This is a genomic window from Streptomyces atriruber, from assembly GCF_001418325.1.
In the GTDB taxonomy this organism is placed as follows: Bacteria; Actinomycetota; Actinomycetes; order Streptomycetales; family Streptomycetaceae; genus Streptomyces; species Streptomyces atriruber.
The window spans coordinates 1-50245 of record NZ_LIPN01000088.1 but is presented as its reverse complement, the minus strand read 5'-3'; the positions used below and the strand labels follow the sequence as shown (position 1 = coordinate 50245).

Annotated in this window: 39 protein-coding genes and 1 pseudogene; 21 read left to right on the top strand and 19 right to left on the bottom strand. The window is 70.0% G+C overall.

Translation table 11 applies throughout. The annotated features are described in order from the left end of the window. The 3 genes from AOK03_RS10310 to AOK03_RS10305 all read right to left on the bottom strand — a co-directional run. A partial coding sequence (locus AOK03_RS10310; protein ID WP_279616316.1) for a DUF7019 family protein occupies positions 1-402 on the bottom strand: 402 nt, incomplete at its 3' end. A 6-nt stretch (positions 403-408) separates the two neighbouring features. After that, positions 409-501: a DUF397 domain-containing protein gene (locus tag AOK03_RS40730; protein WP_244177554.1), complete on the bottom strand. Its 93-nt coding sequence runs from the start codon at positions 499-501 to the stop codon at positions 409-411. A 46-nt stretch (positions 502-547) separates the two neighbouring features. Further along, complete coding sequence (locus tag AOK03_RS10305; RefSeq protein WP_244177552.1) at positions 548-1333, bottom strand: helix-turn-helix domain-containing protein; 786 nt, start codon at positions 1331-1333, stop codon at positions 548-550. Between the two features lie 126 nt (positions 1334-1459). On the opposite strand from AOK03_RS10305, the pseudogene AOK03_RS40725 reads away from it, so the two are divergent. After that, positions 1460-1858: pseudogene (locus AOK03_RS40725) on the top strand (ATP-binding protein); the annotation flags it as partial. A 505-nt stretch (positions 1859-2363) separates the two neighbouring features. On the opposite strand, the gene AOK03_RS43915 reads toward AOK03_RS40725, so the two are convergent. From AOK03_RS43915 to AOK03_RS10285, 4 genes are all read right to left on the bottom strand, one after another. Beyond that, the coding region (locus AOK03_RS43915; RefSeq protein ID WP_244177551.1) for a tetratricopeptide repeat protein at positions 2364-2942 on the bottom strand (579 nt) is incomplete at its 3' end. Then, positions 2939-4213, bottom strand: a complete 1275-nt coding sequence (locus tag AOK03_RS10295) for a tetratricopeptide repeat protein (RefSeq protein WP_055564872.1) — start codon at positions 4211-4213, stop codon at positions 2939-2941. The genes AOK03_RS10295 and AOK03_RS43915, both read right to left, overlap by 4 nt. A gap of 91 nt (positions 4214-4304) precedes the next feature. Then, entirely contained in the window at positions 4305-8243 is a 3939-nt protein-coding gene (locus tag AOK03_RS10290) for a GH92 family glycosyl hydrolase (RefSeq protein WP_079074608.1), read from the bottom strand. Between the two features lie 168 nt (positions 8244-8411). Then, positions 8412-9182, bottom strand: coding sequence for a phytanoyl-CoA dioxygenase family protein (locus AOK03_RS10285; RefSeq protein WP_055564871.1), 771 nt, complete (start codon positions 9180-9182; stop codon positions 8412-8414). Between the two features lie 551 nt (positions 9183-9733). On the opposite strand from AOK03_RS10285, the gene ngcE reads away from it, so the two are divergent. The 6 genes from ngcE to AOK03_RS10255 all read left to right on the top strand — a co-directional run bounded on the left by ngcE (position 9734) and on the right by AOK03_RS10255 (position 16490). After that, complete coding sequence (ngcE, locus tag AOK03_RS10280) at positions 9734-11167, top strand: N-acetylglucosamine/diacetylchitobiose ABC transporter substrate-binding protein (protein ID WP_055564870.1); 1434 nt, start codon at positions 9734-9736, stop codon at positions 11165-11167. A 198-nt stretch (positions 11168-11365) separates the two neighbouring features. Then, positions 11366-12307, top strand: a complete 942-nt coding sequence (locus tag AOK03_RS10275; RefSeq protein ID WP_055564877.1) for a carbohydrate ABC transporter permease — start codon at positions 11366-11368, stop codon at positions 12305-12307. Positions 12308-12328: 21 nt separating this feature from the next. Then, positions 12329-13222, top strand: a complete 894-nt coding sequence (locus AOK03_RS10270; protein WP_055564869.1) for a carbohydrate ABC transporter permease — start codon at positions 12329-12331, stop codon at positions 13220-13222. A gap of 150 nt (positions 13223-13372) precedes the next feature. Beyond that, positions 13373-14635, top strand: a complete 1263-nt coding sequence (locus AOK03_RS10265; protein WP_244177550.1) for an extracellular solute-binding protein — start codon at positions 13373-13375, stop codon at positions 14633-14635. A 26-nt stretch (positions 14636-14661) separates the two neighbouring features. Continuing rightward, positions 14662-15609 carry a carbohydrate ABC transporter permease gene (locus tag AOK03_RS10260; protein ID WP_055564867.1) on the top strand — a complete coding sequence of 316 codons (948 nt, stop codon included), beginning with the start codon at positions 14662-14664 and terminating at the stop codon, positions 15607-15609. After that, complete coding sequence (locus tag AOK03_RS10255; protein WP_055564866.1) at positions 15609-16490, top strand: carbohydrate ABC transporter permease; 882 nt, start codon at positions 15609-15611, stop codon at positions 16488-16490. Before AOK03_RS10260 ends, AOK03_RS10255 begins: the two co-directional genes overlap by 1 nt. 71 nt (positions 16491-16561) lie before the next feature. Here AOK03_RS10255 and AOK03_RS10250 read toward each other — a convergent pair whose 3' ends face one another. The 8 genes from AOK03_RS10250 to AOK03_RS10215 are packed head-to-tail and all read right to left on the bottom strand — an operon-like array spanning position 16562 to position 26085. After that, complete coding sequence (locus AOK03_RS10250) at positions 16562-16864, bottom strand: putative quinol monooxygenase (protein ID WP_055564865.1); 303 nt, start codon at positions 16862-16864, stop codon at positions 16562-16564. Between the two features lie 55 nt (positions 16865-16919). Then, complete coding sequence (locus tag AOK03_RS10245) at positions 16920-18203, bottom strand: homoserine dehydrogenase (protein ID WP_055564864.1); 1284 nt, start codon at positions 18201-18203, stop codon at positions 16920-16922. Further along, entirely contained in the window at positions 18200-18730 is a 531-nt protein-coding gene (locus tag AOK03_RS10240; protein ID WP_055564863.1) for a flavin reductase family protein, read from the bottom strand. Before AOK03_RS10240 ends, AOK03_RS10245 begins: the two co-directional genes overlap by 4 nt. Continuing rightward, the gene (locus AOK03_RS10235; RefSeq protein ID WP_079074607.1) at positions 18717-19478 is read right to left on the bottom strand and encodes a transporter substrate-binding domain-containing protein; all 762 of its coding nucleotides are present in this window, start codon (positions 19476-19478) and stop codon (positions 18717-18719) included. The genes AOK03_RS10240 and AOK03_RS10235 overlap by 14 nt, the downstream gene beginning before the upstream one ends. Beyond that, positions 19468-20040: a gamma carbonic anhydrase family protein gene (locus AOK03_RS10230; protein ID WP_055564861.1), complete on the bottom strand. Its 573-nt coding sequence runs from the start codon at positions 20038-20040 to the stop codon at positions 19468-19470. The genes AOK03_RS10235 and AOK03_RS10230 overlap by 11 nt, the downstream gene beginning before the upstream one ends. 3 nt (positions 20041-20043) lie before the next feature. Beyond that, the gene (locus AOK03_RS10225; protein WP_055564860.1) at positions 20044-21192 is read right to left on the bottom strand and encodes a MupA/Atu3671 family FMN-dependent luciferase-like monooxygenase; all 1149 of its coding nucleotides are present in this window, start codon (positions 21190-21192) and stop codon (positions 20044-20046) included. Continuing rightward, a complete protein-coding gene (locus tag AOK03_RS10220; RefSeq protein ID WP_055564859.1) occupies positions 21185-24178 on the bottom strand; it encodes a type I polyketide synthase in 2994 nt (997 codons plus the stop codon). The genes AOK03_RS10225 and AOK03_RS10220 overlap by 8 nt, the downstream gene beginning before the upstream one ends. 32 nt (positions 24179-24210) lie before the next feature. Continuing rightward, positions 24211-26085, bottom strand: a complete 1875-nt coding sequence (locus tag AOK03_RS10215; protein ID WP_279616315.1) for a non-ribosomal peptide synthetase — start codon at positions 26083-26085, stop codon at positions 24211-24213. Between the two features lie 332 nt (positions 26086-26417). On the opposite strand from AOK03_RS10215, the gene AOK03_RS10210 reads away from it, so the two are divergent. From AOK03_RS10210 to AOK03_RS10170, 9 genes are all read left to right on the top strand, one after another. Then, entirely contained in the window at positions 26418-27245 is an 828-nt protein-coding gene (locus AOK03_RS10210; RefSeq protein WP_055564857.1) for a helix-turn-helix domain-containing protein, read from the top strand. A gap of 46 nt (positions 27246-27291) precedes the next feature. After that, on the top strand, positions 27292-28260 hold the full coding sequence (locus AOK03_RS10205) for a DMT family transporter (RefSeq protein WP_208609522.1): 969 nt from the start codon (positions 27292-27294) through the stop codon (positions 28258-28260). A 149-nt stretch (positions 28261-28409) separates the two neighbouring features. Beyond that, positions 28410-29609 (top strand): ROK family transcriptional regulator, encoded by a 1200-nt coding sequence (locus AOK03_RS10200; RefSeq protein WP_055564856.1) that lies wholly within the window; start codon positions 28410-28412, stop codon positions 29607-29609. A 122-nt stretch (positions 29610-29731) separates the two neighbouring features. Beyond that, entirely contained in the window at positions 29732-30826 is a 1095-nt protein-coding gene (locus AOK03_RS10195) for a substrate-binding domain-containing protein (protein ID WP_055564855.1), read from the top strand. A gap of 193 nt (positions 30827-31019) precedes the next feature. Next, entirely contained in the window at positions 31020-31820 is an 801-nt protein-coding gene (locus AOK03_RS10190; RefSeq protein WP_079074604.1) for an ATP-binding cassette domain-containing protein, read from the top strand. Then, positions 31817-33118: a sugar ABC transporter permease gene (locus AOK03_RS10185; protein WP_055564853.1), complete on the top strand. Its 1302-nt coding sequence runs from the start codon at positions 31817-31819 to the stop codon at positions 33116-33118. Before AOK03_RS10190 ends, AOK03_RS10185 begins: the two co-directional genes overlap by 4 nt. Before the next feature lie 226 nt (positions 33119-33344). Next, positions 33345-35276: a 1-deoxy-D-xylulose-5-phosphate synthase gene (gene dxs, locus AOK03_RS10180; RefSeq protein ID WP_055564852.1), complete on the top strand. Its 1932-nt coding sequence runs from the start codon at positions 33345-33347 to the stop codon at positions 35274-35276. Positions 35277-35391: 115 nt separating this feature from the next. Further along, on the top strand, positions 35392-36918 hold the full coding sequence (locus AOK03_RS10175) for an amino acid permease (protein ID WP_055564851.1): 1527 nt from the start codon (positions 35392-35394) through the stop codon (positions 36916-36918). A gap of 84 nt (positions 36919-37002) precedes the next feature. After that, positions 37003-38505 carry an ArnT family glycosyltransferase gene (locus AOK03_RS10170; RefSeq protein WP_079074603.1) on the top strand — a complete coding sequence of 501 codons (1503 nt, stop codon included), beginning with the start codon at positions 37003-37005 and terminating at the stop codon, positions 38503-38505. Between the two features lie 44 nt (positions 38506-38549). Here the strand turns inward: AOK03_RS10170 and AOK03_RS10165 are convergent, their stop codons facing one another. Then, positions 38550-39551 (bottom strand): hypothetical protein, encoded by a 1002-nt coding sequence (locus AOK03_RS10165; RefSeq protein ID WP_244177548.1) that lies wholly within the window; start codon positions 39549-39551, stop codon positions 38550-38552. Between the two features lie 189 nt (positions 39552-39740). Here AOK03_RS10165 and AOK03_RS10160 point away from each other — a divergent pair, with 189 nt between their 5' ends. Genes AOK03_RS10160 through AOK03_RS10145 form a run of 4 tightly spaced genes read left to right on the top strand, consistent with a single transcriptional unit; the run spans position 39741 to position 45067 of the window. Further along, positions 39741-41984 (top strand): cache domain-containing protein, encoded by a 2244-nt coding sequence (locus AOK03_RS10160; RefSeq protein WP_055564850.1) that lies wholly within the window; start codon positions 39741-39743, stop codon positions 41982-41984. Positions 41985-41990: 6 nt separating this feature from the next. Beyond that, positions 41991-43502 (top strand): poly-gamma-glutamate synthase PgsB, encoded by a 1512-nt coding sequence (gene pgsB, locus AOK03_RS10155; RefSeq protein ID WP_055564849.1) that lies wholly within the window; start codon positions 41991-41993, stop codon positions 43500-43502. After that, positions 43499-43981: a poly-gamma-glutamate biosynthesis protein PgsC/CapC gene (locus tag AOK03_RS10150; RefSeq protein ID WP_055564848.1), complete on the top strand. Its 483-nt coding sequence runs from the start codon at positions 43499-43501 to the stop codon at positions 43979-43981. Before pgsB ends, AOK03_RS10150 begins: the two co-directional genes overlap by 4 nt. A gap of 15 nt (positions 43982-43996) precedes the next feature. Beyond that, positions 43997-45067, top strand: a complete 1071-nt coding sequence (locus AOK03_RS10145) for a C40 family peptidase (RefSeq protein ID WP_055564847.1) — start codon at positions 43997-43999, stop codon at positions 45065-45067. Positions 45068-45086: 19 nt separating this feature from the next. Here the strand turns inward: AOK03_RS10145 and AOK03_RS10140 are convergent, their stop codons facing one another. Next, entirely contained in the window at positions 45087-45452 is a 366-nt protein-coding gene (locus AOK03_RS10140) for a PIN domain-containing protein (protein ID WP_055564846.1), read from the bottom strand. Positions 45453-45519: 67 nt separating this feature from the next. Here AOK03_RS10140 and AOK03_RS10135 point away from each other — a divergent pair, with 67 nt between their 5' ends. Beyond that, a complete protein-coding gene (locus AOK03_RS10135; RefSeq protein ID WP_107097969.1) occupies positions 45520-46608 on the top strand; it encodes a hypothetical protein in 1089 nt (362 codons plus the stop codon). A gap of 73 nt (positions 46609-46681) precedes the next feature. Here the strand turns inward: AOK03_RS10135 and AOK03_RS10130 are convergent, their stop codons facing one another. Beyond that, positions 46682-48814, bottom strand: a complete 2133-nt coding sequence (locus AOK03_RS10130) for a 3-hydroxyacyl-CoA dehydrogenase NAD-binding domain-containing protein (protein WP_055564844.1) — start codon at positions 48812-48814, stop codon at positions 46682-46684. After that, positions 48811-50037: a thiolase family protein gene (locus AOK03_RS10125; RefSeq protein ID WP_055564843.1), complete on the bottom strand. Its 1227-nt coding sequence runs from the start codon at positions 50035-50037 to the stop codon at positions 48811-48813. Before AOK03_RS10125 ends, AOK03_RS10130 begins: the two co-directional genes overlap by 4 nt. Positions 50038-50245 lie beyond the last annotated feature (208 nt).

The following is a 50245-nucleotide window of genomic DNA, read 5'->3' as shown; positions in this document are numbered from 1 at the left end:
CGGCAGCATCGAGTGGGACGCCTGGATCGTGTCGGGTGCGGTCCGCTGCCCGAGCAGATGGTGCGCCGACCCGATCAGCGCGACCACGGTGTCGCCGTCGCGGCCCGTCATGAACGTCGGCCCGGCGGGGGACCCGTACCCGGCGATCCGCAGCTCCAGATCACCCCGGAACCAGGGTCTCGGCTCCGTCATCCAGCTGACGTCGAACTCCCGCTCCAGGTACGCCTCGACGATGTCCAGCTTGTCGTACGTGGTGGTGTCCGGACGCGGCGACTGCAGGGCCACGCTGAGCACCTTGAGGTCGACCTTCGCTTCGACGGCGATCCGCTTCAGGAGCTTCGGTGGGATCTGCTCGTACAGCATGTCCAGCTTGGCGCCGGAGACGTAGAGGTAGTAGCGCACGTGACGCTAGGCGCGGGCCCGGGGGAGCGTCAGGAAGGCGGTCCAGGCGTCCGGGGCGACGGTGAAGTGGGGGCCGTCCGGGTTCTTGGAGTCGCGGATGTGGANNTGTAGCTGGACTTGAACCACTCAAGCGCGGTGCTGCCGCTCATTGTTCTCCTAGCAGTCGGTCCAACAGGTCCCGGGTGTCCTCCGCGTTGAGGGCCTGTGTTCGCAGCATCGCATACTTCTGGGTCAGGATCGCCACCTCGTCCGGATCGGCGATCAAGTGACTTCCGCGCTGGGTTTCGGAGTAGGCGAGCCGCTGGTGCTCTGGTGTTTCGAGCAGGATGAATGGGCCTTCGAGTCCTGCGTGGGTGGTGCGGCCCAGCGGCAGGATCTGCACCGCAAGACCCGGCAGTTCCGCGTATTCCCGGATGTGGCGCAACTGCTCGGCGTACACCTGCTCTCCGCCCAACTTGTCCCGCAGCGCCGCCTCCCAGACCATGAAGCTGGCCATAGGCGGCTGCTTGCGGTGCAGGATGTCGCGGCGCTCGATCCGGGCGGCGACGAGCTGCTCGATCTCGTCCTCGTCGTACACCGGGACGCGGCTACGGAAAACTGCCCGCGCGTACGCCTCGGTCTGGAGCAGACCCGGCACCAGCAAGCTCTCGTACCACGAGATGGCGATCGCCTCCCGCTCGCAATCCAGATACTCCTCCGCCCACCTCGGGACGAGATCCACCTCCGGCATGTTGTCCACCGCGGTCTGCAACGTCCGCTTCGTGCCGAGGAAGTCGTCCAACTGGACCGCCAAGTCCATCTTCAGCGGCCGCCGCCCCTGCTCGACGGAGGCGATCAGCTCCTCGCTGACCAGGAACTGCTGGGCCAGCGACCGCTGGGTGTACCCCGCCGCCTCGCGGTGGACGGCAAGCAGCGCACCCACCATCCGCATGGCCGACGCGTTCCTGCGTGATCGTCGCTTTGGGCTGCTCATACGGTCCAACTCCCCACCAGAAGCCGTGCCTTCACACAGCGGACCCGTACAAACCAGCCGTACGGGATCACGCACTGCTTCATCATGGCCACGGAGAGTGACTCTCGTCACGTGAACCGAGAAAGTTTCTACCGGCGGGAACGCCAGTCCGTCCCCGCGGCCCGCGCCTTCGCGGCCGCGGCCCTCACCGACTGGGGGATCGAGGGCGAGCGCGCGGACGACATCACGCTCTGCGTCAGCGAGCTGGCGACCAACGCCCTGCTGCACGGCGTCCCGCCAGGGCGCGGGTTCCGGCTGTACGTGCACCATGCGGGCGACGTGATTCGCGTGACCGTGCACGACAGCGGCGGCGGGCGGCCGCGGCTCGACCTGGACGAGCGCGCGGGCGACGAGTCAGGGCGGGGGCTCCTGCTCGTCGCGGCGCTGGCCGACAAGTGGGGGGTCACGGAGCGGGACCCCGGCAAGGCGGTGTGGTGCGAGTTCGTGCTCGCGTCACACCGCCTCGCGGTACACCACCTCGCGTCAGACCGTCTTCTTGCGGTCGAACCAGATCGTCGCGAGGGTCGGGACGAGACCCGCCCAGAACAGCGCCTGGGGCACGGTCCGTTCCGACCACGGGATCTCCGCGAGGAGCAGCGCGCACAGCATGGCCCACGCGGCCTGGGCGAGGACGATCCGGGGCCACTTGCGGCGGCGGACCACGGACCGCAGGTTGATCTGGATGCCCGCGCGCAGGCGCCGGTACCGGAGCAGGGCGCCCACGGCCCAGATCGCGGCCATCGGGACGAGGAACCAGAGCCGCTGGCCGAGTGAGACGGGCAGGTCGCGCGGGGTCTCGCCCTCGGTGACGAAGACGTCGAGGCCCGCGGCGGTGAGGGCGAGGCAGAGGAGGGCGAGCCAGCGGATGCCGCGCAGCATGCGGTACGAGGCGTCGTCGAGGCCCCGCTGCATGGTCCGGGAGTCCGGGGCGGCGGCCAGCGCGTCCGNNGTCGAGCCGGAGGATGGCGTGGTCGAGCTGGTCGGCGACCGTGCTGTTGCTCGCCAGGTCGGCTATCTGCCAGGCGACTTCGTGCGCGTAGACCTCTTCGGGGCCGAGGCGCAACGCCTCCATCGCGAGGTCGCCCGCCTCGCGCAGGGGTGCTTCCATCTGTTCCGCGGTGATCGTGCCGCCGCCCGCCTGCCCGATGCGGACGAGGCGGATGCGCCACACGACGTCGGCGAGGAACGCGTACGCGTACCAGTACTCGGGGGCGAGGCGGATCGCCTCGCGGAGCACGCCCTCGGACTCGTGCCAGCGGGTGCCGCCCATGCCGCGCAGGGCGTGCGCGCGCATCATGAGGCCGCCGATGTCCTCGGGGTCGAGCGCGAGGGCCCGGTCCGTGGCCTCCAGGGCCTTCTCGTGCTGCCCGGCCCGTACGCGGCAGAGCGCCAGCTTCGACCAGGCGCGGATGTCGTCGGGGTCCTCGGCGAGCCGCTGCCCCAGCAGGGCCTCGGCCTCGTCGTACCGCTTGAGCTCGATGAGCCCGTCGGCCCGCTCCACGGCGGGGTGCACAGTGCCAGTGCTCACAGCTTCCGCTTCTTCTTGAGGTAGGTGACCAGGTCGTCGTACATGCCGCCTTCGTTGGCGAACATCGCCACGTTGCGGGCGGAGGCGAACCACGGGTCGCTGGAGGGCGGGATCGTGGCGGCCGCGTCCAGCAGGTCCTTCATGCCGATCATGCGGACCGTGCCGGTGCGGGCGGAGTCGAGGAGCGCGCGCTCGGCGGCGGCCTCGCAGAGGTGGGCGAGGTCGGCGCCGGACAGGCCGTCGGTGGCCTTCGCCAGCTTGCGCAGGTCGATGCCCGCGACGGGGCGCTCCCTGAGGTGGTAGCGGAGGATCGCCTCGCGGGCGGGGGCGTCGGGCGGCAGGACCAGGATGGTGCGGTCGAGGCGGCCGGGGCGGCGCAGCGCGTTGTCCACGTCCCAGGGGACGTTGGTGGCCGCCAGCACGAACACGCCCTCGTTGGCGCCCGCGTCGATGCCGTCGAGCTCGGTGAGGAGCTGGTTGACGGTGTTGCGCATGCCGCTGTGCGCGGTACGGCTGCGTTTGGCGCCCAGCGCGTCCAGCTCGTCGAGGAACAGCACGCAGGGGGCCTGACGGCGGGCCGTCTCGAAGACCTCGTGCATGTTGCGCTCGGAGTTGCCCATCCACATGTCGAGCACGTCGTTGATGGATATGGAGAGGAAGTTGGCGCCGAGTTCGCCCGCGACGGCACGCGCGATGAAGGTCTTGCCGCAGCCGGGCGGGCCGTAGAGCAGGAGGCCGCCGCGCAGGCTTTTCCCGTACAGCTTGCGCAGCTCGGGGTTGCGCAGCGGTGCGAGGAACGCGGCCTCCAGGCGGTCCTTGACGTCCTGCATGCCGCCGACGTCGGCGAGCCGCACGCCGTCGGGCGCCTCGACCTCCCAGGCGTCGGCGTCGCCGGAGTCGCCGCTGCCGTCGGCAGCTTGCGGGGCCTCCGGGGCATGCGGAGCCTGTGGGGTCTCCACGAAGCGGGGCGGGACGACGTCGCCGACCTGGTCCTCGGCGGCCTGCCAGTTGAAGCCGGTGGGCGGCGCCTGGGGCGCCTGTTCCGGCGCCGCGGGCGCCTGCGGCGGCGCCCCCATCGCCCGAGCCATCAGCTCCCGCGCCTGCGGGTCGCCCGGCGCGTGCTGCAGGGCCACGGCGACCTCGGCCACCGCCTCGTCGTGATGCCCGCCCGCCACGAGGAGTTCCGCCAGGTGCAGCCGCAGGGGCACGTCGTCGGGCGCGCCCGCGACGGCTGTGCGCAGGCTCTGGACCAAGGGGGAGTGATCGGGCATGGGATGAGGATACGGGGGTGTTTCCCGAGGTGGGCGGCTCGTCCGCCGCACCTGCCCGAGGACAGGCGCGGCGGACGAGCCCCAACTGCGATCAGCCGAGCAGCTCCACCTCCGCGAGCGTCACCGCACCGCCGCCGCCCTTCGGCACCAGCCGGTAGTGCCCGTACGTCCCCGGGCGGGCGATCGTGAAGGCCCGGGTCTGCTGGTCCCAGGCGAAGGATTCGCCCGAGCGCTTGTCCAGGTCCTTCCACTCGGTGCCGTCCGAGGAGCCCTGCAGCACCCAGTCGCGCGGCGCCTTCGCCTTGTCGGCGGGCGACGTCAGCGTGTACTGCACCGCCTTCGTCTCCTTGCCGACCGGCAGCTCGACCGCCGAGTCCGACGTGGCCTCGGTCGCCGACGAGTCGTCGAAGAGCTTGCCCTCGCCCTTCAGGGCGTCCTTCCGCGGCGACGGGACCTTGTCGTCCTTGGTGATCGACGCGGGCTGGGCGTTCTTGCCGCTGCCCCAGGCCGACGGCTTCGGGCCCATGTCGAAGTCGATGACTCCGCCGCGGGCGACGACGTCGTGCGGGAGCGCGGTCGACCTCCACGCCTTGCCGTTGACCTTCAGGCCCTGCACGTACACGTTCTTCGCGCTGTTCTTCGGCGCCTTCACGACCAGGTCGCGGCCGTTGTCGAGGTGCAGGGTCATCTTCGTGAACTGCGGCGACCCGATGGCGTACTCACCGCTGCCCATGACCAGGGGGTAGAAGCCGAGCGAGGAGAAGAGGTACCAGCCGGACTGCTCGCCGTTGTCCTCGTCGCCGTGGTAGCCCTGGCCGATCTCGCTGCCGGTGTAGAGGCGGGAGAGGACCTCGCGGACCTTCTCCTGCGTCTTCCACGGCTGCCCGGCCGCGTCGTACATGTACGCGGCGTGGTGGGCGACCTGGTTGGAGTGGCCGTACATCCCCATGCGTACGTCACGCGCCTCCGTCATCTCGTGGATGACGCCTCCGTAGGAGCCCGCGAACTCGGCGGAGCCGGTCTCCGGAGTGGCGAAGTACGTGTCGAGCTTGTCGCCGAGACCCTTGCGGCCGCCGTACAGGTTCGCCAGACCGCGCGAGTCCTGCGGCGCGGTGAACGCGTAACCCCAGGCGTTGGTCTCGGTGTAGTCGTGGCCCCACACGCGCGGGTCGAACTTCTCCGAAGGCACCCGCCAGACGCCCTTGGTGTCCTTGCCCTGGAAGAAGCCGGGGTCGGTGCCTGCGCCCGCCGCCTTGCCGTCGAAGAGGTTCACGTAGTCGCGGGCACGGTTGAGGAAGTACTCGGACTCCTCCTTGTAGTGCTTCTTGCCCGTCTTCTTGTAGAGGGCCGCTCCCATGCGGGAGATGCCGTAGTCGTTGAGGTAGCCCTCCAGGGCCCACGACAGGCCCTCGTGCGTCTCGCTGGGCGTGTAGCCGAGGAACGGCGACGTCTTCATGCCCTTGCGGCCGACGCCCGAAGTGGGCGGGACCACGGTCGCGTTCTTCAGCGCGGCGTCGTACGCGGCCTCCGCGTCGAACTTCACGCCCTTGGTGTACGCGTCGGCGAACGCCACGTCGGACGACGTGCCCGTCATCAGGTCCGCCGCGCCGGGCGACGACCAGCGCGAGGTCCAGCCGCCGTCCTTGTAGTGCTGCACGAAGCCGTCGACCAGCTCACCCGCCTTCTTCGGGGAGAGGAGGGAGTAGGCGGGCCACGTCGTGCGATACGTGTCCCAGAAGCCGTTGTTGACGTACGGCTTGCCCTCGACGATCTTCGCGCCGGTGTGGGTCGGGGTGTCGGGCCCGGTCTGCGGCGAGAACGGGGAGGCGTACTTGTACGTCGCCTTGCCGCCCTTCGCCCCGACCTTCTCGAAGCCGGAGTTGGGGTACAGGTAGAGGCGGTAGAGGCTGGAGTAGAGCGATGTGCGCTGACCCTCGCTCGCGCCCTCGACCTCCACCTTGCCGAGGATGTCGTCCCACTGCTTCTGCGCGCGGTCCTTGACGCGGTCGAAGGAGGTGCCCGCCGGTATCTCGTCGGCGAGGTTCGCCTTCGCCTGGTCCAGGCTGATGAGGGACGTGGCGAGGCGCAGGTTGACGGTACGGTCCTTGCCGGGCTCGAAGCGCAGATAGCCCGTCACGTCGCCGCCACCGCCGCCCTCCAGCTTGCCGCCCGCGGTGACGGGGGAGTCGAAGGTGCCGTAGACGAAGAGGCGCGTGGCGCCGGCCGACAGACCGGACTTGACGTCCGAGTAGCCGGAGACGATGCCCTTCTCCTTGTCGAGGGTCAGGCCGCCCTTCTCCGAGACGTTGTCGAAGATGACGCTCGCGTCGTCACCGGGATAGGTGAACCTCATCATCGCGGCGTGGTCGGTCGGCGCCATCTCGGTCTTGAGGCCGTTCTCGAACGTCACGCCGTAGTAGTGCGGGCGCGCCGTCTCCTTCTCGTGCCGGAACGGCAGCGCCCGCTTGGTGCGGGACGCGCTCGGGGTGTCCTTGTCGACGGACGGCATCAGCTGGAACGTCTGCCGGTCGCCCATCCACGGGCTCGGCTCGTGGCTCGCGCTGAACGCCTGCATCGTCGGCAGGTTGTCGGCGTTGTTGCCGCGCGCGTAGTCGTACAGCCAGCTCAGGGAGCCCGCGTTGGTCACCGGCGTCCAGAAGTTGAAGCCGTGCGGGACCGCGGTGGCGGGGAAGTTGTTGCCGCGCGAGAAGCCGCCGCTGGAGTTGGTGCCGCGCCGCGTGTCGGCGTAGTCGGAGAGGTGCGCCTTCGGCTTCGCCGGGGCCTTCTCCTTCAGTGACACGTCGTCGAGCCAGCCGCGGAACTTCGCCGGGCCCTTGGGGGAGTCGTACGCGATGAGGACGCGGTCGACGGTCTTGCCGCGCGCGACCTGCCCGATGCGGGAGTCGACGTTGTTCCACTGGTTCACGTACAGAACCTTGGAGTCGCCCTGCCCCTGCGGGGTCAGCGGGAACCCGTGCTGGTCGACGGCCTTCAGCTCACTCAGGTACGTGCCGTCGGTGAAGGCGAGGTCCACGGAGACGTTCGTGGCGGCGTAGTCGAGGTCGCCCTCGGCCATCGAGGGAAAGACGCGGTACCCGAGCTCGGTGTCCTTCCCGACCTTCACATTGACGTCGAAGACCTTGTTGTACGAGTAGCCGCGGCCGTCCGCCTTGTGGCTGCCCGCGTAGCGCAGCGCGCGCTTCCCGGTGAACCCGGCACCGGACTTGGCGGTGGGGGAGCCGCTCGGGCCGCGGTCCACGAGGCTCAGCATGTCCTCGGGCGCGGGGGCCTCGGTGCCGCCGACGGACAGCTGCACGTCGGCGAGTTGCAGGGCGTCGGACGCGCCGTTGTTGGCGGTGACGTCGAGACGGAAGTGGGAGTAGGCCTTGGCGTCTTCCGGCTTGGCGAAGTCGTACGTCTTCGTCTTGTGGCGCCCGTCGAAGGTCTCCCCCTTCCGCTCGTCGAGGACCTTCCAGTCCTTGCCGTCCGTCGAGCCCTTGAGGGCCCAGTCCTTCGGGTCGCGCTCGGCGTGGTCGTTGGCCGAGGTCAGTGCGTACGTCACGACCTCGGCGGGCTCGTCGAGGTCGAACTCGACCCAGCCGTCCTTCGCGAACGTCAGCCATTTGCTGGTCGCCTCGCCGTCGACGAGGTTCGCCGCGACCTCGCCGGACCCGGCGTTCTCACCGCTGGCCCGGACCTCGGTGACGTGGTCGTTCACGCTGCCGGGCAGCCCGGAGCCGAACTCGCCGTTCACCCCGGCGGACTTCTTCTTGCCGTCGGCCCCGGTCTCGACGGTGTTCAGCCAGTCCGGCAGGGCCTGGCCGTCCTCGAAGGACGAGGAGAACTCCCGGTCCGTGCGGGGCGGCCGGTCGGGCTCGGCGACGGCGGCCCCCTGTGCCGCCACGACGAGCGCGATCGCCAACGTCCCCGCGGCCACGGCGGAACGGGGCCCTCGACCGGGCGGACGGTGGTGTCTGAAACGAGGTCTGCGTGCCGTATTACGTGCCGGTTGGCGTACCGAGTGCGGCATCCCCGAGCCCCTCCTTGCGGGTTGGACAACGTTGTCACGATCGCTGCGCAAGGTCTAGTAGGGAGGCAAGTGGCGAGTGGTGTCAAGGCTGTTGACGGGGGTCGGGATGGTGTAGGGGAGGGGCGGGGCCGGTGCGGGGCCGGGGTGTCCCGGCCCCGTGGAGATCCGTCAGCGGAGCCCCAGGCCCCGGCGGATCGCGATCTCGACCGGAGAGTACGCGCCGTCGGCCCGCTCCAGTTCGTACGGCGCGGCCGGGAGCAGGGGCGGCTGGGCCATGAAGCGCGGGCGCGCCCCGTGGTGCGGCTGGGCCGCGTGCACCAGGAACGGATGGCACAGGAAGACATCGCCCGGGGACCCGGTGGCGAGGGCGAGCGGCCGGTGGTCGGACGCGGCCACCAGATCGGGCGCGAGGGTCAGTCCGCTCGCTCCGTCCTCCCCGTACCTCTCCAGCACCTTCGGCACGTCGAGGTGGGAGCCGACCCGGATCCGGGTCGGGGAGTCCTCCTCGCTGACCTCGCTGAACAGGAACAGCATCAGCAGCGCCCGGCCCCGGGAGCGCAGATCGGTGAAGTACCAGCTCTCGCCCTCCGGCAGATAGCTCCCCTCGACGTGCCAGCCCGCGTCGTCCGGCTCCTCCTCGTGGGGGAAGCGCAACGGGAACGTGCCCAGCGAGTAGCGCGGCTCCCAGCGGCCCGCGCCGACGAGCAGGTCGTACGCGCGGTGCAGCGCCGGGGAGTTCGGCGCGGCGGCGAACGGTCCCTGCGCCATGCCGGGCACCCAGTGCACGGGCCGCGTCCACGTCGACGGGTCGTCCGGGTCGCAGCCCGTCTCCCGCCACAGCAGCCGCGCGCAGTCCGCGGCCACGCGCGGCGCGACGGCGCCCGTCAGCTTCACGAAGCCGTCGCGGAGGAAGCGGGATACCAAGGTCGTGTCGTCCATGCGCCCATCGTGCGGCGACACCGGTCCCGGTCACCCGACATCCTCCGCACCGCTTTTGTCAGGTGATCGCCGGGCCCGCTCCTGTCGGGGGACACGGGATCGCGACGGGTTGGCGTGAAGGGGACGGTCCGGTTTCGGACGGGAGGGTGCGGGGCGCGGGGCGGCTCCGTGTCCGGCCACATGGGTGGCGCGAGGGAAAGTCCATGGAAACCGGCGCGAAAGTCCACGGGTTCCGGCGGTGATGTGCGAGAGGTTCGGACGGGGATCATCACCGGCCCCGACCGGGGATCGTCGCAGGTCTCAACTCGGAAAAGGCTGCAGTCCAAAGTCGTATTCGATCTTGCCCACCCGGCCGCGAGTGGACTATACCTGTCCGCGTCTGCCCGGCCGTCCGACCGGCCGCAGGCCCGGGGGTTTTGGGGCGGGGGCGTCGAACGTCAACTGCCTTTTCCCGTCAGAGAACCCGGCGCACGAGCCCAGCTTCACACCACCGCGGTGCCGGGGAGGGTCCGGTTCACCGCCTGAGTCCTGGAGAAGGCGAGGACTTGAGCATGGGATCCACCAGCGTCAACCGTCGTGATGTCATGAAGAGGGCCGCGGCCGCGGGGCTGCTCGCGGTGCCTGCCGTGGGGGCACTCACCTCGTGCGCCAGCGGCGGCGGCGAGGAGAACAAGGCCGAAAAGGGCGACAAGACCAAGAAGAATCCGCTCGGCGTGGCGGAGGATGCCGGACTCACCGTCTACATCTTCAACGGCGGGTACGGCGACAAGTACGCCCAGTTCGTCACGGACATGTACGACAAGAAGTACCCCAAGGCCGATCCCGAGCAGAAGCCCACCGAGAAGATCGCCACCCAGGTCCAGCCGAAGATCGTCCGCGGCAAGCCCACCGCCGACGTCGTCAACAACTCCGGCGCCGACCAGATGAACCCCGGCAAGCTGGTGCACAACAAGCAGGTCGCCGACCTCAGCGAGGTGCTCGACGCGCCTTCGTGGGACGACCCGAACGTCACCGTGCGCGAGACCCTCGTACCGGTCGTCGAGCAGATGGGCCGCTTCGGCGGCAAGGAGTGCTACCAGCTCAACATCGCGCTGACCGTGTACGGCAACTGGTACTCCAAGAAGCTCCTTGAGGACGGGCTCGACTCCGCTTATCCCAAGACCTGGGACGAGATGCTCGCCGTCTGCAAGAAGGCCAAGGCCAAGGGCATCCACGGCTGGAGCTACCCGGGCGGCCACCCGCGCTACATGTTCTTCAGCATGTACGCGATGTTCGCCCAGCGCGGCGGCCGCGACGTCACCACGGCGATGGACTACCTGGAGCCCAACGCCTGGAAGCACGAGGCGGTCAAGGAGGTCTTCGAGGCCTGGGAGGAGCTGGTCGCCAAGAAGTACGTGCTGACCGGCTTCGACGGCACCGAGGCGCACACCGAGATGCAGACCGCGTGGACGAAGGAAGGCAAGTGCCTCTTCGTGCCCAACGGCTCCTGGGTGGAGAACGAGGCCAAGGACACCACGCCGAAGGACTTCGCGATGCAGGTCGGCGCGACCCCGTCGCTCGACTCCGGCGACAAGATGCCGTTCGGCACGCTCTACTCCCCGGCCGGTGAGCCCTTCATCGTCCCGGCGAAGGCCAAGAACCGGCAGGGCGGCCTGGAGTGGCTGCGGATGATGTACAGCAAGGAAGCCGCGCTCAATCTCTTCAAGGAGATCGGCTCGATGCCCGTCGTCAAGGGCGCCATCGACGGCCAGCAGCTGCCCTCGGGCGCGGCGAGCGCCCAGGCGGCGATCAAGGCGGCCGGCGAGAACATCGTCATCCCCCAGTTCATGGACTGGTACAACGAGCTGTTCCGCGAGGACTTCAACAACATGATCCACAAGTTCATGCAGGGCCAGATCGGGCCCAAGCAGGCGATGGACACCATGCAGAAGGCCTCCGACCGGATCATGCAGGACCCGGACATCACCAAGATCAAGAAGGCCTGACCAGTCGGTCCGGGGCCGTCACCGGTCCCGGACCCCGGCACGTAACCGAGCACGTGTAGGCATGGGAAAGAGCGGGCGGGGCTGATCAGCGTGAAGACCGACACCCGGGTGGACAAGACGCCACCTCCGAAGAAGCAGACCGAACGCAAGCCCCCACCGGGCCCACCGTCCCTGCCGCTGTTCGTCCTGGCGGTGCTGCTGCCACCACGCTTCACCCCCGAGCGAGTCCGCTACGACCGGCGCTACCGCACGCTCGACAAGTACCGCTTCATCGTGGGCTTCCTGGCCGTGCCGCTCGCGTTCTACGCGCTGTTCGTGATCTCGCCCTTCCTCCAGGCGATCTACTACTCGTTCACCGACTGGTCCGGCGGCCCCGTCGCGAACTTCGTCGGGTTCGACAACTACCAGAAGATGTGGAACGACGACCGCTTCTGGGACTCCCTGAAGATCAGCACGCTGCTGCTGGTCATCGCCCCGGCCATCACCCTCGTCCTCGGCATGTTCTTCGCCTACATGATCACCTCGGGCGGACGGCACCGCAGAGGGCGGGCCATCGCGGGCGTCGCGGGATCGTCCGTCTACAAGGTCGTCTACTTCTTCCCGCAGGTCCTGTCGGTCGCCATCATCGCCGTGGTGTGGGGCCGGGTCTTCAACACCAACAGCGGCCTGATCAACGGCGGTCTGGGCAAGGTCGGCGTCGACGGACCCGCCTGGCTCGGCGGCGACCAGACCCTCGGCCTCATCTCCTTGATCACCGTGATCAGCTGGAGCTTCATCGGCTTCTACGTGGTGTTGTTCTCCGCGGCGATGGGCGCCATCCCCAAGGACATCTACGAGGCCGCGCTCCTCGACGGCGCGGGCCGCGCCCGCACCTTCTTCAACGTGACCCTTCCGCTGATCTGGGACACGGTGCGCACCGGCTGGATCTACATGGGCATCCAGGCGCTCGACACCTTCGCGATCTGCCTGGTCATGGTGCCGCCGCACGTCCTGAAGGTGACCCCGGTCTTCCTCTACGAACGCTTCCGGGACGGCCAGTACGGCTACGCCACCTCCATCGGCGTCGTCCTTCTCGTCCTGAGCATGGCGTTCTCCCTGATCGTCATGCGGGTCGGGAACCGCGACCGGATCGAATACTGAGACCGCGGGAGTCACTGCATCATGACCACGACCACCACCACCGCTCCTCAGCCGAAGACCACCTCCGCGCCCCGCCGCGAGAAGGAGACGGGCGGCGCCCTCAACGTCTTCTCGCACGCCTTCCTCATCCTGTGGGTGATCCTCGCCGCCGGGCCCCTGATCTGGGTCGCCCTCACCGCGTTCCGCCCCTCGGCCGAGATCCTCAGCGACCCGATGGGCTGGCCCGCCTCCTTCCACTGGGAGAACTTCTCCAACGCGTGGAACAAGGCGAACATCGGTCAGTACACGCTCAACTCGCTGATCATCCTCGCGGGTTCCCTGACCGGCACCATGCTGCTCGGCTCGATGGCGGCCTACGTCATCGCCCGCTTCACCTTCCCCGGCAACCGCTTCATCTTCATGCTGTTCGCGGGCGGCATGATGTTCCCGGTCATCCTCGCCCTGGTGCCGCTGTTCGCGGTCATGGAGAACTTCGGGCTCCTCGACACCCGGCCCGGCCTGATGATCGCGTACATCGCGTACTCCCTGCCCTTCACCACCTTCTTCCTGACCTCCTTCTTCCGCACGCTGCCGACCGGCGTGCAGGAGGCGGCGATGGTCGACGGGGCCTCGCACACCCGCACGTTCTTCCAGATCATGCTGCCGATGGCCAAGCCCGGCCTCGTCAGCATCGGGATCTTCAACTTCCTCGGCCAGTGGAACCAGTACCTGCTCCCGCTGCTGCTCAACAACGAGGACGAGCAGAGCTACGTACTGCCGCAGGGACTCGCCTCGCTGGCCGTCTCGCAGGGCTACCGGGGCGACTGGGGAGCACTCTTCGCGGGCCTGACGATCGCCATGCTTCCGGTGCTCGTCGTCTATGCCGTCTTCCAGCGACAGGTACAGGCCGGTCTGACCGCGGGAGCCATCAAGTGACCAGGTGGAGCAGGGTATTTCAGGTTGGCTACGAAAGTGGTCTAGGCCTGTCGAGGCGAATCGGGCCGTGAGTAGTGTCGGCGCCACGGAGCCGAGGGGTGCGGACTGGACGCGCTCAAGTCGACACCGATGTCGAAGGGTTGAATCAGCATGAGGAATCGAATAGTCGCCACCGGTGCGGCAACGCTCGCCATGGCTCTGGGACTTACCGCCTGCAGCGGTGACAGTGACAGCGGGGACAGCAAGACCATCAAGCTCGTCGCCGCCGACTACGGCGACAAGGCCTCCAACGCCTCCAAGGTGTACTGGAACGAGGTCAAGAAGGAATTCGAGGCGGCCAACAAGGGCTACAAGGTCGACGTCCAGGTCATCAACTGGAACGAGATCGACAAGTCCGTCAAGAACATGATCCAGGCGGGCAACGAGCCCGATCTGCTGCAGACCGGCGGCTATGCGGACAAGGTCGCCGACGACCTGCTGTACAAGGCGGACGAGGTCCTCTCGCGCGAGACCCGCGACAACCTCATCCCGTCCTTCGCCAAGGCCGGCGAGGTCGACGGCACCGAGTACGGCATTCCGTGGGTCTCCTCCAGCCGCGTGATGTTCTACAACAAGGCCGTCTTCAAGAAGGCCGGCGTCAAGAACCCGCCGAAGACGTGGGACGAACTCGCCGCCGCCGCGAAGAAGATCAAGGCCAAGAAGGCCGCCGACACCCCTTACGCCCTGCCGCTCGGCCCCGAGGAGACCCAGGGCGAGTCGATGATGTGGGAGCTCGGCAACGGCGGCGGCTACACCGACGCCGACGGCAAGTACACCCTCGACAGCGCCAAGAACGTCGAGACCTTCGAGTGGCTCAAGACCAACCTGGTCAAGCCCGGCCTGACCTACCCCAACCCGGCCTCCACGGACCGCAAGACCGCCTTCGCGGACTTCGCGGCGGGCAAGGTCGGCATGCTCAACGGCCACCCGAGCCTGATCCAGATGGCCAAGGAGGGCAAGGTCGACTACGGAGTCGTGCCCATCCCCGGCAAGACCGGCCCGCTCGACAGCACCCTCGGTGTCGCCGACTGGATGATGGCGTTCAAGGACGGCGGCGCGGAGAAGGCGGGCGTGAAGAAGTTCCTGGACTTCACGTACTCCAAGAAGATGCTGAAGTTCGACGAGATGTACAACCTCATGCCGGTCACCAAGGACGCCCTGAAGCAGATGACCGACAGCGGCAAGCACAAGGACCTGGAGCCCTTCTTCCAGGTGCTGCCGAACGCCAAGTTCTACCCGCTGGGCGACACCTCGTGGGACGTCGTCTCCGCCGAGATGAAGAAGACCGGCGGCAAGGCCGTCTCCGACGACCCGAAGCAGATCCTCGGCGACCTCCAGAAGAAGGCGGAGTCGGCCGCGGCCGACGCCAAGTAAGCGAGTAGGCAAGCAAGGGAGTCTTCGTGTCGCTCAAAGCCCCTTCGCCCCCGGCCGAGACCGGCCGGGGGCGGGGCGGGCGCGCACCCAGGCCGGTGAGCCGCCGCAGCGGTCTGGCCCGGCTCGGCCCGCTGCCCTGGATAGCGCCCGTCATCCTGCTGATCCTCGCCGTGGTCGTCTGGCCCGTCGTCGAGCTGGTCCGCACCTCGTTCCTCAACATCTCCATCTCCGGCAAGGTGCGTGGCAGCGCCGGGACCGACAAGTTCAAGAAGCTCTTCGAGGAGAGCGACTTCGGGGCCGTCCTGACCTGGACGGTGGTGTGGACCGTCGTCGTCGTCACCGTGACGATGCTGCTCTCGCTGGCCCTCGCCCAGCTGTTCAACCAGAAGTTCCCCGGCCGCCGCTACGTCCGCTGGGCGCTCATCGCCCCCTGGGCCGCATCCGTCCTGATGACCGCCATCGGCTTCAAATGGATGCTCAACCAGACCGCGGGCGTCCTCAATACGCTGATGCTGGACCTGGGGCTCATCGACAGCTCCAAGGACTGGCTGGGCAAGGCGGAGACCGCCTGGCCGTGGATGATGGGCGTGGCCGTCTTCGTGTCGCTCCCCTTCACCACGTACACGCTCCTGGCCGGGCTGCAGACCATCCCGCAGGACGTCTACGAAGCCTCCCGCATCGACGGCGCGAGCCCCTGGCAGACCTACCGGCACATCACGCTGCCGATGCTGCGGCCCGCCTTCCTCGTCGGCGTGGTCATCAACCTCATCAACGTCTTCAACTCCTTCCCGATCATCTGGGCCATGACCCAGGGCGGTCCGGGCTACGACACCTCCACGTCGATGGTGTTCATGTACAAGCTGAAGGAGACCGACATCGGTGAGTCCGCGGCCATGTCGGTCGTCAACTTCCTGATGGTCGTGGTGCTCGTGCTGATCTTCCTGAAGGTCAGCCGGTGGAACGAGGAGGACTGATGGCCACCGCGACGGCGACCCGCCCCGCGCCCCGGAAGGACGACGGCCCCAAGAAGGCCAACCGCACCTTCCGGCCCCGCACCCTGGTCATCACGGCCTGCGCGTGGCTCCTGGCCGCGATCTTCCTCGCGCCGTACCTGGAGATGATCGTCACCGCGCTCCGCCCCAAGGAAGAGCTGCGGGACCGCACGTACCTGCCCAAGAACCTGGAGTGGGCGAACTTCATCGACGTCTGGAAGGAGTCCGAGCTCGGCCAGAACCTCCAGGTGACGCTGCTCGTCGCGGGCGGCGCCACCCTGCTGGTCCTGCTCGTCTCGCTGCCCGCCGCGTACTACACGGCCCGCATGCGCTTCCGCGGCCGCAAGCTCTTCCTGCTCCTGGTCCTGGTCACCCAGATGTTCCAGCCCACGGCGCTCCTGGTCGGCCTGTACCGCGAGTTCCACCAGCTGGACATGCTCAACTCGGTCTGGACGCTGATCCTCACCAACGCGGCGTTCAACCTCGCCTTCGCGGTGTGGATCCTGACGGCCTACATCAGCTCGATCCCGCCCGAGCTGGAGGAGGCCGCCATGGTGGACGGCACCAGCCGCTTCGGCGCCATGATCAAGGTGACGCTGCCGCTCGCGCTGCCCGGCGTCGTGACGGCCGTGATCTTCACCTTCATCACGTCCTGGAACGAGTTCGTGATGGGCCTGACCCTGACCACCCAGCCGGACAAGCAGCCGCTGACGGTCGGCATCAACAACTTCATCGGCAACTACACGGTGCAGTGGAACTACCTCTTCGCCGCGTCCGTGGTCGCGATCGTCCCGGTCATCGTGCTGTTCGCGTTCATCGAACGGCACGTGGTGTCGGGGCTCACGGCGGGCTCCGTCAAGTAGTCGGCAGACATGCGTATGCCCTGCCCCCTCGTCCGAGGGGGCAGGGCATACGCATGTGTCAGGGGCGTGCGTCAGGCCAGGGGCTCCGCATCGAGGCGTACGACCACGGCGGGGCCCGCGCGGAACGCCGGGCTCGCCGCGTCGGCCTCGACCATGTGCGGCGTGGCGTCGTGCGCGTCGAGCGCCTCCTGCGACGCCCACCGCTCGATGAGGACGAAGCGGTCGGGGTCGCCGGTCACCTGGTGCAGGTCGTACTGCAGGCAGCCGTCCTCGGCGCGCACGAGCGGCGCGAGGCGCTCGTAGGCGTCGGTCTGCTCCTTGCCGCGGCCCGGCTGCGTGGTGATCTGGATGACGAGCTGAATCGGCTGGGACATGGGTGGCACTCCGTGTGGTTCGGTATCTGTCGCTGTCGTGGGGTGTGGTGAGGCGTTATGTGTGGATGCGCAGCACCCGGCCCACTCCCCGCACCCGGCCGAGGCCGCGCAGCTCGTCCAGCGCGCCGTGCAGCGCGTGTTCGGGCGCGGGGAACGTGATGAACACGATGCGGGCCCGCGACTCCGAGCCGTGCTGGTCCACCGTGCGGATGGACACGCCGTGCCGGGCGAACACCCCCGTCACCTCGGACAGGACGCCCGGCGCCTCGTCGACGTCGGCGCGGACGTAGTAGGAGTGCACCAGGTCCCGCGTCGGCCGCATGACCGCGGGCGGGCCGACCGGGACGCGGCGGTGCGTGCCACGCACCAGCTGGTCCGCGGCGCCGGTGACGTCACCGAGGATCGCCGAGGCGGACGGCCGCGGGCCCGCGCCGTGCCCGTAGAACATGAGCTCACCGGCGGCGGAGGTGGTGAGGAACACCGCGTTGAAGCTGTCCCGGACACTGGCCAGCGGATGGTCGCGCGCGATCAGCGCGGGGAAGACCTGGGCGCCCACCGCCCCGCCGTCGGCGAAGCGTTCGGCCACGGCGAGGAGCTTGATGTCGAAGCCGAACCGGTCGGCCAGCTCGAAGTCCTCCCGGTCGAGGCCGACGATGCCCTCCCTGCTGACGTCGTCCGCGACCACCGACCGGTTGAAGGCCAGCGAGGCGAGGATGGCCACCTTGGACGCCGCGTCGGCGCCCTCGATGTCGGCGCTCGCGTCGGGCTCCGCGTAGCCGAGCTCCTGCGCCTGCGCCAGCGCCTCGTCGAACCCGAGGCCGTCGACCGTCATCCGCGTCAGCACGTAGTTGGTGGTGCCGTTGACGATGCCGACCACCCGCGTCACGTCCTCGGCGAGCAAGGACTCCCGCATGGGGCGCAGGATGGGGACCGCGGCCACCGCGGCCGCCTCGAAGAAGAGGTCGACGCCCGCCCGGTCGGCCGCGGCGAACAGCTCGGGGCCCGCGCTCGCGATGAGCTCCTTGTTGGCGGTCACCACCGGCTTCCCGGCGTCCAGCGCCGCGAGGACCAGTTCGCCCGCCGCCGACGTGCCGCCGATCAGCTCCACCACGAGGTCGACGTCGTCGGCCTTCACCACGTCGTGCGCGTCGGCGGTGAACAGCTCCGCGTCCAGGGCCGGGGGCCGCGGCTTGCGGGCGTCGCGCACCGCGACGCGTACGAGATCGAGGGAGAGGCCCGTGACGGACTCGATCGCGGCGCGCCGCTCCACCAGCAGCTCGGCGAAGTCCGCCCCGACCGTGCCGCAGCCGAGCAGCCCGATCCTGACCCGGTGCGTCATGCCGGTACTCCTCGGGCGCTGCGGTGGTACGGCTGGTGGGTGCCGAAGTTGCGCCGGTGGTACACCAGCGGGGCCCGGCTCGCCGCGGCCTCCGCCGCGTCGACGCGGCCGAGGACGATGACGTGGTCGCCGCCGTCCGCGAAGTCGGCCACGGTCGAGGCGATCCACGCCGACGACCGCGAGATGCGGGGGAGGCCGTGCTCGATGCTCCAGGACGTCCCGCGGAACTTGTCGGCGCCGCCCTTGGACGCGAACGACATCGCCAGGTCGTCCTGGTCGGCGCCGAGCACGTTGAGCCCGAAGCGACCGGACTCGCGGATGACCTCAAGGGTGCGCGAGCGCCGGTCCAGGCTGACCAGGATCATCGGCGGGGAGACCGAGAGCGAGGAGAAGGCGCTGACGGTCGCCCCGCACGGCGCGCCGTTGTGGGCCAGACCCGTCACGATCGAGACGGGCGTGGCCACGCTGGCCATGACGTCCTTGAACGTGTCCTGGAGGGCGGACGCGGTGGTCTCAGAGGTTTTCATGGGTGCCTGTTCCGTTCGGGGAGCTCATCGGCGGCTCGTCGGCGAACCACGTGTCGAGGAGCTTCGGGTGCACGTCGGACGCGAGCACGTCGGCCAGCGCGGCATCGACGGCACGGACGAACTCCGGGTCGTCCTTGCGCATCATGAATCCGTAGCCCTCCTCGCCGAGCCGCACGTCGAGCAAGGAGACGTCGCCCGGCACGCGGTCGCCGCGCAGCAGGGTCCGCAGGATCACCTCGTCCGCGACCATCGCGTCGACGAGCGGGTCGTCGAGGAAGGCGTCGAAGGCCGCGCCGATGGACGGCACACCGACGAAGGCGAAGGCGAAGCCCGGATCCGGCGCGCCTTCGAGGGCGGCCTGACTCGTCGAGCCCTGGATGCCGACCACGCGCCGGGTGCCCGTGCCCGCCGTCGCGCCCGGCTTCACGGCGATCCGGTGCGAGGTCCGGAAGATCGGCCGACTGAACGCGCAGCGCCGCAGCCGTGCTTCGGTGATGGTCGTCGACCCGCATTCGATGTCGATGCGGCCCTCGGCGAGGAGGCCCTCCCGCGTGGTGGAGGTGACCTCGACGGCTTCGAGGGGCGGGGGCTGCCGCGTACCGTCGAAGACCTTCGCGAGGACGAGGCGAGCCAGGTCCACGGAGTAGCCGATGGGTTCGAAGGCCGGGCCCGGCGCGTAGGAGAACGGGGGAGTGCTCCGCTGGAACCCCACGCGGAGGGTGCCGCGGGCGAGAGCGCTACTCGACAACGGCGGCCGCCTCGGGGACGTTGGCCGCCTCGGTGCGGGGGCCGAGCGGGCGCAGGCCCGTGCGGTACTGCTCGGCCAGCTCCCGGTACTCGACGGCCGTCTCGTCGAGCACCGCCACGTCGCTGTCGCTCAGCGTCATCAGGACGGTCGCGGGGTTGCCCGCGATGAGGCTCCGGGCCGGGTAGACGGGTCCCGCGCTCAGCACGACGCCCGCGGAGACACGTGAACTCGCGCCGACCGAGACCCCGTTGAGCAGCACCGCGCCGATGCCGACGACCGATCCCGCGCCGACCGAGCAGCCGTGCAGCACCGCGCTGTGGGCGACCGTCACATCACGCCCGATGACCAGCGGCTGCCCGGGATCCGAGTGGAGCATCGCGTGGTCCTGGACGTTCGAGCCGCGGCCGATGCGCACACCGCCCTTGTCCCCGCGGATCGTCACGCCGGGCCACAGGCTGACGCCCTCCTCGATCTCGACGTCCCCGATCACCACGACGTCGTCGAACGCGTAGACGCTGGGGTGGATGCGTGGCTCGATGCCCTGGAAGCTGTACGTCTTCACGGGTCAGGCTCCGTTCTGCAGAAGCGGCGAGAGGCGGGCGAGGCTCGCCAGGACCTCATCCTTGGAAAGCCCGAAGTCGACGAGGCAGGCCACCTCGTTCACGCCCATGTCGTGGAAGCCCTCCAGGGTCGCGCGGGCCTGCTTCGCGTCGCCGATGAGCGAGCTCGACGTGACGTACCGCTGGAAGACCATCTCCAGGAACTCCGCCCGGTCCTGGTCGAGGGTGCGCAGCGTCTCGGACTTGTCGCGCGACTCGCTCTGGCCGGAGGTCGCGTGCTGCGTGACGAAGGAGCCCAGATACTCGATCATGGCGGGCCTGACCGTCTCGACGGCCTCGTCCATGTCGGCGCCCACATAGGTGTGCAGCATCAGCGACACGACACCGGCGTCGGGGTCGAGCCCCACCCGGGCCCGCGCCTCGCGGTAGATGTCGATGCGCTTCTTCAGCTCGGGCGGACCGAAGTTGATCAGCGCGGACAGGACGTTGAAGCCGTTCTCGCCCGCGAACCGCCAGGCGTCCTCGCTCTTGGACGAGGTCAGCCAGACCGGCAGCTCCGGCTGTACGGGCCGCGGGAACGTCAGGATGTCGTGGCTCTCGCCCAGCGCGTCGGTGCGCTGGACGGTGTTGCCGCGCCACAGGTCCTGGAGCTGCTCCCGCGAGCGGTTGAGCACCTGTGCCCGGTCCTGGAACGCGTCGGGGTCGAGTACGAAGTCCCGCGCGTGCCAGCCGGGCGCCACCGCGAGGTCCACGCGCCCGCCGGAGAGGTTGTCCACGAGCGCCCACTCCTCGGCGGCGCGCAGGACGTTGTGGAGGGGGAGGTTGATGCTGCCCGCCCGGATCCGCACGTTCTCGGTGATCATCGCGAGCGCGGCGCCGAGGACGGCCGGGTTGGGATAGGCGCCGCCCGCGTCGGTGAAGTGCCGCTCCGGGGTCCAGATGGCGCCGAACCCGGCGCCGTCGACGTAGCGGGAGACCTCCAGGAGGAGCTCGTAGGGGTCGCTGTCGCCGCTCAGGCCCGAGAAGAAGATGACGCCGAGGTCGGGGAGGGACGAGGGGGCCGGGCCCGGTGCGGGGGCGCCGGTGGTCCCCGACCTGAGCTTGGCCTTCAGGCTCGCCAGCTGCCCGGCTTCGAGGAAGGAACTGTCAGACATGGGCGGGCTCCTCGAGCAGCAGTGACGTGATGACGTTCGTGGTGGCCGAGACCGAGCTGTTCTCGTAGAAGTCCCGGACGGAGAAGTCCAGTTCGAACGTCTCGCGGAGCTTGTTGATCAGCTGGATGGCCATGAGCGAGTTGCCGCCGAGCTCGAAGAACTCGCGCTCGTGGGCGGCGGCCGGGGCGCCGATGAAGCTCTCGAAGATCTTCGCGACGATGCCGCGGATCTCTTCCGTGGGTCCGTCGAGGCCGGCGGGTCCGCTGTCCGCGGCCGATGCCGCGGGGGCGGGGGCAGGCGCGGGCACCGGCACCGACGCGGTCACCGGGGCGTCGGCGTCGTCGTCCGAGCCGAACCCGAGCGTCGGCTCCACCCAGTGGACGTGCCGCTCGAACGCGTACGTGGGCAGGGAGACCATGCGCGCGGCGGTCGCGTACTCCTCGACGGGCACCTCGGGGTCGGCGGCCCAGCCGAGCGCGACGGCGTCCGCGAACGACTCCTCCTCGTGCTCCAACTCGCCCAGTGTCTGAGCCAGTTCTGGTGTCAGCTCGGCCTCGGAGGCGAGGTTGGCCCGCACCAGGTTGCTCATCGACCGGCCGGCACCGATCTCGATGAACCTGCGCACCCCGGCCGCGCGCAACGTCTCCATCGACTCGGCGAAGTCGACCGTGCGCAGCAGGTGGTCCGCCCAGTAGTGCGGGCTCCTGGCCTCGTACTCCGTGAGGACGCGGCCGGTGATGTTGGAGACCAGCGCGATGCTCGGCGCCCGGAACTCGACGGTGTGCAGGAACGCGCGGAACTCCTCCGCGGCGCCCCGCATGAGCGGCGAGTGGAAGGCGTGCGACGTCGCGAGGCGCTGGTGGCGCACCCCGGCGTCCGCGGCCCGCGCGACCGCCTCGTCGACGGCCTCGTGGGTGCCGGACAGCACGAACTGCGCGGGGGAGTTGGTCGCGGCGACGACCAGGTCTCCGCGGTCCAGCAGGTCCCTGAACTCGTCGAGGCGGTCCACCGCCAGCATGGAGCCGGTCGGGCAACCGCCCATGAGCCGTGCCCGAGTGGCGACGAGCGCCGCCGCCGACCGGAGGTCGAAGACGCCCGCGACCGTCGCCGCGACGATCTCCCCGAGGCTGTGCCCGAGGACGTAGCGGGGCCGTACGCCCGCGTCGACGAGCGCGGTCGCCAGCGCGTACTCGACGGCGAACAGGAGCGGCTGCGCCACCGAGGTGTCGATGCCGTCGACCGGCCCCTCGGGCCCGAGGTAGGTGTTCACGTCGAAGTCCGTGTGCTCGTTCACGGCGTCGACGGCCTCGGCGAGGCGGCGGGCGAAGTGCTCGTTCTTCGTGGCGAGTGCGGCCCCCATCGCCTGGCGCTGGGTCCCCTGGCCCGCGAAGACGAACGCGATCTCGTTCGTGCCCGCCTCGGCTCCCCGGTGGTAGCGCCCGGCCCGCAGCCGGGTGACCGCCTCGGCCCGGTCGACCGCGGCCAGCGAGGCACGGTAGGGGTGCAGGGTCCTGCCTTCGCGCAGCGTGTGCGCGTACGCGGCGAGGGAGGCGGCCGGGTCCGCGGCGAGGCGGTCGGCGAGCGCGGCGGCCTGGCCCCGCAGGGCGTCCTCGGAGCGTGCCGAGAAGGTGAGGATGCTCGGCCCCGCGGCGGCGTCGTCGGTGGGCGCCTCGGCGGCGGACTCGTCGGCGGGCGACGGCTCGAAGCTCTTGAGGATGACGTGGCCGTTCGTACCGCCCATGCCGAAGGCGCTCACACCGGCCCAGTTCTCGGACCCGCGGTCCAGCGGCAGGCCTTCGGTGGTGACGAAGTAGCGTGAGTCGTCCAGTTCGAGCGCGGGGTTGACCTCGTCGACGTTCACCGTCGGCGGCACGTAGCCGTGCTTCAGCACCAGCGCGGCCTTGATCAGGCCGATGATGCCCGCGGCGATGTTGAGGTGCCCGAAGTTGCCCTTGAGCGAGCCGATGCCGCAGGGGGCGCCGTCGAGGCCGTACGCCTGCTTGATCGCCTCGATCTCGATGGGGTCGCCGAGCGCGGTGCCGGTGCCGTGCGCCTCGATGTACGTGATGTCCGTCTGCTTGGCGCCGGAGATCTGCAGGGCGTCGCTCAACACCTCGACCTGTCCGGAGACGCTGGGAGCGGTGAAACTCACCTTCTCCGCACCGTCGTTGTTCACCGCGGAGGCGGCGATCACGGCGTGCACCTCGTCGCCGTCGGCCACCGCGTCGCGCAGCCGCTTCAGGAGGACGAGCCCGATGCCGTTGGTGAAGACCGTGCCGTTGGCCCCGGAGTCGAACGGGCGGCAGACGCCGTCCGGCGAGAGCACGCCGCCCACCTGGTACCGGTATCCGGCGTGCTGCGGCAGCCGCACGTGCACGGCGCCCGCGATGGCCGCGTCGCACTCGTTCAGGAGCAGGCTCTGCACTGCGGAGTGGACGGCGACCAGACCGGTGGAGCACGCGGTCTGCACATTGACGCTGGGGCCGCGCAGATTCAGCTTGTACGAGGTCCGCGTCGCGAGGAAGTCCTTGTCGTTGCCGTGCCGGATGACCATCTCGCCGAGCGACTCGACCAGGTCGCGGCGGCGCAGGGCGCCGAAGAGGTAGGTGCTCATCCCGGAACCGGCGAAGACGCCGATCCGCTGCCGGGTGCGCTGCGGATCGATGTTGGCGCGCTCCAGGAGCGACACCGACGACTCGAGCATGAGGCGCTGCTGGACATCGAGGATGTCCGCCTCGCGCGGGGAGTAACCGAAGTACGTGGAGTCGAACTCGGCGAGACCGTCGATGACCCCGGCCCGCTTCACGTAGTCGGCGCGCGACCGCCGTCCCTCCGGCACACCGGCCGCGGCGACCTCCTCGTCGGTGAGGTCCCGGACGGCGCTGTCGCCGTCCACCAGCTTCTGCCAGAACTCGTCGACGCCGTCGGCCTGCGGCAGCCGGCACTCCATCGACACGATGGCGATCAGCTCGTCGTCACTTTCCATGTTCATCCTTGGTCCGGTACGGGAGTGGGTTGCTAGCGGCGACGGGCGCGCCGGGTGGAGAGCACGCGGCTGCGCGTGGCGCGGCCGGTGGCCGCCGAGGCGCTCGGCGCGCGGTCGTGGGGCTCCTGCGTCACGGAGGTGAGGAAGCGCCGCTGCGCGTTGAACGACGCGTGCTCGAAGAGGCGTACGAGCGGGAAGCGGACGCCGAACTCGCGCTGGAGCTCGGAGTGGAGCACCACGATGGTCAGCGAAGTCCCGCCCACGTCGAAGAAGTTGGCCTCGCGGTCGGTCAGGGAACCCGCCCCGCCGCCCGCCACGTCGAGCCAGATGCGTTCGAGCCGCTCGGCCACCGGGCGCGCCGGGCGGCCCGCCTCCGGCGCCGCCGCGGCCCGCTCGGCCTCGGCGCGCCGGGCCCGCTCCTCGACGTGGACCCGGGCGACCTCGGACAGCGCCTTGCGGTCGACCTTGCCGTTGGGGAGCTTCGGCAGCTCGGGCAGGAAGAGGAAGGCCGACGGGAGCATGACGCTCATCAGGCGGCCGCCCACGTAGTCGCGCAGCTCCCGCTCGGCCGTCGCGTCGCCTTCGACGACCGCGATGATGACCTTGGTGAAGCGGTCCTCCTGGGCGCAGACGAAGACGTCGCGGACGCTCGGGTGGGACTGGATCGCGGAGCGGACCTCCTGCAGCTCGATCCGTACGCCCGCGATCTTGATCTGGTCGTCCGCCCGGCCGAGGATCTCCAGGCCGCCGTCGGGGCCGCGCCGTCCGAGATCTCCGGTCGGATACGCGACGACGCGCTCCGCGCCGATCTCCACCTCGACGAAGGGCGAGACCATCCGGCCGTCGACCAGGTATCCGTGCGAGGGGTGGTCGGCCGCGATGTGGATCTCACCGGCGGTGCCGTCCGGGCACACCTTCCGGTTCTCGTCCAGGACATGGGACCGCGCATGGGGAAGGTTCCGGCCCACTGGCTGGATTCCGGCGGCCGGATTCCGGGGGACGCGGTAGAAGTGCTGGGCCAGCGTCGTCTCGGTGGGCCCGTAGAGGTTCACGACCTGGCAGTCGGGAAAGAGGTCCTGCCACGCGCCGACGAGGGCGCCGTCCAGCGGTTCGCCCGCGAAGAAGGAGTGGCGGACGGTGGATATCGGCTCGGTCGGCGCGGAGCCGGACAGCCACACCTTGGCGAGCGAGGGCACGAGATGGAAGCCCGTGATCCCGTTGCTCCGCAGGAATTCCAGGACTCCGTCGGCGTCGAGGTGCCGCTCGTCGGGGACGCAGAGCGTGGCCCCCGAGATCAGGGGCGTCAGGGCGTCCCGGAACCAGACGTCGAAGGAGAGATTGGTGAGATGCGCGAATCGGTCGTGCGGGCCGATGCCGAATTCGCCCGACTGCCACTCCAGGAACGCGGACAGGCCGGTGTGACTGCCGACGATCGCCTTGGGCTTCCCGGTGGATCCCGAGGTGAAGGCGATATAGGCGTAGTCCTCGTTGTCGAGCCTGTCGATTCGGTTGAGCTTGTCGGGGGCCGCCGCCGCGGTGCCGTCCTTCTCCGGGGCGGCGGGCCGCAGAGCGATCCGGTGACCGTCCGAGCAGTCGACGGTGGCCCGGGCCGGACCGGCGGCCAGCATCGTCTCGCGCCGCACGTCCGGCAGCGCGTCGTCCACGAGCATGACGATCGCCCCGGACATCCACACGCCGAGGACGGCCACGACCGCCGACGCGCCGCGTCTGCCGAGGATGCCGACGACGTCACCGCTGCCGACGCCCCGCGCCCGCAGGTCGTCCGCCACCTCCTGTGCGCGTGACAGCAGTTCGGAATACGACATCGAATCGGTGGGAGAAGTGATTGCGGTCGCGTCAGCGAATTTCTCGCACGCCCGCTTCAAAAGGGTGTCGACCGCCTGCACGGATAACTCTCCATGGGGGTGGGAATTTGGCACGAAACGGAAGAGGAAAAGCTCTCCGTGGCATCTGGCGACGATGCTTCCAGTCAAAATCGATCACCGTCAAGCGGCAAATATCTGCCGCTCGTCGGCACAACCGGCAAATATTTGCCGGTTGTTGGACGGGGCCCGTTGCCGCACCCGTGCGTCGACGAACCCCCAGGCACAGGTGCCGGAGATCACACTGAGTGCTCCTTGGGTGACGGTAGTATGCGGGCTGAGCCGCGATGATCTTGTGCTGGCGGGCCGGTTTCCTTTTCGTGCCCATGTATGACGCAACTGAGAGGTAATTCCAGGTGGTGCACCACACCGCGAGGCTCCCGGACCTGTTGCGTGCCTGGCGGGCCACCGCCGGAAAGAAATTGCAGCGCGGCAAGCCGCTGCCCCAGAAAGAAGTTGCCGAGCGCATGGAAGTGAGCGAGCGCTGGTACCGCAATCTGGAGAGCGATGCCCGTGTACCTCTCACGCCCGACGCGCTGACGCGGCTCTCCGCAGCCCTGGCGCTCGGTCCCGACGAGCGCCTGGCCCTGTACGGAAACGTGCACGCGCACGCCGACCCGGCCGTTCCGGACCCCCACGACGACGGCGAGCCCCGGTGCGCGCTCGCCGAACTGCTCGCCACCCAGGAGCAGTTCCCCGCCTACCTCGTCGACCGGTCCTGGGACATCCTCGACCACACGGGGACCATGGCCACCTGGTTCCCGTGGGTCCTCGAACCCGGCGCCAATCTCCTGCGCTGGGTCCTCACCTCCGCCGAGGCGCGCGAGCAGCTCACCGACTGGCCCGCGCACGCCGCCGTCTACCTGGCCCAGCTGCGCTTCGCCCTGGTGACGAGCCGGGGCGAGGGCCCGCTGGCCGCGCTCCTCGACGAAGTGCTCGACGACCACGAGTGCCGGAGCCTGTGGGGCCAGGACCTCAACGTCATCGCCTACCGGCAGGGGCACCGCTTCAGGCTGCGCCTCCCGCACGTCTCGGCGGAAGAGATCACCGTCACCTCACAGGTACTGCTTCCCGCGTACCGTCAGGAACTCCGTTACGTACTGCTGCTGCCGACGAACGCGTCGGCACGGCAGGCCGGAACCCGAATACAGCCCCAATCCCAACCTCAGGCCCAAGCCCTGTGATGTCCAGGAGGATTCGATCGTGAGCCGGCAGGTGGGAACAACAGTGGTGGACGGCGACGCCGGGCAGACGAACAAGATCGGTGGCCGCGTGCTCGCGGCGGCCTCCGTCACGGTGGTGCTCTGGGCGTCGTCGTTCATCTCGATCCGCAGCTCGGGCGAGCACTTCGGGCCGGGCGCGCTCGCCTTCGGCCGACTGGCGGTGGCGTCCCTCGTGCTGGGCGTCATCCTGCTGGTCAGGCGCGGCGGGATACCGCCCCGCGAGGCGTGGCTCGGCATCGTCACCTCGGGAGCCCTGTGGTTCGGCGCGTACATGGTCGCGCTGAACTGGGGCGAGCGGGAAGTGGACGCCGGTACGGCCTCCATGATCGTCAACGTCGGGCCGATCCTGATGGCGCTCCTCGGCGGCTGGCTGCTCAAGGAGGGCTTTCCGCCCAAGCTGATGGCCGGCATGGCGGTGTCGTTCGCCGGCGCCGTGGTCGTCGGGTTCGCCACCTCCGGCGGGGGCGGCTCCTCGCTCCTCGGCGTGCTGCTGTGCCTGGTCGCCGCCGTGGTGTACGCGGTCGGCGTGGTGCTGCAGAAGCCGACGCTCAAGCACGCCACACCTCTTCAGGTGACGACGTTCGGTGCGCTCACCGGAGCGGTGGCGTGTTCGCCGTTCGCCGGACAGTTCGTGTCGGAGGCGGGCCGGGCCCCGGCGTCGGCGACGGCACAGGTGGTGTACCTCGGTGTGTTTCCGACGGCCCTCGCGTTCAGTACTTGGGCCTACGCCATCTCCCGCAGCACCGCCGGGAAGATGGGTTCGACCACGTACGCGGTGCCGGTGATCGTCATCCTCATGTCGTGGCTGTTCCTCGGTGAGGTTCCCGGCTGGCTCGCGCTCCTCGGCGGTCTGCTCTGCCTGTCCGGCGTCGCGGTGTCACGCATGCGGGGGAAGGTGCGGGAGCAGGCGCCTGTGGACCCCGTGGCGGGGCCCGTCGGCACGGAGGCCGAGGCGGCCGCGGAGTCCACTCGGTAGAGGTCCCAGTTTCCGTCAACGACTTGACTGCGGCAGCTCCTTCAGCGGAGTTTGGAGTTCACAACTTGTACATGGCCCGGTACCCGTTTCAGAGACCGGTGTCACGGGGGGCCACGGGCCGCCCGAATGAGGGCAAAGGGTGAGAGTCAATGGAGACTCCGGGGTCGCAGTCGTCTCTGCACCGGGCCAATCTCGAGCGGGTCGTACGCGCCGTGCGCCTCGCCGGGTCGCTCACGCAGGCGGAGATCGCGAGGACGACGGGCCTGTCGGCCGCGACGGTCTCCAACATCGTCCGGGAGCTCAAGGACGGCGGGACGGTCGAGGTCACGCCCACCTCGGCGGGCGGCAGGCGGGCCCGCAGCGTCTCCCTGAGCGGTGACGCGGGCATCGTCATCGGCGTCGACTTCGGCCATACGCACCTGCGCGTGGCGGTCGGCAACCTCGCCCACCAGGTGCTCGCCGAGGAGTCCGAGCCGCTGGACGTCGACGCGTCCGCCGCGCAGGGCTTCGACCGGGCCGAGCAGCTCGTCAGCAGGCTCATCGAGGCCACCGGAGTGGACCGTACGAAGATCGCCGGAGTCGGGCTCGGCGTGCCGGGCCCCATCGACGTGGAGTCCGGCACGCTCGGCTCCACCTCGATCCTGCCCGGCTGGACCGGGACCAAGCCCGCCGAGGAGCTGGGCGGCCGCCTCGGGGTGCCCGTGCACGTCGACAACGACGCCAACCTCGGCGCGCTCGGCGAGCTGGTCTGGGGCAGCGGCCGGGGCGTCAAGGACCTCGCGTACATCAAGGTGGCCAGCGGTGTCGGCGCGGGCCTGGTGATCAGCGGGCGGATCTACCGCGGGCCCGGCGGCACCGCGGGGGAGATCGGGCACATCACGCTCGACGAGTCCGGCCCGGTCTGCCGCTGCGGCAACCGCGGCTGCCTGGAGACCTTCACCGCCGCTCGTTACGTCCTGCCGCTGCTCACCTCCAGTCACGGCACCGACCTGACCATGGAGCGCGTGGTCGGCCTCGCGCGCGAGGGGGACCCGGGGTGCCGGCGCGTGATCGCCGACGTCGGGCGGCACATCGGCAGCGGCGTCGCGAATCTCTGCAACCTCCTCAACCCCTCCCGTGTCGTGCTCGGCGGTGACCTCGCGGAGGCCGGGGAGCTGGTGCTCGGGCCGATCAGGGAGTCGGTCGGGCGGTATGCGATCCCGAGCGCCGCGCGTCAACTGTCCGTGCTGCCGGGGGCACTTGGCGGACGCGCCGAAGTGCTCGGCGCGCTGGCCCTCGCACTGAGCGAGATGGGTGATTCGACCCTTTTGGACGGAACGATGGCTGCGAGCGCACCTGCCTTCACTTAGATAACGCATGGCACCGTTGTCATCTCGTTAAGGATTTACTCCTTGACGCTGGTGTGGCGGCCGAGTTGACTTCGAGCCACCTCGGCCGCAACGACGCGGCCTCGTCAGGGAGGCACCCCACCATGAACGCAATGACGCGTCGCGTCGTCATAGGCACGGCCGCGGTTTCGATGGCACTCGCCATGACCGCATGCGGTAAGGCAGGCGACGACGACGACAAGGGCAGCGGCGACAACAAGACCATCGGTCTGCTGCTCCCCGAGAACAAGACCACGCGTTACGAGACCTTCGACCGTCCTTTCATGGAGGACAAGATCGAAGAGCTCTGCTCGGACTGCAAGGTCAAGTACAACAACGCGGCCCAGGACATCGAGACCCAGAAGAAGCAGTTCGACGCCCTCGTCACCCAGGGCGTCAAGGTCATCATCCTGGACGCGGTGGACTACAAGTCGACCAAGTCCTGGGTCAAGCAGGCCGACAAGCAGGGCGTGAAGGTCGTCGCGTACGACCGCCTCGCCGAGGGCCCGCTCGCCGCCTACGTCAGTTACGACAACGAGAAGATCGGTCGCCTTCAGGGCGGCGCGATGGTCAAGGCGCTCGGCTCGGACGCCAAGGACGCCAATGTCGTCATGATCAACGGCTCTCCGACCGACCCGAACGCCCCCTTCTTCAAGAAGGGCGCCCACTCGGTGCTCGACAAGAAGGTCAAGAAGATCGCGTACGAGCAGGACATCCCGGACTGGTCGCCGGACGAGGCGAACCGCAAGATGGCCTCCGCGATCGACAAGCTCGGCAAGGACGGCATCCAGGGCGTCTACGCCGCCAACGACGGCATGGCGGGCGGCGTGATCACCGCCCTCAAGCAGCGCGGCATCAAGGTTCCGGTCGGCGGCCAGGACGCCGAGCTCGCGGGCGTCCAGCGCATGCTGAGCGGCGACCAGGACTACACGATCTACAAGCAGATCAAGCCGGAGGCCGAGACCACCGCCGAGATCGCCGTCCGCCTGCTGCAGGGCAAGGACATCGACGCGATCACCGACCGCAAGGTCGACTCGCTGAGCGGTGACTTCAAGGGCATCCCGGCCAAGCTCTACGACGCGCAGGCGATCACCAAGGACGAGGTCGCGGACACGATCGTCAAGGACAAGGTCTACAAGGTCAGCGAGATCTGCACCGCCCAGTACAAGAAGGCGTGCGACGCCGCGGGTATCAAGTAGCTCCCGCTTGCGGTAAATCCGTCTCTACGGGACGCGGCCCATGGACGTGTGAGAGCGCTCCCCGGCCCCCGTGCGGGACGGCTTCCAGTACCGGCCCGGTGCCCGCCCCGTCACACCGCCCCGCAAACGGGGGGCGGGCACCGGACCTGCCCTTGCTGCACCACCATTCCCCGCCGGTCAGGCGGCGAAGGAGATGATTCACGTGTCCGCTACGCCCGTGCTGGCGTTGCGCGGGGTCTCCAAGCGGTTCGGCGCCGTCCAGGCGCTCACGGACGTAGACCTCGAGATCCACACCGGTGAGGTGGTCGCCCTGGTCGGCGACAACGGCGCCGGCAAGTCCACTCTCGTCAAGACGATCTCGGGCGTTCACCCGATCGACGACGGGACCATCGAGTGGGAGGGCAAGGGGGTCCGCATCGGACGCCCGCACGACGCCCAGAACCTCGGCGTGGCCACCGTCTACCAGGACCTCGCGCTCTGCGACAACCTCGACGTCGTGGCCAACCTGTTCCTCGGCAGCGAGCTGAAGACGGCCTCCGTCCTCGACGAGATCAAGATGGAGAAGCGGGCCAAGCAGCTCCTGGACACCCTCTCCATCCGCATCCCCAGCGTCCGCATCCCGGTCGCGGCGCTCTCCGGCGGTCAGCGCCAGGTCGTCGCCATCGCCCGTGCGCTGGTCGGCGACCCCAAGGTCGTCATCCTCGACGAGCCGACCGCGGCCCTCGGCGTCGAGCAGACCGCCCAGGTCCTCGACCTGGTCGAGCGGCTGCGCGAGCGCGGTCACGGAGTCATCCTCATCAGCCACAACATGGCCGATGTGAAGGCCGTCGCCGACCGCGTCGCGGTGCTGCGGCTCGGCCGCAACAACGGCACCTTCACCGTCGCCGACACCACCAACGAAGAGATCATCGCCGCCATCACCGGCGCCACGGACAACGCCGTGACCCGCCGCAAGGCGCGCACGGCCACGGCGACGAAGGAGGACGCAAAGTGAGCGACCTCGCCAAGACCCCCAAGGCCCCGTCCGACGCGCCGCCCGAGGCCCAGCCCTCGGCCGCACCGGTCGCCGCGGTCGACCCCCGCCTGCTCGTCCGCGAGGAGGGCCTGGCCGGCTACTGGACCGAGTTCAAGCGCAAGATGCGCGGCGGTGAGCTCGGCTCGCTGCCCGTCGTCGTCGGCCTGATCGCCATCGCGATCATCTTCCAGCTGAAGAACGAGCACTTCCTGGACGCGAGCAGCCTCGCGAACATCGCCGTCTTCACCTCCGGCCTCGGCATCATGGCCGTCGGCATCGTCTTCGTCCTGCTGCTCGGCGAGATCGACCTCTCGGTCGGCTCGGTGGCGGGCATGGGCGCGGCCGTGTGGGCCGTGCTGAGCGTCACGCACGAGCTGAACGACTGGCTTTCGGTCCTCATCGCCATCCTGTCCGGCCTGGTCATCGGCTGCCTCCACGGCTTCTTTTTCGCCAAGATCGGCGTGCCCGCCTTCGTGGTCACCCTGGCGGGCTTCCTCGGCTGGAGCGGTCTGCAGATCTGGCTGATGGGCGGCGAGGGCAGCATCAACACGCCCGAGGGCAGCGTCGTCGAGGACCTGACCGGGCACTTCTTCGCGGAGAAGGGCGCGGCCTACGGCCTCGCGGCCGTCGCGATCATCGCGTACGCGGGCTCCCTGCTGCTCGACAGCAAGCGCCGCAAGGCCGCCGACCTCCCGTCGCGGCCGGTCAGCGAGATCGTCCTGCGCACGGTCGTGGTGGCCGTCCTGGCGGGCGGCGCGGCGTACGAGCTGAACGAGCCGCAGGGTGCCCGCGGCCTCCCGCTGGCCCTGGTGCTCTTCCTCGCCGTCCTGGTGATCGCGGACTTCGTGGCCCGGCGCACCACCTTCGGCCGTCAGGTCTTCGCGGTCGGCGGCAACGCGGAAGCCGCGCGGCGCGCGGGCATCAACGTCGACCGGGTCCGGATCATCGTCTTCGGCATCTCCGGCATGCTCGCCGCCTTCGGCGGCCTCTTCATCGCCAGCCTCTCCGGCGGCGCCACGAAGAGCCTGGGCGGCGGCAACACCCTGATGATGGTCATCGCGGCGGCGGTCATCGGCGGCACGAGCCTCTTCGGCGGCCGCGGCAAGGTGTGGTCCGCGCTGCTTGGCATGCTGGTGATCCAGTCGATCCAGCAGGGCCTGAACATGCTCGGCATGGCGAGCGAGATCCAGTTCATGATCACCGGAGCGGTTCTGCTCGCGGCGGTGGTGATCGACTCCGTCTCGCGCCGCACGCAGAAGTCCGCGGGTCGCGCGTAGCGTCCCCCTGAGCCGCGTTCACCGGCTGCCGGTCCGTCGTGGCTGGTCGCGTCCGCGCGGTGGAGCCGCACATGTCACAGCCCCGCGCCCCTTTCAGGGGCGCGGGGATCTTCGTTTGGCCGGAGAAAACGCCTCCCGGACGCGTGCCTCAGCCGTGGAACATTAGACTCGACAGACCCGGCAACGCTCGAACAGCACATCTCAGCTCTACTGCAAGGAGGCACGGGTGCCGCTGCTGACCCGCATCACGGGACCGCGCGATCTGGACCGTCTCAGCCCGGAGGAGCTGAACCAGCTGGCCGGAGAGATCCGCAGCTTCCTCGTCGACGCTGTCGCCAAGACCGGCGGCCACCTCGGGCCGAACCTCGGCGTGGTCGAGCTCACCATCGCCCTGCACCGCGTCTTCGAGTCCCCGCAGGACAAGGTTCTCTTCGACACCGGTCACCAGAGCTACGTGCACAAGCTGCTCACCGGCCGCCAGGACTTCACCAGGCTCCGCAGCAAGGGCGGCCTCTCCGGCTACCCCTCGCGCGCCGAGTCCGACCACGACGTGATCGAGAACAGCCACGCCTCCACCGTCCTCGGCTGGGCCGACGGCCTGGCCAAGGCCAACGAGGTCCGCGGCAAGGACGACCACGTGGTCGCCGTCATCGGTGACGGCGCGCTCACCGGCGGCATGGCCTGGGAGGCGCTGAACAACATCGCGGCCGCCAAGGACCGCCCGCTGGTCATCGTCGTCAACGACAACGAGCGTTCGTACGCCCCGACGATCGGTGGCCTGGCCAACCATCTGGCGACGCTGCGGACCACCGACGGCTACGAGCGCTTCCTGGCCCGTGGGAAGGACTTCCTGGAGCGCACGCCCGTCGTGGGCAGGCCGCTCTACGAGACCCTGCACGGCGCCAAGAAGGGCCTGAAGGACTTCATCGCCCCGCAGGGCATGTTCGAGGACCTCGGCCTGAAGTACGTCGGCCCGATCGACGGCCACGACATCGAGGCCCTGGAGTCCGCCCTGCAGCGCGCCAAGCGCTTCGGCGGCCCGGTCATCGTGCACTGCCTCACCGAGAAGGGCCGCGGCTACCAGCCCGCCGAGGAGGACGAGGCCGACCACTTCCACGGCATCGGCCCCATCCACCCGGACACGGGCCTGCCCATCGCCGCCTCCGGCATGGACTGGACCTCCGTCTTCGGCGAGGAGATGGTCAAGCTCGGCCGGGAGCGCGAGGACATCGTCGCGATCACCGCGGCCATGCTGCAGCCGGTCGGCCTGAAGAAGTTCGCCGACGCGTTCCCCGACCGGGTCTACGACGTCGGCATCGCCGAGCAGCACGCGGCCGTCTCCGCCGCGGGCCTGGCCGCCGGCGGCCTGCACCCCGTCTTCGCGGTGTACGCGACCTTCCTCAACCGCGCCTTCGACCAGCTCCTGATGGACGTGGCCCTGCACAAGTGCGGCGTCACCTTCGTCCTGGACCGGGCCGGAGTCACCGGCACGGACGGCGCCTCGCACAACGGCATGTGGGACATGTCGATCCTGCAGTGCGTGCCGACGCTGCGGATCGCCGCGCCGCGCGACGCCGACCAGGTCCGCCTCCAGCTGCGCGAGGCCGTCGAGGTCGACGACGCCCCGACCGTCGTGCGCTACTCCAAGGGCGCGGTCGGCCCTGCGGTCAAGGCCGTCGGCAAGGTCGGCGGCATGGACGTGCTGCGGAACGCGGGCACGAAGAAGCCGGACGTCCTGCTCGTCTCCGTCGGCGCGCTCGCGCCGATGTGCCTGGAGATCGCCGACCTGCTGAACAAGCAGGGCATCACCACGACCGTGATCGACCCGCGCTGGGTCAAGCCGGTCGACGAGGCCATGGCGCCGCTCGCCGAGCAGCACCGCGTCGTCGTCACCGTCGAGGACAACTCCCGCTCGGGCGGTGTCGGCTCCTCGATCGCGCAGGCCCTGCGCGACGCGGGCGTCGATGTGCCGCTGCGCGACTTCGGCATCCCGCCGCGCTTCCTCGACCACGCCTCCCGCAAGGAGATCATGGCCGAGATCGGCCTGACCGCCCCGGACATCTCCCGGCAGGTGACGGGCCTGGTCGCCAAGCTCGACGGCCGGTACGAGCGGACCACCGCCGCCGCGGTGGACTCGGTGGAGCCCGCCCGCGACTGACGTCAACGCGCACCGCCGACGGGCCGGTTCCGCACACCCTGTACGGGTGGTGGAACCGGCCCATTCGCGTGAATGGGCCCGTCCCGGGGCTTACGGGGTACCCGGCCTCTCGATCATGTCGGGGACGACAAGCGTGGGAGGTACGCCCGTGAGCAGCACCCTCTTCAGGACGAAGAGCGTCGAGCAGTCCATCAAGGACACCGAGGAACCGGAGCACGCGCTCAAGAAGTCGCTGTCGGCCCTCGACCTCACGGTCTTCGGCGTCGGCGTCATCATCGGCACCGGCATCTTCGTGCTGACCGGAAAGATCGCCAAGGAGACGGCGGGGCCCTCGGTCGCCCTCGCCTTCGTCGTCGCCGGGCTCGTCTGCGCCCTCGCGGCGCTCTGTTACGCCGAGTTCGCCTCGACGGTGCCGGTCGCCGGATCCGCGTACACCTTCTCGTACGCCTCACTCGGCGAATTCCCGGCCTGGATCATCGGCTGGGACCTGATCCTGGAGCTGGCACTCGGCTGCGCGGTGGTCGCGGTCGGCTGGTCGGGCTATCTGCGCTCGCTCCTGGACACCGCGGGGATGCACCTGCCGCAGGCGCTGAGCGGCACGCACGAGGGCCAGTTCGGCTTCGACCTGCTGGCCAGCGTCCTCGTGCTCGTCCTCACCGGCATCCTGGTCGCCGGGATGAAGCTCTCCTCGCGGGTCACCAACGTCATCGTCGCCGTCAAGGTCACCGTGGTGCTGCTGGTCATCATCGTCGGCGCCTTCCTCGTCACGGGCGCCAACTACGACCCGTTCATCCCGCCGACCGAGCACGTCGAGGGCGGAGGCGGCATGACCGCGCCGCTGGTCCAGCTGCTCTTCGGGTTCACGCCCTCGAACTTCGGCGTGATGGGCATCTTCACCGCGGCGGCCGTCGTTTTCTTCGCGTTCATCGGCTTCGACATCGTCGCGACCGCCGCCGAGGAGACCCGCAACCCGCAGCGCGACGTGCCCCGCGGCATCCTGGGCTCGCTGCTCATCTGCACGCTCCTGTACGTCGCGGTCTCCGTCGTCGTCACCGGCATGCAGAAGTACACCGAGCTCTCCACGGACGCGCCGCTCGCGGACGCCTTCAAGGCCGTCGGGCATCCGTTCTGGTCGGGCGTGATCAGCTTCGGGGCGGCCGTCGGACTCACCTCCGTCTGCATGATCCTGCTGCTCGGCCAGACCCGCGTGTTCTTCGCGATGAGCCGCGACGGACTGCTGCCGCAGACGTTCTCCAAGGTCCACCCGCAGTTCGGCACCCCGTACCGCTCGACGATCCTGCTCGGGGTGATCGTGGCGGTCGTCGCGGGCTTCACCTCCATCGACGAGCTCGCCGAACTGGTCAACATCGGCACGCTGTTCGCCTTCGTCGTGGTCGCCCTCGGCGTCGTCCTGCTCCGCAGGCAGCGCCCCGACCTGCCGCGCGCCTTCCGCACCCCGCTGGTGCCGCTCGTGCCGATCCTGTCGGTCCTCGCGTCGTTCTGGCTGATGCTGAACCTGCCGGCGGAGACCTGGGTGCGGTTCGGCGTCTGGATGGTGCTCGGCGTCGTCATCTACTTCGTGTACGGACGCTCGCACAGCCGTCTGCATCAGCGCGACCCGCACGCCGACGACGCACGGTAGTCACCCGCTCTTCGGCGAGCCTTCTCCTCCGGCCCCGTATGTCCCGATCCGGTAGGGACTGCGGGGCCGGATAGCGTGCACCGTATGCTCGCGCCGACCTCAGCGTCACTACGCTCCGTACGCAACCTCCGGGTGCCGGGTCCGCGCGGGGAGCACGTCGGCGACGGGGGCGTCCGGGGCCCCTACTGGGTCCGGCTGCTCCCGCTGCTCGCCGCCCTGGCCTGCGTGACCCGGCTGCCCTCCCTGCGGTGGCCGCTGTGGAACCCCGACGAGGGGTATCTCGCCGTCCAGGCGCAGATGCTGGCGCACGGCGGCGAGCTCTACACCACGGTCGTCGACCGCAAGCCGCCGCTCGTCCCCTGGCTGTACGCGGGCACCTTCGCGCTCTTCGGCGACGGCTCGCTCCTGCCGCTGAAGGTGCTCGCGGTGGCCGCGCAGCTCCTGACTGCGGTGCTCCTCGTCTCGCTGGCCCGGCGCCGCTGGGGGGACGGGGCGGGCCGCACGGCCGGTGTGCTGTACCTCCTGATCTCCATCGGCCTCAATCCGGAGGACGCCCAGGCCGCCGCCTTCGAGGTCTTCATGCTGCCGTGCACGGCCGCCGCCATGTGGTGCGCCGACCGTCGCCGATGGGGAGCGGCGGGCACCGCGGTGGCCTGCGCGTTCCTCGCCAAGCAGACCGGGGGAGCGGTGCTGCTCCCGGTCGCCTGGCTGCTGTGGCGGGACGGGGCGGCCCGGCGGGACGCGGGGCGCCTGGCGGCCGGTCTCGGCGGGCCCGTCCTTGCCGCGGCCCTGCTGACGACGCCCGCCGGTTTCGTGTTTTGGACGGTGACGGGATCGGGGGCGTACGCCTCCTTCACCGGCTCCGAACTGCACGTCCTCGGGCGGGGGTTGATGAACGCGGCCGTCCTCGCCGCGGCCTGCGCGGGCATCGTCGGGCCGGTCTCACGCGTCCTGCGCATCGCCCGCACCGGGGCCGCGGAGCTGTGGCTCTGGCTCGCCTCCTCGGTGGCCGCGGTGCTGCTCGGATTCCACTTCTTCGGCCACTACTACCTGCAACTCATGCCGCCGCTCGCCCTGCTGGGCGCGGCGGCCCTGCAGATCCTGCCGCGCGAGCGGACGGTGCGGGCGGTCGTCGTCTCCGGGTGCGCGTGCGCAGTGTTCCTGGCGTGGGGACTGCTCGCGCCGCGTCCCGAGCTGGCCCACGCCGCGCGCCTCGCCGAGACCGTCAGGGCCCGCACCGCCCCGGACGACCGGGTGCTGTTCTGGGGGATGCACCCGGAGGCGTACTGGCTGGCCGACCGCGCCCCCGCGAGCCGCTTCCTCACGGCCGGGCTGCTCACCAACTACAGCGGGGGCAGGAACGGCCCCCAGGTGGGGGAGAAGTACGCGGTCGACGGCGCCTGGCCGGTCTTCCGCGAGGAGCTGCGCCGCCACCCGCCCGCCCTCGTCGTCGACGACTCCCGGGGCAAGCCGTTCGCACCGGAACGGGTGCCGTCACTGCGGCGGATCCTCGCGGTCGGGTACGAGCCGGTGGCGCGGACGGAAGGGGCGGTGGTGTACGCACGGGTGCCACAGGCGGTGCCCTGAGGGGCCCGCGCGCGGTGCCCCGAGGGGCGGCCTCGGCGGGTGCCTCAGGACCGCTGCCACGTGCGCGTGACGGTCGCCAGTGCCCCCACGACCGACTTGACGTCGCCGCGGCGCTCGCGGAGCCGGGGTCCGAACTCGATGTGCAGGAAGGGCACGTCGTGCGCCGCGGCGGAGCGCCCCTGGGTGTTGTCGCGGCCTTCGAGCGGGCAGGGCCTCGCCCAGGCACGGCACACGTCGTAGTCCCGTTTCCGCAGTGCGTCGGCGAGCGCGCGGCCCTCGGTGACGGCCTCCCTGCCCCGGCCCGTGGAGGCGACGACGTCGTGTTCGGGGGCCGCGTCGTCGGTCATGCCGTGCAGCTGCAGGCCGGGCAGACCGCGGCGGACGAGCTCGTCGCAGACCGCGTGGAACACGGTGTCCTTGCGGTGCGCGACATCGGCCGCGTCCCCGCGCCCCGCGTCGCGGTGCGCCCCCGCGAGCACGAGGACGCCGCCGGGGGAGCGGCGCATCAGCTCCGCGCCGAGCCGTTCGGTGTTCCGGTCGGCCACCGGGTGCGGCACCTGTACGGACCAGCGGACCGGGGCGTCGAGGTCGATGTAGACGCGGCCCCAGCCGCGCGGGGCCGTGCCGTCCTCGGAGCGGTCGGCGATCTCCGCGTACCGGCGCCCCGCGGCCCGGTCGGTGACCGTGCGCACCGTGAGGTCCACGTCGGACAGCCGTCGCTCCGCCCGGGAGCGCCGGCCGTCGAGGAGCAGTCCGACGCCCTCGGCGACGGTGCGCCGGTCGGCGCGCGAGGGGCGGCGGTACCCGCTGTCCGCGTGGAAACCGGCGGTGTACGCGCCGACGAGCTCCGTGAGGTTCCCGTGGTCCCGGGACCCGGGACCGTCACCGGCATCGTCCCCCGAGGAGCCCCCACCGCACTGGACGAGGGCGAGGACGGCGGCGCTGACCAGGGCGAACGTCGTGAGTCGCCGCCTTCCGGGGCGCGGTGCCCGTCTGCGGCACCGAGGATTAAACGCCCCGTAGACGCGATCTGGCTCACATTTCACTTACTCCGCACATCCCTCTCCGAGGCTCGTGTGTCAGACCTTTCCGGAGTGCATCACTGTGCGCTCTGATCCCCCCGCTCGATCTTCCGTTCCACCCCAGTTTTATCCCCCCGCGTCACTCCATGAGAGGAGCCCCCCTTGGCCGCTTCGCGTCAGAAGCGGCGGCCCAAGGTCCGCCGAAGGACCGACATGTCTCTGCTGGGCGGCATACGTCCCCCCATCGCCGTCCTGTCGGTCCTGCTCCTCGCACTCGCGGGCATCACCGCCCTCACCCTCGGAAGGGCCGGTCAGGAAGCCGTCCCCAAAGCGGTCAAGACGTCCCAGCAGCACTTCGCCGAGGACGGCGCCATCGCCCTGCGCGCCTCCATCGACGAATCCGTCACCGACCTGACCCGCAGCGCCGAACTCTTCAGCGCGGGCGACCCGGTCCCCGCGGACGCCGTCCTCGACAAGATCGGCAGCGTCTACCAGAAGTGGATGGGCACCGCCGTCGTCGAGATCGCCTCGGGCAAGCTCCTCGCCGCCCGCGGGGAGAACCTCCCGCTCACCGCCATCGACCGCGGCGGGCTCGCGGAGAAGGACGGCCTCGCCCCGCGCATGGTGCGCATGGAGAACGGCGAGACCCGGCTGCTCTCCTTCGCCCTGCTCACCTGGAAGGGACAGCCCCAGCAGCTCCTCGTCGCCTCCAGCAGCCTGCGCTTCCCCGGCATCAGCCTCGGCAAGGTCCGCGCCATCGCCGTCGTCGACGAGGGCGGCGACGTCCTGAGCACCGACGGCATCCCCGGACCCGAACAGGTCGACTCCGACCGCGAGCGCGCCGAGATCAAGCAGGCCGACGGACAGCTCAAGTCGTTCGCCGCCACCGCAGCCAAGAAGTCCCGCACCCACCCGATCATGGCCAAGGAGCCGGGCTCGGGCGGCTTCGCCGGCGTCAGCGGCAGCCTCACCGGCGAGCGCTACCTCGGCCAGCGCGCCGTCGCCGGATACGCGAACCTCGCGGGATCCGAGCCGGGCGAGTCCACCGCGGCCACCCGGCTCGGCCTCAGCGTCGTCGCGATGGTCCCGGTCACCGAGGACCCGACGGCGAAGAGCGACTCCGCCTTCGGCCTGTTCGCGGCGGGCGCCCTGCTGCTCATCGGCGGGCTCACCGTCTACCTGCTCGTGCGGACCGTGCAGCGCCCGCTGATCCGGCTCTTCCTGGAGGGCCGCCGCCTGACCCGCGGCGACCTCGGCAGACCGGTCTCCGTGCCGCGCCACGGCGAGGCCGCCCGCATCGGCGCCGCCCTCGAACGCCTGCGCCGCCAGCTCACCGGCGAACCCGCGGCGCCCCAGGAGCGCCGTGCCCGCCGCGGCGGCCTCGGCTCGCGCACGCTCATCGCCGTCTGCGCGGTCCTGCTGCTCGCCTGGTCCGCGCCGCTCCTGCTGCTGCTCAACCGCGCCGGCGACTCCGTCGACGTACCGCAGCAGATGGTCAGCGACCAGCGCGAGCGCACCAACACCCTCACCGACCGGGTCCGCCGTGCCCTCAACGAAGGCCACGCCGACCTCACCTCGGTCGCCTCCCTCATCGGCGACCGCACCGAGGCCTCGGACATGACGAAGGTCCTCGAAAGCACCCTCAACCAGCACACCCGCTACAAGTCCCTGTACGTCCTCGACGCCGACGGAAAGGTCCTCGCCAGGGCGGGCGGCGACCCCCGCAGCCCGTCCGGCAAGGGCCCCTCCTCGCAGCTGATCCACGTCATCGACGAGGGCAGCAAGGAACCGGTCATCATCGGCACCGCCGAGATGCAGGGACGGCAGGGCGCGGCCGTGGTGGGCGAGTTCCGCATCGAGTTCCTCAACTCGCTGCTCAAGCGCCCCGGCCTCGGCGAGGTCCGCGTCGTCGACAGCAAGCACCGGGTGATCGGCGCCAACACCGGCTACCTGGAGTTCGAGGACCTGCCCGGCGGCCGTCTCGAAGAGCTCGCCGAGAAGAGCGCCGAGAAGACGGGACCGGACCAGAGCGTGACGCCCAGGGGGATCCTCTACCGCGACAGCGGCGACCTGAGGATCGCGGCGGCCGCCCCGTTCGACGGCGGCGGCGCGGCCCGTGCGCTCGGCTGGACCGTCGTCAGCTGGCAGCCCGTCTCCGGCCTCGCCATCCCCGAGTACACCTACCAGAACCGCACGGTCCTGGCCGGGATGCTCGGCATCACCGCGGCCGCCGCCTGCCTGGGCTGGCTGCACATCGTCGTCGTACGACCGCTGCGGCACCTCGCGGACCAGGCGGAGGCGCTCGCCGACGGCGACCGCCGCACCGTCCTCTACCCGCGCCACCACGACGAGGTCGGCGCCGTCACCCGCAGCCTCGAACTCATCAGGCAACAGCTGCCGACGGGCACGCAGCGCAAGCGGGACGGCGCCACGGCCGGGCTCGCCGGAAGGAACTGAACCGACGTGCTCTTCCTCTACACCGTTCTCGTGGTGTGCTGCGCCATCCTGCTGGCAGCCGGAGTCGTCGAACAGCGGCGGCACTTCGCCAACCTGGAGCACATCCCCAGCCGCGTCCTCGTCAACGGCATCCGCGGCAAGTCCTCCATCACCCGCCTGTGCGCGGGCGCGCTGCGCGGCGGCGGACTCAACACGGTCGCCAAGACCACCGGCACCGCGGCCCGCTTCATCCACCCCGACGCCACCGAGGAGCCCGTCTACCGCAAGTTCGGGATCGCCAACGTCGTCGAGCAGATCGGCATCGTGCGGCGCGCCGCCGCCTACGACCCGGACGCGCTGGTCATCGAGTGCATGGCGGTCATGCCCGCACTCCAGGAGATCAACCAGTCCAAGCTGATCCGCTCCACGATCGGCGTGCTCTGCAACGTCCGTGAGGACCACCTCGCCGAGATGGGCCCGACCCTCGACGACGTGGCGCGCTCGCTCTCCCGCTCCATGCCGGAGGGCGGCATCTGCGTCACGGCGGAGAAGGACCGCTTCGACATCCTCAAGGAGGAGGCCGACGCGCGGAACTGCGAGCTGATCTACGCCGACCCCGAGACGGTGACCGACGAGGAGCTGCGCGGCTTCAGCTGGTTCACCTTCAAGGAGAACGTGTCGATCGCGCTGAAGGTCGCCGAGCTCCTCGGAGTCGGCCGGGAGGTCGCCCTGCAGGGCATGTACGACGCCCCGCCGGACCCCGGCGTCCTCTCCGTCGAGCGGTACGCCACCGAGGACGGCAAGAAGCTCCGCTTCGCCAACGTCTTCGCGGCCAACGACCCCGAGTCGACGCTGATGAACATCAACCAGCTGCTCGACCTCGGCGCCATCCACCGCCCGCTCAACGTCGTCATCAACTGCCGCCCCGACCGCGTCGAGCGCAACGGCCAGATGGGCGAGATCATCCCCGACCTGCAGCCGGAGAAGGTCTTCGTCATCGGCCACCCCGCGAAGTCCGCCATCGACGCCATCCCGGCCGACTGGCGCTCGCGCGCCGTCGACCTCGGCGGCGACCGGCGCGACCCCGAGGAGTTCATGGGCCAGATGCTCGCGCAGCTCGGCCCCGACTCCTCGCTCGTCGCCATCGGCAACATCCACGGCCAGGGCGAGCTGCTCCTGGAGCACCTCGCCGAACTGCCCGCCGACGAGAGCGAGGAGCCCGCGCAGGCGGCCGCGGCGCCCGCGGGCGACCCGGTCGAGACGATGCAGCTGTACGTGCCCCGCATCGACCCCTACCAGCACTATCCGCAGGCGTACGAGACGCGCTACACGGAGCCGCTCCCGGTGCCCCAGGACGCCTACGGCACCCACGGGATGTACGACGCGTACGTCCCGCAGCAGGCCCAGGAGCCGTACGCGCCGCAGGAACCGCAGCCCCAGCCCCCCAGAACCCGCGGCCTGTTCGAGCCGCGGGTGCCGCCCGTACCGCACGCCGCAGACGACCCCCAGCAGTGGCACAGTCCAGGAGAGCCCCGTTGATTCCCTCCGTCCTCACCCCCGAGATCGCCGCGGTCGGCATCGCGCTCGGGCTGCTGTTCTCCCTGGTCTGCTATCTGACGACCAACCTTTCGCCGGGCGGAATGATCACGCCGGGCTGGCTCGCGCTGACCCTCGTCGAGGACCTGCAGCGCGCCGCCATGGTCGTGGGCGTCACCGTCCTCACCTACGTCTGCACGCTCCTCATGCAGCGGTTCGTGATCCTCTACGGAAAGCGCCTGTTCGCCGCGGTCGTCCTCACCGGCGTGGTGCTCCAGGCCACCGTGATGATCGTGCTCTCGCTCGAGTTCCCGCTGATGTACAGCAACCAGACCCTCGGCTTCATCGTCCCGGGCCTGATCGCCTACCAGCTGGTGCGCCAGCCCAAGGGCCCCACCCTGCTCGCCACGGGCTCGGTGACGCTCATGGCCTACGTCGTCCTCACCGCCGGGATCCTCCTCGGCTTCATGCCGTCCGCCTGATTCCAGGAGCCACTCATGCCGCCCAAGAAGAAACGTCCCGCCCTGCACGCGGTGACCGTGCTCGCCCTGCTCGCGGGCAGCACCTATCTGACCGTGGAACTGCGCAAGGACGAGGAGGCGAGGACGCCCAAGGTGCAGGCCGTCACCGACGTCCCGGGGCTGCACAACAGCACCGGGCAGGAGGGCGGCAAGCAGAAGTGGGAGCGCCTGAAGCACCCCGACCGCTCCGTCCTGCGCACCGAGGGCGGCAAGGTCCTCGCCACCTTCACGGACGGCGCCCGCACCGCGACGCTGACCGGTCCGGGCCGCACCTTCACCGAGCCCACCCACACCAAGTCCCGGGTCGTCACCAACGACTGGGTGCGGCTGATGCCGGAGACCTGGCGCGAGGGCGCGGAGAAGGAGAAGTGGTTCAAGGACTGGTACAAGGAGTTCTCCGGCAGCGAGCAGGACGACATCTTCGCGATGGCGTTCCAGTACGTGGAGGGCGCCCCGGTCAAGAAGGACGACGAGGGCATCTCGTACGCGGGCGACGCCAACTTCGGCCCGCTGAACCCGAACGGCAGCTCGGGCAACGACCTGCGCCTGGAGGAGTCCGACTTCTTCGACTACCTCGGCATCCCGTACACGTTCCGCGACGGCACCACCATCCAGCCGGAGACGCTGCGGGCCCGCTCCATGGACTGCTCCGGATTCATCCGCACGGTCTTCGGCTACCGTGCCCGCTATCCGCTGATGGCCTCCGACAAGGCCGGTGACGGCCTGCCCCGCACCGCCAACGGCATGGCGCGCGGCAAGGTCGGCACCGACGTCATCAAGCTCAAGGGCGTCAGCGCGGCCGACCGCCCCAAGTCGATCGACGTCGTCCAGCCGGGCGACCTGGTCTTCTTCAAGCTGGACAACCGGACCAAGGACCGCCTGGACCACGTCGGCATCTTCCTCGGCCACGACGCCGACGGCCACAAGATCTTCATCTCCAGCCGCGAGGAGGTCAACGGCCCGACGATCGGCGACAAGGGCGGCACGTCGCGCCTCGACGGGAACGGCTACTACGCGTCCACGCTGCGCAGCGCGAAGCGGCTCTGAGGCACGTCCGCGGCGGGGGTCAGGGGCGCACGGTACGGGGGCCGGCGCACTCGGCCCCCGTCTCGCCCACCCGGCGGCGCAGTTCACGGTCGGCCGTGACGACCAGACAGGGCCGCCCCGCCGCCCCGGCGGCCACTTCCACGATCCGGTCGTCGCCGCTGCCGGACGCGCTCTCCACGCGTACGCCGGGCACGGACTCCACACCGCGCGCGGCGCCCTCGACCACGAGGACGACCTCCAGCGGCCCCGGATGGCCGGGCAGGCCGTCCGTCGCGTACGGGACGAGCGAGTCCCGCAGCCGCTCGGCGGCCCCGCGGCGGTCGCGCCACCATCCGTCGGGCACGGACCCGACGACGTTCGCGGCATCGACGACGAGAGTTCTCATGCGGCAAACGTAAACTAATGGGCAGAACACTGTGCGTCCGTGAATGTGGAAGGGTTGGCGCCGAGTCATGCCGTCGAGGTCCACCAGCACCGGTGCCCCCGAGACCGCCCGCTGGCTGCTGCGCGGCCGTGACGGTCGGCTCACCGCCTACGCCCGCGCCGAGGGAGGCCTCCTGCGCTGGACGGAGGCCAGGCCGGGCGGACCCGACTGGGTGGGCCCCGAATTCTTCGAGGCGCCCGACCTGACCTATCTCACCCTCGCCCAGGGCGCCGACGGATACGTGCACTTCCTGGGCCGCAGGGAGCGCCCGGGCGCCGCGGGGGAGCCGGGTGAGCCCGGCAAGCCGGTCGTCGACATCGTGCACTCGATCCAGTACCAGTCGGGCCGGCCGCTCATGGACTGGCGCTCGCTCGGCAACCCGCACACCAAGCTCGTCGAGCGCGCCCCGCACCTCGGGGCGCCCGCCGCCGCGGTGGACGCCGCGGGCACCGTCCACGTCTTCGTGCGGGACGCGGTGGGCAGCGTCCGGATGCGCCGCGAGGGCAAGGGCGGCAAGTGGGAGGGGTGGAAGGACTTCAAGGTCCGCGACACCCTGGACGGCACGGTCGCGGTCGCCACGTCGACCGGCCGGATCGAGGTCCTCGCCCCCGCGGGCAAGGCCACGCTGCGCTGGGCCCAGGAGAAGCAGGGCGGCGAACTGCAGCGCACCGACGACGTCCCGCTCGCCCCGGCCCCCGGCTCGGGCACGGCCCTGGAGACCGGCCCCGACCGCCTCACGTACTACGCGGCCGACGCACTCGGCGACGGCGTCCTCGCCCACCACCCGGCGAGCGGCGGCCCGGCGCTGCCCCTCGGCGGCAGTCCCGGCCCCGGACCCACGGCGGCCGTCCGGACGACAGTCGACGGTCACGACTGCACGGTCCTCGCGCACCGCACGAGCACGGGCCGACCCGCGCTCGCCGCGTTCCCCACGGAGGACGAGGGGGCGGGCCTGTGGTGGGCCGAGACCGGCGAACCGTGCCTGGGCTCCCCGTCGTTGGCGCTCGACGCGAACGGCCGGGTGGTCATGGCGGCCGTCGGCCTCGACGGAACGTTGCGCCTCGCGCGGCAGAAGGCCGAGGCGGGCCTTGCGCTGGAGGCGTGGATCCGGGTCTGATCCGGCTCCGAGCAGCACGAAAGCGGGCCGTACGGGACAACTCCCGTACGGCCCGCCTGCGCTGCTCCGCGTGTTACGCCGGGACGCTCGCCACGCCCTGCGCCAGGAACCGCTTCCCGTTCACCCGCTCGCTGACGCCCTCACGGTCCAGGTACGGCGTGATGCCGCCCAGGTGGAAGGGCCAGCCCGCGCCGGTGATCAGGCAGAGGTCGATGTCCTGGGCCTCGGCGACGACGCCCTCGTCGAGCATGAGCCCGATCTCCTGCGCCACGGCGTCCAGGACGCGGTCGCGGACCTGCTCCTCGGTCAGGACGGAGTCGCCCTGCTTGAGGAGGGCGGCGACCTCCGGGTCGAGCTCCGGCTTCCCGCTGTCGTACACGTAGAAGCCGCGCTTGCCCGCCTTGACGACGGCCGCGAGGTTCGGGGACACCGTGAAGCGCTCCGGGAAGGCGCGGCTCAGGGTCTCCGAGACGTGCAGACCGATGGCCGGGCCGACCAGTTCGAGCAGCACCAGCGGCGACATCGGCAGGCCGAGCGGCTCGACGCCCTTCTCGGCGACGGCGACCGGGGTGCCCTCGTCGATGACGTTCTGGATCTCGCCCATGAAGCGGGTGAGGATGCGGTTCACGACGAACGCCGGGGCGTCCTTGACCAGAACAGCGGTCTTCTTCAGCTTCTTGGCGACACCGAAGGCCGTGGCCAGCGAGGCGTCGTCGGTCCGCTCGCCCCGCACGATCTCCAGGAGCGGCAGGATCGCGACCGGGTTGAAGAAGTGGAAGCCGACGACCCGCTCGGGGTGCTTCAGCTTCGACGCCATCTCGGACACCGACAGCGAGGAGGTGTTGGTGGCGAGGATCGCGTGCGCCGGGGCGACCGCCTCGACCTCGGCGAACACCTGCTGCTTGACGCCGATCTCCTCGAAGACGGCCTCGATGATGAAGTCGGCGTCGGAGAAGCCCTCGGCCTTGTCCAGGACACCGGAGACCAGACCCTTGAGGCGGTTCGCCTTGTCCTGGTTGACGCGGCCCTTGAGGAGGAGCTTGTCGATCTCCTCGTGGACGTAGCCGACGCCCTTGTCCACGCGCTCCTGGTCGATGTCGGTCAGGACGACCGGCACCTCCAGGCGGCGCAGGAAGAGCAGCGCGAGCTGCGAGGCCATCAGACCGGCGCCGACGACGCCGACCTTGGTGACCGGACGCGCCAGGTTCTTGTCGGGCGCACCGGCGGGCCGCTTCCCGCGCTTCTGCACGAGGTTGAACGAGTAGATGCCCGCGCGCAGTTCACCGCCCATGATCAGGTCGGCGAGCGCGACGTCCTCGGCGTCGAAGCCCTGCTGCAGGTCGCCGTCCTTGGCGGCCGCGATGATCTCCAGGGCGCGGTAGGCGGCCGGAGCGGCGCCGTGCACCTTGGAGTCGGCGATGGCACGGCCGCGCGCGACGGCGGCGTCCCAGCCCTCGCCGCGGTCGATCTCGGGACGGACGACCTCGGTCGAGCCGTTGAGGACCGACGCGGTCCAGATCAGCGACTGCTCAAGGAAGTCAGCGCCCTCGAAGATGGCGTCGGCGATGCCGAGCTCGAAGACCTGCTTGCCCTTGAGCTGGCGGTTCTGGTTCAGCGAGTTCTCGATGATGACCGAGACGGCCTTGTCGGCGCCGATCAGGTTCGGGAGCAGCGCGCAGCCGCCCCAGCCCGGGACCAGGCCGAGGAAGACCTCGGGGAGCGAGAACGCGGGCAGCGCCTTGGAGACGGTGCGGTAGGAGCAGTGCAGACCGACCTCGACGCCACCGCCCATCGCGGCGCCGTTGTAGTACGCGAAGGTCGGCACGGCGAGCCCGGAGAGCCGCTTGAAGACCTCGTGGCCGCCCTTGCCGATGGCGAGCGCGTCCTCGTGGTGCTTCAGCAGCTCGACGCCCTTGAGGTCGGCGCCGACGGCGAAGATGAACGGCTTGCCGGTGATGCCGACGCCGACGATCGTGCCCTCGGCCGCCTCCTTCTCGACCTGGTCGATCGCGGCGTTCAGGTTCGCCAGCGAGCCCGGGCCGAAGGTGGTCGGCTTGGTGTGGTCGAAGCCGTTGTCGAGGGTGATGAGCGCGAAGCGGCCCGCACCCTGCGGCAGGTCGAGGTGGCGTACGTGCGCCTGCGTGACGACCTCGTCCGGGAACAGCTCGGCCGCACCCTTCAGAAGCTCAGTGGTCGTGGTGCTCACTTGTCGCCTCCGGCGTCCTTGTGGTTCGGGTTCTCCCAGATGACCGTCGCGCCCATGCCGAAGCCGACGCACATGGTCGTGAGGCCGTAGCGGACCTCCGGCTGCTCCTCGAACTGCCGCGCCAGCTGCGTCATCAGGCGTACGCCGGAGGAGGCGAGCGGGTGGCCGTACGCGATGGCGCCGCCGTACTGGTTGACGCGGGCGTCGTCGTCGGCGATGCCGTAGTGCTCCAGGAAGGCGAGCACCTGCACGGCGAAGGCCTCGTTGATCTCGAAGAGACCGATGTCGGAGATGGACAGGCCCGCCTGGGCGAGTGCCTTCTCCGTGGCCGGGATCGGGCCGTAGCCCATGACCTCGGGCTCGACACCCGCGAAGGAGTACGAGACCAGCCGCATCTTGACCGGCAGGCCGTTCTCCCGCGCGAACTCCTCGGAGGCGATGAGGGAGGCGGTGGCGCCGTCGTTGAGACCGGCGGCGTTGCCGGCGGTGACGCGTCCGTGCGTACGGAACGGCGTCTTCAGCCCGGCGAGGCTCTCCAGGGTGGTCCCCGGGCGCATCGGCTCGTCGGCGGTGGCGAGACCCCAGCCGGTCTCACCGGCCTCCTCGTTGGTCCGTCGTACGGAGATCGGCACGAGGTCGGCCTGGATCTTGCCGTCGGCGTACGCCTTGGCGGCCTTCTCCTGCGAGCGCACGGCGTACTCGTCGGCGCGCCGCTTGGTGATCGTGGGGTACCGGTCGTGCAGGTTCTCGGCGGTCATGCCCATGAACAGGGCGGACTCGTCGACGAGCTTCTCGCTCACGAACCGCGGGTTGGGGTCGACGCCCTCACCCATGGGGTGGCGGCCCATGTGCTCGACGCCGCCGGCGATGGCGATGTCGTACGCACCGAAGGCGACGCTGCCCGCGACGGACGTCACGGCGGTCAGGGCGCCGGCGCACATGCGGTCGATGGAGTAGCCCGGCACGGACTGCGGCAGCCCGGCGAGGATGCCTGCGGTGCGGCCGATCGTCAGACCCTGGTCGCCGATCTGCGTGGTCGCGGCGATGGCGACCTCGTCGATCTTGGCGGGGTCGAGGTCCGGGTTGCGGCGCAGCAGCTCCCGGATGGCCTTCACGACGAGGTCATCGGCACGGGTCTCGTGGTAGATGCCCTTCGGGCCCGCCTTGCCGAACGGGGTGCGGACGCCGTCCACGAAGACGACGTCCCTGACGGTACGAGGCACGATGGCTCTCCTCCAGGGTGCGGTGCGCCTGGCGGCGCGCTTCCGACTCCACCCTACTTGCCGGTAACTACGCGGCCAAGGCCCGTCGGGTCCCGCCTCTGCGAGGCGAACGTCACACTCTCCGCCCACGCACCCGGCGCGTGCCCGCACGCCGAAATCCCTCGGTCCCCACCACTCCCCGGCACCCGACTCCCACCCACCCGTTCAC

What these genes read in the sequence shown, in the direction of transcription:
- AOK03_RS10305 (WP_244177552.1), bottom strand. Translation starts at nt 1,333, where the DNA reads ATGCGGATGGTGGGTGCGCTGCTTGCCGTCCACCGCGAGGCGGCGGGG.
- AOK03_RS10295 (WP_055564872.1), bottom strand. Translation starts at nt 4,213, where the DNA reads ATGCCCGATCACTCCCCCTTGGTCCAGAGCCTGCGCACAGCCGTCGCG.
- AOK03_RS10290 (WP_079074608.1), bottom strand. Translation starts at nt 8,243, where the DNA reads ATGCCGCACTCGGTACGCCAACCGGCACGTAATACGGCACGCAGACCT.
- AOK03_RS10285 (WP_055564871.1), bottom strand. Translation starts at nt 9,182, where the DNA reads ATGGACGACACGACCTTGGTATCCCGCTTCCTCCGCGACGGCTTCGTG.
- ngcE (WP_055564870.1), top strand. Translation starts at nt 9,734, where the DNA reads ATGGGATCCACCAGCGTCAACCGTCGTGATGTCATGAAGAGGGCCGCG.
- AOK03_RS10270 (WP_055564869.1), top strand. Translation starts at nt 12,329, where the DNA reads ATGACCACGACCACCACCACCGCTCCTCAGCCGAAGACCACCTCCGCG.
- AOK03_RS10265 (WP_244177550.1), top strand. Translation starts at nt 13,373, where the DNA reads ATGAGGAATCGAATAGTCGCCACCGGTGCGGCAACGCTCGCCATGGCT.
- AOK03_RS10255 (WP_055564866.1), top strand. Translation starts at nt 15,609, where the DNA reads ATGGCCACCGCGACGGCGACCCGCCCCGCGCCCCGGAAGGACGACGGC.
- AOK03_RS10250 (WP_055564865.1), bottom strand. Translation starts at nt 16,864, where the DNA reads ATGTCCCAGCCGATTCAGCTCGTCATCCAGATCACCACGCAGCCGGGC.
- AOK03_RS10245 (WP_055564864.1), bottom strand. Translation starts at nt 18,203, where the DNA reads ATGACGCACCGGGTCAGGATCGGGCTGCTCGGCTGCGGCACGGTCGGG.
- AOK03_RS10240 (WP_055564863.1), bottom strand. Translation starts at nt 18,730, where the DNA reads ATGAAAACCTCTGAGACCACCGCGTCCGCCCTCCAGGACACGTTCAAG.
- AOK03_RS10225 (WP_055564860.1), bottom strand. Translation starts at nt 21,192, where the DNA reads ATGTCTGACAGTTCCTTCCTCGAAGCCGGGCAGCTGGCGAGCCTGAAG.
- AOK03_RS10220 (WP_055564859.1), bottom strand. Translation starts at nt 24,178, where the DNA reads ATGGAAAGTGACGACGAGCTGATCGCCATCGTGTCGATGGAGTGCCGG.
- AOK03_RS10200 (WP_055564856.1), top strand. Translation starts at nt 28,410, where the DNA reads ATGGAGACTCCGGGGTCGCAGTCGTCTCTGCACCGGGCCAATCTCGAG.
- AOK03_RS10195 (WP_055564855.1), top strand. Translation starts at nt 29,732, where the DNA reads ATGAACGCAATGACGCGTCGCGTCGTCATAGGCACGGCCGCGGTTTCG.
- AOK03_RS10190 (WP_079074604.1), top strand. Translation starts at nt 31,020, where the DNA reads ATGATTCACGTGTCCGCTACGCCCGTGCTGGCGTTGCGCGGGGTCTCC.
- AOK03_RS10175 (WP_055564851.1), top strand. Translation starts at nt 35,392, where the DNA reads ATGTCGGGGACGACAAGCGTGGGAGGTACGCCCGTGAGCAGCACCCTC.
- AOK03_RS10170 (WP_079074603.1), top strand. Translation starts at nt 37,003, where the DNA reads ATGCTCGCGCCGACCTCAGCGTCACTACGCTCCGTACGCAACCTCCGG.
- AOK03_RS10160 (WP_055564850.1), top strand. Translation starts at nt 39,741, where the DNA reads ATGTCTCTGCTGGGCGGCATACGTCCCCCCATCGCCGTCCTGTCGGTC.
- AOK03_RS10145 (WP_055564847.1), top strand. Translation starts at nt 43,997, where the DNA reads ATGCCGCCCAAGAAGAAACGTCCCGCCCTGCACGCGGTGACCGTGCTC.
- AOK03_RS10140 (WP_055564846.1), bottom strand. Translation starts at nt 45,452, where the DNA reads ATGAGAACTCTCGTCGTCGATGCCGCGAACGTCGTCGGGTCCGTGCCC.
- AOK03_RS10135 (WP_107097969.1), top strand. Translation starts at nt 45,520, where the DNA reads ATGCCGTCGAGGTCCACCAGCACCGGTGCCCCCGAGACCGCCCGCTGG.